General features: G+C 71.6%; 34 protein-coding genes and 3 pseudogenes (1 of these 37 running past the window's edge). 23 read left to right on the plus strand and 14 right to left on the minus strand.

What is annotated here, in order from left to right; translation table 11 throughout:
- The 6 genes and pseudogenes from AB0G28_RS36270 to AB0G28_RS36295 all read left to right on the plus strand — a co-directional run.
- Positions 1–393 (plus strand): annotated as a pseudogene (locus AB0G28_RS36270) (hypothetical protein); the annotation flags it as partial.
- A 208-nt stretch (positions 394–601) separates the two neighbouring features.
- A complete protein-coding gene (locus AB0G28_RS36275; RefSeq protein ID WP_361099981.1) occupies positions 602–1,789 on the plus strand; it encodes a hypothetical protein in 1,188 nt (395 codons plus the stop codon).
- Positions 1,790–1,845: 56 nt separating this feature from the next.
- Positions 1,846–3,441 (plus strand): DUF2207 domain-containing protein, encoded by a 1,596-nt coding sequence (locus tag AB0G28_RS36280; protein WP_361099984.1) that lies wholly within the window; start codon positions 1,846–1,848, stop codon positions 3,439–3,441.
- Positions 3,442–3,877: 436 nt separating this feature from the next.
- On the plus strand, positions 3,878–5,539 hold the full coding sequence (locus AB0G28_RS36285; RefSeq protein ID WP_361099987.1) for an acyl-CoA dehydrogenase family protein: 1,662 nt from the start codon (positions 3,878–3,880) through the stop codon (positions 5,537–5,539).
- Positions 5,539–13,611: an SDR family NAD(P)-dependent oxidoreductase gene (locus tag AB0G28_RS36290; RefSeq protein WP_361099990.1), complete on the plus strand. Its 8,073-nt coding sequence runs from the start codon at positions 5,539–5,541 to the stop codon at positions 13,609–13,611. The genes AB0G28_RS36285 and AB0G28_RS36290 overlap by 1 nt, the downstream gene beginning before the upstream one ends.
- Positions 13,608–19,061 carry a carboxyl transferase domain-containing protein gene (locus AB0G28_RS36295; RefSeq protein WP_361099993.1) on the plus strand — a complete coding sequence of 1,818 codons (5,454 nt, stop codon included), beginning with the start codon at positions 13,608–13,610 and terminating at the stop codon, positions 19,059–19,061. Before AB0G28_RS36290 ends, AB0G28_RS36295 begins: the two co-directional genes overlap by 4 nt.
- Here the strand turns inward: AB0G28_RS36295 and AB0G28_RS36300 are convergent.
- Positions 18,982–19,770 carry a 4'-phosphopantetheinyl transferase superfamily protein gene (locus AB0G28_RS36300; protein WP_361099996.1) on the minus strand — a complete coding sequence of 263 codons (789 nt, stop codon included), beginning with the start codon at positions 19,768–19,770 and terminating at the stop codon, positions 18,982–18,984. The two genes, AB0G28_RS36295 and AB0G28_RS36300, sit on opposite strands and share 80 nt — an antisense overlap.
- A gap of 96 nt (positions 19,771–19,866) precedes the next feature.
- Between AB0G28_RS36300 and AB0G28_RS36305 the strand changes: the two genes are divergently transcribed.
- Positions 19,867–21,351: a glycosyltransferase gene (locus AB0G28_RS36305; protein ID WP_361099999.1), complete on the plus strand. Its 1,485-nt coding sequence runs from the start codon at positions 19,867–19,869 to the stop codon at positions 21,349–21,351.
- Between the two features lie 601 nt (positions 21,352–21,952).
- On the opposite strand, the gene AB0G28_RS36310 is transcribed toward AB0G28_RS36305, so the two are convergent.
- Both AB0G28_RS36310 and AB0G28_RS36315 read right to left on the minus strand, forming a co-directional pair.
- A complete protein-coding gene (locus AB0G28_RS36310) occupies positions 21,953–22,819 on the minus strand; it encodes an alpha/beta hydrolase (RefSeq protein WP_361100002.1) in 867 nt (288 codons plus the stop codon).
- 26 nt (positions 22,820–22,845) lie between these two features.
- Positions 22,846–24,318 carry a serine hydrolase domain-containing protein gene (locus AB0G28_RS36315; protein WP_361100005.1) on the minus strand — a complete coding sequence of 491 codons (1,473 nt, stop codon included), beginning with the start codon at positions 24,316–24,318 and terminating at the stop codon, positions 22,846–22,848.
- 172 nt (positions 24,319–24,490) lie between these two features.
- On the opposite strand from AB0G28_RS36315, the gene AB0G28_RS36320 reads away from it, so the two are divergent.
- Complete coding sequence (locus AB0G28_RS36320) at positions 24,491–25,843, plus strand: wax ester/triacylglycerol synthase domain-containing protein (protein WP_361100008.1); 1,353 nt, start codon at positions 24,491–24,493, stop codon at positions 25,841–25,843.
- A gap of 37 nt (positions 25,844–25,880) precedes the next feature.
- Positions 25,881–27,506 carry a GAF domain-containing protein gene (locus AB0G28_RS36325; protein WP_361100011.1) on the plus strand — a complete coding sequence of 542 codons (1,626 nt, stop codon included), beginning with the start codon at positions 25,881–25,883 and terminating at the stop codon, positions 27,504–27,506.
- Positions 27,507–27,515: 9 nt separating this feature from the next.
- Here AB0G28_RS36325 and AB0G28_RS36330 read toward each other — a convergent pair whose 3' ends face one another.
- The 5 genes from AB0G28_RS36330 to ctaD all read right to left on the minus strand — a co-directional run bounded on the left by AB0G28_RS36330 (position 27,516) and on the right by ctaD (position 32,509).
- Complete coding sequence (locus AB0G28_RS36330) at positions 27,516–28,199, minus strand: response regulator transcription factor (protein WP_361100014.1); 684 nt, start codon at positions 28,197–28,199, stop codon at positions 27,516–27,518.
- On the minus strand, positions 28,196–29,584 hold the full coding sequence (gene hemG, locus AB0G28_RS36335; protein ID WP_361100017.1) for a protoporphyrinogen oxidase: 1,389 nt from the start codon (positions 29,582–29,584) through the stop codon (positions 28,196–28,198). Before hemG ends, AB0G28_RS36330 begins: the two co-directional genes overlap by 4 nt.
- 1 nt (position 29,585) lies before the next feature.
- Positions 29,586–29,858: a DUF3040 domain-containing protein gene (locus tag AB0G28_RS36340; protein WP_361100020.1), complete on the minus strand. Its 273-nt coding sequence runs from the start codon at positions 29,856–29,858 to the stop codon at positions 29,586–29,588.
- A complete protein-coding gene (locus tag AB0G28_RS36345; RefSeq protein WP_361100023.1) occupies positions 29,855–30,616 on the minus strand; it encodes a sigma 54 modulation/S30EA ribosomal C-terminal domain-containing protein in 762 nt (253 codons plus the stop codon). Before AB0G28_RS36345 ends, AB0G28_RS36340 begins: the two co-directional genes overlap by 4 nt.
- Before the next feature lie 198 nt (positions 30,617–30,814).
- On the minus strand, positions 30,815–32,509 hold the full coding sequence (gene ctaD / locus AB0G28_RS36350; protein ID WP_361100026.1) for a cytochrome c oxidase subunit I: 1,695 nt from the start codon (positions 32,507–32,509) through the stop codon (positions 30,815–30,817).
- A 235-nt stretch (positions 32,510–32,744) separates the two neighbouring features.
- Between ctaD and AB0G28_RS36355 the strand changes: the two genes are divergently transcribed.
- Positions 32,745–33,668 (plus strand): hypothetical protein, encoded by a 924-nt coding sequence (locus AB0G28_RS36355; protein WP_361100029.1) that lies wholly within the window; start codon positions 32,745–32,747, stop codon positions 33,666–33,668.
- Positions 33,669–34,302: 634 nt separating this feature from the next.
- On the opposite strand, the pseudogene AB0G28_RS36360 reads toward AB0G28_RS36355, so the two are convergent.
- Positions 34,303–34,940, minus strand: a pseudogene (locus AB0G28_RS36360) (transposase family protein); the annotation flags it as partial.
- Between the two features lie 588 nt (positions 34,941–35,528).
- Between AB0G28_RS36360 and AB0G28_RS36365 the strand changes: the two are divergent.
- A complete protein-coding gene (locus AB0G28_RS36365; RefSeq protein WP_361100032.1) occupies positions 35,529–36,290 on the plus strand; it encodes a hypothetical protein in 762 nt (253 codons plus the stop codon).
- A gap of 296 nt (positions 36,291–36,586) precedes the next feature.
- Here AB0G28_RS36365 and AB0G28_RS36370 read toward each other — a convergent pair whose 3' ends face one another.
- A complete protein-coding gene (locus tag AB0G28_RS36370) occupies positions 36,587–38,101 on the minus strand; it encodes a DUF6461 domain-containing protein (protein WP_361100035.1) in 1,515 nt (504 codons plus the stop codon).
- Between the two features lie 1,019 nt (positions 38,102–39,120).
- On the opposite strand from AB0G28_RS36370, the gene AB0G28_RS36375 reads away from it, so the two are divergent.
- The 5 genes and pseudogenes from AB0G28_RS36375 to AB0G28_RS36395 all read left to right on the plus strand — a co-directional run bounded on the left by AB0G28_RS36375 (position 39,121) and on the right by AB0G28_RS36395 (position 41,351).
- Positions 39,121–39,357: a hypothetical protein gene (locus AB0G28_RS36375; protein ID WP_361100038.1), complete on the plus strand. Its 237-nt coding sequence runs from the start codon at positions 39,121–39,123 to the stop codon at positions 39,355–39,357.
- Positions 39,309–39,764: a hypothetical protein gene (locus AB0G28_RS36380; RefSeq protein WP_361100041.1), complete on the plus strand. Its 456-nt coding sequence runs from the start codon at positions 39,309–39,311 to the stop codon at positions 39,762–39,764. The genes AB0G28_RS36375 and AB0G28_RS36380 overlap by 49 nt, the downstream gene beginning before the upstream one ends.
- Positions 39,761–40,708 (plus strand): amidohydrolase family protein, encoded by a 948-nt coding sequence (locus AB0G28_RS36385; protein WP_361100044.1) that lies wholly within the window; start codon positions 39,761–39,763, stop codon positions 40,706–40,708. Before AB0G28_RS36380 ends, AB0G28_RS36385 begins: the two co-directional genes overlap by 4 nt.
- Before the next feature lie 161 nt (positions 40,709–40,869).
- Positions 40,870–41,103, plus strand: a pseudogene (locus AB0G28_RS36390) (nitroreductase family deazaflavin-dependent oxidoreductase); the annotation flags it as partial.
- Positions 41,104–41,126: 23 nt separating this feature from the next.
- The gene (locus AB0G28_RS36395) at positions 41,127–41,351 is read left to right on the plus strand and encodes a hypothetical protein (RefSeq protein ID WP_361100047.1); all 225 of its coding nucleotides are present in this window, start codon (positions 41,127–41,129) and stop codon (positions 41,349–41,351) included.
- Here the strand turns inward: AB0G28_RS36395 and AB0G28_RS36400 are convergent.
- On the minus strand, positions 41,348–42,301 hold the full coding sequence (locus AB0G28_RS36400) for a LysR substrate-binding domain-containing protein (RefSeq protein ID WP_361100050.1): 954 nt from the start codon (positions 42,299–42,301) through the stop codon (positions 41,348–41,350). The genes AB0G28_RS36395 and AB0G28_RS36400 overlap by 4 nt on opposite strands.
- Before the next feature lie 102 nt (positions 42,302–42,403).
- Here AB0G28_RS36400 and AB0G28_RS36405 point away from each other — a divergent pair, with 102 nt between their 5' ends.
- Positions 42,404–44,173, plus strand: a complete 1,770-nt coding sequence (locus tag AB0G28_RS36405) for an FAD-dependent monooxygenase (protein ID WP_361100053.1) — start codon at positions 42,404–42,406, stop codon at positions 44,171–44,173.
- 12 nt (positions 44,174–44,185) lie between these two features.
- Positions 44,186–46,096, plus strand: coding sequence for a maleylacetate reductase and hydroxyquinol 1,2-dioxygenase domain-containing protein (locus AB0G28_RS36410; protein WP_361100056.1), 1,911 nt, complete (start codon positions 44,186–44,188; stop codon positions 46,094–46,096).
- Between the two features lie 3 nt (positions 46,097–46,099).
- On the opposite strand, the gene AB0G28_RS36415 is transcribed toward AB0G28_RS36410, so the two are convergent.
- Positions 46,100–46,891, minus strand: a complete 792-nt coding sequence (locus tag AB0G28_RS36415) for an SGNH/GDSL hydrolase family protein (RefSeq protein WP_361100059.1) — start codon at positions 46,889–46,891, stop codon at positions 46,100–46,102.
- An 85-nt stretch (positions 46,892–46,976) separates the two neighbouring features.
- Here AB0G28_RS36415 and AB0G28_RS36420 point away from each other — a divergent pair, with 85 nt between their 5' ends.
- Both AB0G28_RS36420 and AB0G28_RS36425 read left to right on the plus strand, forming a co-directional pair.
- Complete coding sequence (locus AB0G28_RS36420; RefSeq protein ID WP_361100062.1) at positions 46,977–47,570, plus strand: PadR family transcriptional regulator; 594 nt, start codon at positions 46,977–46,979, stop codon at positions 47,568–47,570.
- A gap of 257 nt (positions 47,571–47,827) precedes the next feature.
- Positions 47,828–49,597 carry an ABC transporter ATP-binding protein gene (locus AB0G28_RS36425; RefSeq protein WP_361100065.1) on the plus strand — a complete coding sequence of 590 codons (1,770 nt, stop codon included), beginning with the start codon at positions 47,828–47,830 and terminating at the stop codon, positions 49,595–49,597.
- Here AB0G28_RS36425 and AB0G28_RS36430 read toward each other — a convergent pair.
- Positions 49,580–51,958: an HAD-IC family P-type ATPase gene (locus AB0G28_RS36430; RefSeq protein WP_361100068.1), complete on the minus strand. Its 2,379-nt coding sequence runs from the start codon at positions 51,956–51,958 to the stop codon at positions 49,580–49,582. The genes AB0G28_RS36425 and AB0G28_RS36430 overlap by 18 nt on opposite strands.
- Before the next feature lie 227 nt (positions 51,959–52,185).
- Here AB0G28_RS36430 and AB0G28_RS36435 point away from each other — a divergent pair, with 227 nt between their 5' ends.
- The 3 genes from AB0G28_RS36435 (at position 52,186) to AB0G28_RS36445 (ending at position 57,233) form a co-directional block, all read left to right on the plus strand.
- Positions 52,186–53,160: a sporulation protein gene (locus tag AB0G28_RS36435; RefSeq protein ID WP_361100071.1), complete on the plus strand. Its 975-nt coding sequence runs from the start codon at positions 52,186–52,188 to the stop codon at positions 53,158–53,160.
- 239 nt (positions 53,161–53,399) lie between these two features.
- Positions 53,400–54,698 carry an alpha/beta hydrolase-fold protein gene (locus AB0G28_RS36440; RefSeq protein WP_361100074.1) on the plus strand — a complete coding sequence of 433 codons (1,299 nt, stop codon included), beginning with the start codon at positions 53,400–53,402 and terminating at the stop codon, positions 54,696–54,698.
- Positions 54,699–54,728: 30 nt separating this feature from the next.
- Complete coding sequence (locus AB0G28_RS36445; RefSeq protein WP_361100077.1) at positions 54,729–57,233, plus strand: DUF2156 domain-containing protein; 2,505 nt, start codon at positions 54,729–54,731, stop codon at positions 57,231–57,233.
- A gap of 27 nt (positions 57,234–57,260) precedes the next feature.
- On the opposite strand, the gene AB0G28_RS36450 is transcribed toward AB0G28_RS36445, so the two are convergent.
- Positions 57,261–57,671 carry the 3' portion of a DUF2076 family protein gene (locus tag AB0G28_RS36450; RefSeq protein ID WP_361100080.1) on the minus strand. 174 nt of this gene lie beyond the right edge of the window, so only the last 411 of its 585 coding nucleotides appear in the window; the start codon falls outside the window, past its right edge; its stop codon occupies positions 57,261–57,263.

Consider the following 57,671-nt stretch of genomic DNA (forward strand, 5'->3'; position numbering starts at 1 on the left):
AAGATCATCAACGCCGAGGGCGAAGCGCAGGCCGCGGCGGCGCTCGGTTCGGCGTCGGACACGATGATGGCGCACCCGCTGGCGTTGCAGCTGCGCAACCTCCAGACCCTGATGGAGATCGGGGTGGACCACAACAGCACGGTGGTGTTCCCGGCGCCGCTGATGAGCACGATCGGCGAGCTGGGTACGTTCCTGGCCCGCGAAGCCGCTGCTGCGGCTCCGGCGATCGGCGCGGTCAAGGTCGTGCCCAACGGCGAAGCCGCCGGCACGGGTTCCCGCCGGGATGGGCTCTCGCCGCAGCGGGAACCGGCCCAGGCGGACGGCGAGGCGGTCGCGGACATCCCGGGCCCGAAGCCCGCGGAGGCGCAAGCCGAGCCGGTCGTGCCCGCCTGAACTTACAGCGTCTTCCTGCTTGCGAGACGGAGGGAGAGGTTGGCGTCGCCACGAATCGTGGCGAAATCCTCTGGTGCCGCGTGTTCGGGACGCGGCCCTTGTCCTTCCGTTTGGTGCCTTTCGGTTGCTTCGCCGGTGTCGTTGGGCTCTGACTCCCTGCTCTGCCGACGTTTCATCGTGGCTGCACACCGGGCGGAAAGGGGATGCCATGTCTTCGCGTACGCACTCAAGCCGTTTCGGGCTGTCCGTCGTGACCGCGGCGTGCCTGGTCCTCGGGCTGGGTACGGCCTCGGCCCAGGCGTCGGCCGACACGGCGAGGCTTCGGGCGCGGGTCGAGCTCGAAGCTCTCGCCGATGGGGCTGCGACCTGGCCTTACGACCTCAACGAACACGGCGTCGTCGTCGGCGAAGCGGCCGTGCCCGCCGGTCCGGCCCATGCCGTCCGGTGGGGCCGGTCGGCGCTGGTCACCGATCTGGGGGCCGTCGACGGACTCGACACGCGCGCCGTCGCGGTCAACGAGCGGGGAACGAGTACCGGCTATTACGACGTCTACGGTCTTCCGCGCGCCGTTCGGTGGTCCACGTCGGGGGCGGTGAGCCGGCTGGACTCGTTGAGTGGAGCGCCGCCATCGTCGTCGATCAGCATCCCGACCGGGCTCGCCGAGGACGACACGGTGATCGGTTACGCGACCGCGGCCGACACGACCACGCACTCGGTGCGCTGGGACCGCCTCGGCCGGGTGCACGACCTCGGTGTGCTGCCGGGCGGGTGGGACAGCGTGCCCTACGGCATCAACGCCGCCGGGACGGTGGTGGGATTCTCCTCGTCGGCCGACAGCCGTCCCCACGCGGTGCGCTGGGACAGCGCGGACCGGATCTTCGAACTGGGCAGCATCGCCGGGCAGACCGCGAGCTGGGCGCTCGCGATCGGCAACGACGGCGGCATCGCCGGCTTCGCCATCGCCGGGGCCCGGACGACGGCCGTGCGCTGGGACGGGGCCGGTGCGGTCACCGAATTGGCACCGCTGCCGGGGCACGAAGCCGGTACCGCCGTCGGCCGCAATGCCGTGGGGACCGTCATCGGCACGTCGGTCGGCGAGCCGCACATCCGGGCCGTCCGCTGGGACCGGCGTGGCCGAGTCACCGCGCTCGACACACTGCCCGGCGGCAGTGACGACCGGCCCACCGGCATCAACGACTCGGGTGTGGTGAGCGGCCAAGCCACCCAGGCCGGCCGGCAGATCGCGGTCAGCTGGGATCGGCGCGGACACATCGCGACGTTGCCGGTGCCGCCCGACGCGTCCGGGTCCGGTGCGCTGGGCGTCAACGACGAAGGGGTGATCGTAGGCGTCTACGAGGGGCTGGACGGACAGTCGCACGCGGTCGTCTGGCGGTGAACCCGATGTTTGCCCGGGCAAGCGCTGTCACTCGGCTTCTGGTCACCGTGGCCGCGGTGGCGTTGTTCCTCGGCGTGCCTCGCAGCGCGCATGCGGGCGTGGACGACTTCACGATCGAGTCGTTCTCCGCCGACTACCACCTCGGCGTCGATCAGGACAGGCATTCCCGGCTCGACGTGACAGAGCGGCTCACCATGCTGTTTCCCGCGATCGACCAGAACCACGGTTTCGAACGGATCCTTCCGGGCGATTACGACGGCCACCCGGTCGGGCTGCGGATGGATGCCGTCACCGACGGCGCCGGGCGTACCGTCCCCTGGACGACCCGCAGCGTGGGAGCCGACACCGTGGTGCGTATCGGAGATCCTTCCCGGTTCGTCCACGGCAGCCAGGTCTACGAACTCCACTACCTCCTCCGCGACGTCACCCGCAGCACCGGCGACCACGACGAACTGCACTGGAACACCTCGGGCACCCACTGGCGCCAGCTGGTGGAGAAGACCGTTGTCCGGCTGTACCTCGATGCCGGCGTCATGGCCGCCTACAACGGCGACCATGCTTGTCTACAAGGGACGCCGGAGTCCGCGGAGCCGTGCGCGGTGGCACGGACGATCAGGGATGGCGCCACCACGTTCACCCTGACCGCGTCGCGCCCGATGCGGCCAGGAGAGAATGTGTCGCTGCGCTTCGGCTTCCGGCTCGGTACTTTCGCCACCTCCGGCGAACCCGGACTCGGCACGGGAACCATCGTCGGATGGGGTGCACTGAACGTGGTGGCCGTGCTCGCCGGAACGGCCTTCCTGGTGCGGCTCTGGCGGCGACGTGTCACCGGCTTCGCCGCGGTCCGGGACCGCGAACCGGTCACCGTGCCGCCCGGGAACGTCAGCGTGCCCATGGCGGCGGTGTTGTGCGGGCGTCCTCACCTCGCCTTCGGCGCCGGACTCCTCGACCTGGCGGTGCGCGGGTACCTCACGATCACGCGATCCGGGCGCGGCGACAAGGTCGACCGCCGCAAGATCTACCGTCTCCGCTTCACTCGCGACCTCGCCGGTCTCACACCCCCGGAATCGCACGTCGCCCGGATCGTCTTCGGCGAGAAGCCCCGGCGCGGGAGCAAGACCGACACCGGTCGGTTCCCGGCTCGGGTGCCTCCGCGCGCGAAGGTCCTCGTGGAGCGGCTCGAAGCCGAGGCGCTCCGGCTCCAGCTCGTCCGTAAGGAGGCCGTGCATCGCAAGCCGTACTACTGGTGGGGTGGAGCGCTGATCGTCCTCGGTACCGCTCTCGTGTCTCCAGGCGTTGTCGCGGTGGGCATCGCCACCTGCGTGGTCGCCTCCCGCTTCAGCCGGCTGACCGACGCCGGCGCCGAGCTGCGCAACCAGTTGCTCTGCCTGCGCAAACACCTGAAGGAGACCTGGCGGGCCGGGCCGCGGGAGCCCGACCCGGCCGAACTGCTCGACCCGGCCCGGCGCCTCCTGCCCTATGCGGTCGTCTTCGGTCTGGACCGGAGCTGGAACGCCGTGCTCAACCCGAAAGCTCCCCGCACCACGTCCCCGGACGGACCGGACCCCTGGTGGCCGGCAATCGGCGCCGGCCCGGCCACCACCACCTTCAGCGGAAGCGCGGGCGGTGGCGGGGGCGGTGATGGCTGGTAGCGGTCCCGGCGTATTCCGCGCGCCGGACGGCCATCGGAAACGGCGGCGCTGGCCGGGTGACGGGGGAGTCCGCTCCTGCACGAGCGGTGCGGCACGGACGGCGGGGCATCGGTCCTGCACCGGCCGGACCCGGTTCGGTTGCCACGCGATGCCGTGCGCCGGACCGGGACGGAGGCCGACCGCAGGAGGAACCGGGTTCCCGGCCGGCTGTTGGGCCGGTGGGACGAGTGGATTACCCCGCGCGGCAGCGGTTTCCCGAGCCGGCCACGTGGTCTATGCCAATCATGGGCCTATTGGCGCGCGGGCCGGTGACGTTCGGCCCCTACCCGGCCGCGCGGCCGGTTGCACGCTGGGGGATCGCGCAATCCGTCTCGACGGAGAGGAGGACCCGCGATGCTGGTTTGCCCTGTCGTCGCGCGACGTCGCGGGCCGAGCCATGACTGATGTCGAACTCGCCGGCCTGGATGCCGGAACCCTGACCATGATCCTGGAGGCGATCGGGGAGTTCGCCGACCGGAACCTGGACACGGAGCTGCTGCTGCGGCTCGACCACGAGGACCGGTGCCCGGAGGAGCTGGTCCGCCGGATGTGCGGGGACGAGCTCGGCATCCACCTTCTCTTCGTCCCCGAGGACTACGGCGGGATGGGGGCGGGCAGCCTCGACGTCTGCCGCGTCTGCGAGCGCATGGCCGGCCTCGACCTCGGCGTCGCCACCAGCGTGCTCGCCACCGCGCTGGGCAGCGACCCGATCGCCGTCGGCGCGACGCCGGAACAGAAGAAGACCTGGCTCAGCCGGATGGCGGGGGAGGGGCTCCTGTTCGCCTACGGCGCAACGGAACCCGAAGCCGGCAGCGATCTCGGGGCGCTCAAGACCGTCGCCGTCCCGGTCGTCGAAGACGGCCGCACCACCGGGTACCGGATCACCGGCCGCAAGCAGTGGATCAGCAACGGCGGCATCGCCGACGCCTACTGCGTGCTGGCCAACGCGCCGGGCGGGCCGAGCTGGTTCGTCGTCGAACGCGACGCGCCCGGGTTCACGCACGCGAAACCCGAAGACAAGCACGGGATCCGGCTGAGCAACACCGCCGCGCTGTTCCTGGACGACGTCACGCTCGGCACCGACGCGCTCGTCGGCGGCGTCGAAGGCCAGGGACTGTGGCAGGCCCAGCAGGTGTTCGGCTACACCCGGCTGATGGTCGCCGCGTTCGGGCTCGGTGCGGGTTGGGCGGCGCTCGACCGGGCGATCGCTTACGCCGCCGACCGGATCCAGGCCGGCGGTCCCCTGTCGCGCAAACAGGGGTACACGCACAAGCTGATCGTTCCGCACGCCGCACGGCTCGAAGCCGCCCGCGCGTACATCGAGGAGACCGCGACCCGGCTCGACACCGGCGAACTGGGGCTGAACACCGAGGGCGCCATCGCCAAGTACCTCGCCACCGAGGCGGGCAACCTCGCCGCCGACGCGGCGATCCAGGCCCACGGCGGCTACGGCTACACCCGCGAGTACCTCGTCGAAAAGATCAAGCGTGACGTCCGGATCACCACGATCTACGAAGGCACGTCGGAGATCATGGAGATGACGATCTCGCGCGACCGCTGGCAGGAGCACCTCAAGACCCGAGGCCGGTACTACCACGACCGGGCCACCGAACTGGAAGCCCTCGAAGCCGCCCACCCGGGGGCCGGTGCCGCCACCGCCGCACTCGGCCTGCACGTGCTCGCCGAGCTGCTCGAACGCTGCCGCGTCGCACGGCTCACCCGGCACCAGCACGTCCTGCTGCGCCTCGGTGAGCTCATCGCCTACGCCGAATGCGCCGCCGCCCTGTGCCGGCGCGCCACCCTCGCGGAGCTGTCCGCGAAGGCCGACCGGCGGTTCGACACCGCCGCCCTCGCCGTCCTCGCGCGGGTGTTCGCGCGAGAAGCGGTCCTGCGCGTGACGACCGTGGGGCTGCAGCTCGTGCAGAGCAGCGCGGACACCGCGGTGGCGGACCTGGCCGCCACCCTGCGGCTGCCGGAAGTCATGGCGAGCCAGGCCGGTGGACTCGCCGACGCCGATGCCCTCGCCGGCATCCTCAACGCCCGATCCGGAGGCCAGTGATGCCCGAGCAACCCCACGATCGAGCCGTCGCGATCGTCGGCGTGAGCGCGATCATGCCCGACGCGCCGGACGCGGTGGCCTTCTGGCACAACATCGTCCAGGGCCGCTATTCGATCGGCGACGTCCCGCCGGAACGCTGGGACCCGGCGCTGTACTACGACGCCGACCCCGCCGTGCCGGACAAGACGTACTCGAAGATCGGCGGCTGGGTCCGCGAGTTCGAATGGGACCCGCGGCACTGGCGGCTGCCGGTGCCGCCGAAGGTCTCGGCGTACATGGACGACGCCCAGAAGTGGGCGGTCAACCTGGCGCGCGCGACCCTGCTCGACTACGGCTGGCCGGAGCGGAAGCTGGACCACGAGCGGACCGCCGTGATCGTCGGCAACGCGCTGGCCGGGGAGAAGCACTACCAGACCGCGCTGCGGATCAGCTTCCCCGAGTTCGCCCGCGAACTGGAGCGCTCGGCGACGTTTTCGGCGCTGCCCAAGGCGATCCGCGCCGCGATCGTCGACGAGGCCCGGCACGGCCTGCGCGAAACCATCCCGGACGTCACCGAGGACAGCATGCCCGGGGAGCTGGCCAACGTCATCGTCGGCCGGATCGCCAACCTCTTCGACTTCCACGGGCCCAGCTACGTCACCGACGCCGCCTGCGCGTCCGGTCTCGCCGCCATGGCGACCTCGGTCGAAGGCCTGATCAACGGCGAGTACGACACGGTGCTCACCGGGGGCATCGACCGCAACATGGGCATCGCCGCGTACGTGAAGTTCTGCAAGATCGGCGCGCTGTCGGCCACCGGCACCCGGCCCTACGGCAAGGGCGCGGACGGCTTCGTGATGGGCGAGGGCGGGAACCTGTTCCTGCTCAAGCGGCTGGCCGACGCCGAACGCGACGGCGACCGGATCTACGCGGTGCTGCTGGGCATGGCGGGGTCCAGCGACGGCAAGGGCAAGGGCATCACCGCGCCCAACCCGGTGGGCCAGCGGCTCGCCGTCGAGCGCGCCTGGCGGCTGGCCGGCGCGGACCCGGCCACCTGTTCGCTGGTGGAGGGGCACGGCACGTCCACCGCGGTCGGCGACGTCGTCGAGGTGCAGGCGCTCGCCGAGGTCTTCGGCTCGGCCCCGGCGGGCTCGATCCCGCTCGGCTCGGTGAAGTCCAACATCGGCCACCTCAAGGGCGCGGCCGGGACGGCGGGTCTGTTCAAGGCCACGATGGCCCTGCACGAGAAGATCCTCCCGGCGACCCTGCACGCCGAGGTGCCGAACCCGCACATCGACTTCGCCCACGGCCCCTTCCGGGCCAACACCGAACTCCACGAGTGGGCCCGGCCACCGGCCGGGATCCGGCGGGCCGGGGTGAGCGCGTTCGGCTTCGGCGGGACGAACTTCCACGCCGTGCTCGAGGAGTACGTGCCCGGCCGGCACCGTGACCCGGAACGGAAGTCCGTGTCCTTCGCCGGAGCCGACCTGCCCGCGAAGAGCGAGCCCGCGAAGACCGGACCGGCGAAGACCGAGCCCCCGCGCGGAGCGTTCGTCGCGGGCGCCGCCGACGAGCGCGGGCTCGCCGACCGGCTCCGGCAGGCCGCCGCGGGTGAACTGCCCCAGGCGGGACCGCCGCCGGCGGCCGACCTCGCCGCGCCACTGCGGATCGCGATCGACTACGGCGACACCGCCGAGCTGGCGGAGAAGGCGAACCGCGCCCTGCAGGCGCTCGACCGGGGCAACCCGGCGATCTGGAAGGCGTTGCGCGCGCAGGGCGTGTTCCTCGGCCGTGGACCGCGGCGCAAGGTCGCCTTCCTCTACACCGGCCAGGGCTCGCAGTACGTCAACATGCTCCGGACGCTGGCCGCCCGCGAGCCGGTGGTGGCCGAGACGTTCGCCCAGGCGGACGCGGTGATGACCCCGCTGCTCGGCAAACCGCTCACCGAGTACCTCTTCGCCGACGGCGCGGACGCCGTCGCCCGTGCGGAGCAGCGCCTGCTGCAGACCGAGATCACCCAGCCCGCCGTGCTGGCGGCCGATCTCGCCCTCACCCGGCTGCTGGCCGAACACCACGTCCGGCCGGACCTCGTGATGGGGCACAGCCTCGGCGAGTACGGCGCCCTGGTCGCGGCCGGTGCACTGTCCTTTGAGGACGCTCTGGAGGCGGTCAGTGCCCGTGGCAGCGAGATGGCCCACCTGACCGTCGAGGACAACGGCGCGATGGCCGCGATCTTCGCCCCGCTCGACGAGATCGAACGGACCATCGGCCGGATCGACGGTTACGTCGTGATCGCCAACGTCAACAGCACGAGCCAGGCGGTGATCGGCGGCGCCACCGCCGCCGTCGAAGCCGCGGTGGAACGGTTCGCCGCGGCCGGGCGGACCGCCGTGCGGCTGCCGGTCAGCCACGCCTTCCACACCGCGATCGTCGCGCCGGTCAGCGAGCCGCTGCGCCGGATGCTGCGGCGGCTCGAGCTGAAGGCGCCGGCGCTGCCCGTCGTCGCGAACGTCGACGGCGAGCTGTACCCGGACTCGCCGGACCGGATGCCCGACATCCTGGGCCGCCAGGTCGCGTCGCCGGTCCAGTTCGTCAAGGGGCTCGAGACGTTGTACGCCGAAGGCGCGCGGGTGTTCGTCGAAGTCGGCCCGAAGAAGGCACTGCACGGCTTCGTCGAGGACGCGCTCGGCAGCCGGCACGACGACGTGCTGGCCCTGTTCACCAACCACCCCAAGCAAGGCGACCTGGTGTCGTTCAACCAGGCCTTGTGCGGGCTGTACGCCGCCGGGTTCGGCGCCGCCGAGGCGGCCCCCGAAATCCCGGCCGAGCCGAGGACGGCGACTGTGACTCCCGACCGGTACACCGAACTGGGCCACCTGGTGGCCGACTTCTTCACCCGGAGCCAGGCGGTGCTGGGTGGCGCACCCGCGCCGGCCCCGGTGCCCGCGGAGACCGAGCCGGTCGTGATCACCGGGGCGGCACTGGGCCTGCCCGGCACCGAGCGCGTCTTCGACGACGCCAACGTGGGCCGGATCCTGCACGGCGAGCAGTTCATCGGCGCGATCCCGCGGGCGTTCCGGGAAGCCATGGCGGACAAGCACATCACCCGCCTGGTCAAGAGCGAGAACGGTTCGCCACGCTTCGCGGCCATCGACAGCCCGGACGACGTCATCAAGCTCGCCGCCCGCGCGGGCGCGCTCGACGTCGTCGAGGAGTTCGGCGTCGACCGCGAACGCGACAAGGCCCTCGGCGAGTGCACGCGGCTGGCGATCGGCGCGGGCTTCGACGCGTTGCGCGACGCGGGGATCCCCCTGTCCCAGCACTACAAGACGACCACGGTCGGCGGGAAACTGCCGGACCGGTGGGGCCTGCCCGAGGCGCTGCGCGACGACACCGGCGTGATCTTCGCGTCCGCGTTCCCGGGCCTCGGCGAGTTCGCCGAGGACGTCGAACGCTATCTCGCCGACCGGTACCGGCACCACGAACACGACACCCTGGCGGCCATTCGCGCGCGGGCCGAGGGCGACGTCGCCGTGGAGCTCGACCGCCGGATCGCGGCCCTGGACGCCGAGATCGCCGCGGCGCCGTTCGAGTTCGACCGCCGGTTCCTGTTCCGGGTGCTGTCGATGGGACACTCGCAGTTCGCCGAGATCATCGGCGCGCGCGGGCCGAACACCCAGGTCAACTCCGCCTGCGCCAGCACGACCCAGGCGATCGGGCTGGCCGAGGACTGGATCCGGGCCGGCCGGTGCCGGCGCGTGGTGATCGTCGCGGCCGACGACGCGACCTCCGACTCGCTGCTCGAGTGGGTCGGCGCGGGCTTCCTGGCCAGCGGCGCGGCCGCCACCGACGCGGCGGTCGAGGACGCGGCCGTGCCGTTCGACGCGCGGCGCCACGGGATGCTGCTCGGCATGGGCGCCGCGGGGATCGTCGTCGAGTCCGCCGCGGCCGCCCGGGAACGCGGCCTGCAGCCGATCTGCGAGGTCCTCTCCGGGGTGAGCGCCAACAGCGCGTTCCACGGCACGAAACTGGACGTCGAGCACATCTCCGGGGTGATGGAGACGCTGGTGGCCCAGGCGGAACGGCGAGGGCTGGACCGGCACGCGATCGCCGCGGAGACGGTGTTCGTCTCCCACGAGACGTACACGCCGGCGCGCGGCGGCAGCGCCCAGGCGGAGATCGACGCGCTGCGCAAGGTCTTCGGCCGGGACGCCGACCGGGTGATCATCGCCAACACCAAGGGGTTCACCGGCCACCCGATGGGCGTCGGGATCGAAGACGTCGTCGCGATCAAGGCCCTCGAAACCGGGATCGTGCCGCCGGTGCCGAACTTCAAGGAGATAGACCCGTCCCTGGGCCGGCTCAACCTCTCGGGCGGCGGAGCCTACCCGGTGCGCTACGCCCTGCGGCTCGCGGCGGGCTTCGGCTCCCAGATCAGCATGGTGCTGCTGCGCTGGACCCCGGTCGCCGACGGCCGCCACCGCGCGCCGGCGGAGCTGGGCTACTCCTACCGCATCGCCGACCGCGGGACGTGGCAGCGCTGGCTGACGGACCTGGGCGGCACGGACCTGGAGGTCGACCACCGGCGGCTGCGGATCGCCGACGGGACGGCGCCCGAGCCGGCCGCCGAGCCGATCGTGGTTCCCGAGCCCGCCGTCGACGATGTCACCGCGCAGGTCCTGTCCGTGGTGGCGGAGAAGACGGGCTATCCGGAGGACATGCTCGAGCTGGATTTGGATCTCGAGGCCGACCTGGGTGTCGACACGGTGAAGCAGGCGGAGGTGTTCGCGGAGATCCGGGAGCGGTTCGGGATCGAGCGGGATGACACGCTTCGGTTGCGTGATTACCCGACGTTGAACCACGTGATCGGTTTCGTCCGGGAGCGCGGGGCCGGCGACGGGCCCGCTCCGGCCAGTGACGAGGTGACGGACCAGGTGCTCGCCGTCGTCGCCGAGAAGACCGGCTACCCGGAGGACATGCTGGAGCTTGATCTCGACCTCGAAGCCGACCTCGGCGTCGACACGGTGAAGCAGGCCGAGGTCTTTGCGGAGATTCGCGAGCGGTTCGGGATCGAGCGGGATGACACGCTTCGGTTGCGTGATTACCCGACGCTGGCCCACGTGATCGGTTTCGTCCGCGACCGATCGGCCACTACGCAGTCCGATGTGGACACTGTGGAGGCGACCGTCCTCGCTGTGGTGGCGGAGAAGACCGGCTATCCGGAGGACATGCTCGAGCTGGACCTGGATCTCGAGGCCGATCTCGGGGTGGACACGGTGAAGCAGGCGGAGGTGTTCGCGGAGATTCGCGAGCGGTTCGGGATCGAGCGGGACGACACGCTTCGGTTGCGTGATTACCCGACGCTGGCCCACGTGATCGGTTTTATCCGCGACCGATCGGCCACTGCGCAGTCCGATGTGGACAATGTGGAAGGAACGGTCCTCGCTGTGGTGGCGGGGAAGACCGGCTATCCGGAGGACATGCTCGAGCTGGACCTGGATCTCGAAGCCGATCTCGGGGTGGACACGGTGAAGCAGGCCGAGGTGTTCGCGGAGATTCGCGAGCGGTTCGGGATCGAGCGGGACGACAACCTCAGGCTGCGCGACTACCCGACCCTCGCCCACGTGATCGGCTTCGTGCGCGAGCGCGCATCGACGGCAACGGCCGTCGAAGTGTCCACAGTGGAAGAGGCACCTGTCGAAACCGGAGCCTTCCCGCGCCGCGTGCCGGTCGCGACCATCCGGCCGCCGCTGGAGTTCTGCCGGGCCACCGGTACCGAACTCCGCGCGGGACAGCGGGTCGTCGTCGCGAGCGATGGCGGGGGAGCGGGCGCCGCGCTCGCCGAACGGCTGGCCGCCCGCGGTGTCGACGTGCTGCTCGCCGAGCCGGGCGACGAACGGCTCGGCGACGGGCCCGTCCACGGCGTCTACTGGCTCCCGGCCCTCGACCACGAAGGCCCGATCGACGCCATGGACCTCGAGGCCTGGCGCGAAGCCAACCGGATCCGCGTGAAGCTGCTCTACGCCACCATGCGGAAGCTGAACGACCAGGAACCGTTCCTCGTCACCGGCACCCGGCTCGGCGGCCGGCACGGCTACGACGAAGCGGGCGCATACGCCCCGCTCGGCGGCGCGGTCACCGGGTTCGCCAAGGCCTACGGCCGCGAACGGCCCGACGCGCTGGTCAAGGCGGTCGACTTCGGTCCCGAAGCGACGCCGCAGGAGATCGCGGACGCCCTTGTCGAAGAGACCCTCACCGACCCCGGCGCGCTGGAAGTCGGCCGGTCCCAGGGCCTGCGGTGGAGCGTCACGGTGGAAGAGCGCCACCTCGAAGGAGACGGGATGACACTGGGACCGGACACCGTGTTCGTGGTGACCGGCGCCGCGGGCAGCATCGTTTCCGCGATCACCGCCGACCTCGCGAAGGCCTCGGGCGGCACGTTCCACCTGCTCGACCTGACGCCCGAGCCGGACGAAGGCGACGCCGACGTCGCCCGGTTCACCACCGATCACGAAGGCCTCAAGGCCGACCTGATCAGCCGGCTCACGGACAAGGGCAAGCGCCCGACGCCGGTGCGGGTCGAGCGCGAACTGGCCCGCTGCGAGCGGCTCGCCGCGGCGCGGGCGGCGATCGACGCCGTGCGGGACGCGGGCGGCCGGGTGCACTACCACTGCGTCGACCTCACCGACGCCGACGCGGTCGCGAAGGCGCTCGAAGGCGTCGAGCGCGTCGACGTGCTGCTGCACGCCGCCGGGCTCGACATCAGCCACGCCCTGCCGGACAAGGAACCCCGCGAATACGACCTCGTGTTCGGGGTCAAGGCCGACGGCTGGTTCACCGTCCGCAAGGCCCTCGGCGACCACCCGCCCGGCGTCACCGTGGCGTTCAGCTCGGTCGCCGGCCGGTTCGGCAACCTCGGCCAGACCGACTACAGCGCGGCCAACGACCTGCTGTGCAAGCTCACCTCGGCGACCGGCGGCCTCGCCGTCGACTGGACGGCGTGGGCCGGCATCGGCATGGCGACGCGGGGTTCCATCCCGAAGATGATGGAACGCGCGGGCATCGAGATGCTGCCGCCCGAGATCGGCGTCCCGTGGATCCGCCGCGAACTCACCGGCGGCGCGTACCGCGGCGAGGTCGTCGTCGCGGGCGAGCTGGGCGCCCTCGTCGACGAGCGCGACGGCGTCGAACCGGCGAGCTTCCCCGCCGGGCCGATGACGGGCGAGGTCGAGCGGATGGGAGTCCACAGTGGACTCCGCGTCCGGACGACGCTCGACCCGGGCGAACAGCCGTTCCTCGGCGACCACCGGATCGACGGCACCCCGGTGCTGCCCGGCGTGCTCGGTATCGAAGCCTTCGCGGAGGTGGCGGCGCTGCCGCTGCCGGGCTGGCGCCCGGTGGCGATCGAGGACGTCGAGTTCCTCGCCCCCTGCAAGTTCTACCGGGACGAGCCGCGCACCCTCACCGTCACCGCGGCCTTCCGCGCGGACGGCGACGGCCTGGTCGCCGACTGCGCGCTGACCGGCGCCCGCGTGCTGGCCGGGCAGGCCGACCCCCAGGTGACGACCCACTTCACCGGGCGGGTCCGGCTCGCGCGGACGCCGGTGGGCGACGCGGTCACCGCGGCCGCGCCGCCGGTCCCGGACGGGAAAGGCGTGCCCGCGGACGCGATCTACGACGTCTTCTTCCACGGCCCCGCCTTCCGGGTCCTCGAACGGGCCTGGCGGGCCGAAAGCGGCCCGGTTGGGTTGTACGCGAGCGACCTGCCGCCCGACCACGTGCCCGGGGACCGGCCGGAGCTGGTGTCGCCGCGGCTGATCGAGCTCGTCTTCCAGACCGCCGGGATCTGGGACATCGGCCGGCACGGCCGGTTCGGCCTGCCCCGGCACGTCGACCGGATCGTGCTGCACGACGCCCCCGAGCCGCGGGGACGGCTGGAAGCCGTCGTGACGTCCGAAGAGGACGGTTTCGGCGGACGCGTGCTCGACGAGAACGGCGCGGTTCTGCTGGAGCTGAGCGGCTATCGCACGACCGAGCTGCCCGGCGCGCTCGACACCGGCCGCAGTGCCCCGATGACGGAGGCGATGGCGTGAGCGGCTTCCACCGGGTGGCGGTCGTCAACCGCGGCGAGCCGGCCCTGCGGTTCCTCACCGCCGCGGCCGAGCTCGCCCGCGAGGGCGACCCGCTGACCACCATCGCGCTCTACACCGAACCCGACCGGCAGGCCTGGTTCGTGCGCGAGGCCGACGAAGCCGTGTGCCTCGGCCCGGCCATGACCACCGACTCCGGCACCGGCCGGCAGCGCCAGGCCTACCTGGACCTGGCGCGCCTGGAACAGGCGCTCGTCGAGGCCGGGGCCGAGGCCGCCTGGGTCGGCTGGGGCTTCGTCGCCGAGCACGCCGAGTTCGCCGAGCTGTGCGAAAAGCTCGGGATCGTCTTCATCGGCCCGTCGCCGGAGGCGATGCGGCTGGCCGGCGACAAGATCCGGGCGAAGCAGCTGGCCGAGCGGGCCGGGGTGCCCGTGGTGCCGTGGAGCGGCGGCCCGGTCGGCACCCTGGCCGACGCCGTCGCGGCGGCCGGGCGGATCGGCTTCCCGTTGCTGGTCAAGGCGACCGCGGGCGGCGGGGGCCGCGGGATCCGCCGGGTGGGCGGCCCGGAGGAGCTCGAAGCGGCGTTCGAGTCGGCCCGGTCGGAGGCGCGGCACGGCTTCGGCGACGCGAGCGTGTTCCTGGAACGCGAGCTGACCGGGGCCCGGCACGTCGAGGTCCAGGTCATCGCCGACCGGCACGGCACCGTCTGGCCGGTCGGCCTGCGTGACTGCTCCCTGCAGCGGCGGCACCAGAAGGTGCTGGAAGAGTCGGCGTGCGTCCTGCTCGATCCGGGACAGGACGCCGAGATCCGCGCCGCGGCGGCCCGCCTCTGCTGCGAAGCGGGATACACGAACGCCGGCACGGTCGAGTTCCTCTACGTGCCGAAGACGCGTGAGTACTTTTTCCTGGAGGTCAACGCGCGCCTGCAGGTCGAGCACCCGGTCACCGAGCTGACCACCGGGCTCGACCTGGTGAAGCTGCAGATCGCCGTGGCCCGCGGGGAACGGCTGACCGGGCCGCCGCCGGCGTCGTCCGGGCACGCGATGGAGGTCCGCCTCACCGCCGAGAACCCCGACCACGGCTTCGCGCCGGCGCCCGGGCGGATCCGCCGGTTCCGGCTGCCCGCCGGGCCCGGGATCCGCGTGGACACCGGCGTCGCCGAGGGCGACGAGATCGCCGCCGAGTTCGACTCGATGATCGCGAAGGTGCTGGCGTGGGGCCGCGACCGCGAGGAGGCGCGGGCGCGGCTGGCCGGGGCGCTGGCCCACACCCAGCTGATCGTCGAGGGCGGCCGGATCACCAAGGCGTTCCTGCTGACCCTGCTCGACCACCCGGACGTCGTGGCCGGCCGGTACGACACCGGCTGGCTCGACGCGAAGACGGCGACCGGTGAGCTCCTGGAACGCCGGTACGCCGACATCGCGCTCGTGTGCGCCGGGATCGAGGCGTACGCGCTGGAGCATGAGCGCACCCGAGCGGAGTTCTACGCGGGAGTGGCCCGCGGCCGGCCGGGCCCGGCACCGGACGGCGAGCGGCGCATCGAGTTCCGCTACCGCGGCACGCCGTGCGTGGTGGGCGTCCTCCAGCACGGCCCGTCGAGCTACCGGGTCTCGCTCGGCGATGCCGAAACCGACGTCGAGGTCGCGCGCGTGGGCGAGGTCGAACGGCGGCTGCGCTTCCCCGGCCGGGCCTACCGGGTGCTCGCCGCGCACGCCGGCCCGATCCACACCGTGGAGGTCGAGGGGATCACCCACACCATCGCGCGGGACGAGGGCGGCGTGGTCCGTTCGCCGACCCCGGCGGTCGTCGTGTCGGTCGCCGTCGCGGCCGGGGACACCGTCGCGGCCGGCGACCCGCTGGTCGTCATCGAGTCCATGAAGATGGAGACGGCCGTGACCGCGACCTTCCCCGGCCGGGTGCGGTCGGTGCTCGTGGGGCCGAACGTCCAGGTCGGTGCGGGTGCTCCGCTGCTGCGGCTGGACCCGGTGATCGGGGACAGCCCGGTGTCGGGCCGGGGCGTCCCGGAGCTGAGCGCCGGCCCCGGAACCGGGCGGAGCCTGGCCGGCGCGCTGCGGTCGCTGCTGCTCGGGTTCGACGCCGATTCGGGCGCGCTCGCCCGCCTGGGCCGTGGCGAGGACCCGTGGACGCCGCTGCCGGAGGACGATCCGGAGCGGTTCCGCGGGGAGCGCGAGTTCCTGCGGCTGTTCGCGGACGTCTGCGCGGTGTCGCGCCGCCGTCCGGAGCCCGGGGACGAGACGGGGGAGGAGCGCGTCCGTGCCCCCGAGGAGTACCTGCTGACCTGCCTGCGGACCTACGGCAGCGGCGGCGAGGGCCTGCCGCCCCGGTTCCTGGACGGGCTGCTGCGGGTGCTGCGCCACCACGGGATCACGAAGCTGGGACCTTCGCCCGAGGTCGCGGACGCCCTGCTGCGCCTCCACCGCGGGCAGCACCGGCTCGAAACCGTGCTGCCCGCCGTCACGGCGATCCTGGACCGCTGGACCGGCCGCGGCCCGCACCCGGCCGACGACGACCTGCGCGAGCTGCTCGACCGGCTCGTCGCGGCCACCGACCAGCGGTACCCGGCGGTCATGGACCTGGCCCGCGACGTCCGGTTCCGCTGCTTCGAACAGCCGGTGCTGGTGCGCGCGCGAGCCCGGCTCTACCGGGAGATGGACGGCCACATCGCCGCGCTCGCGTCCGGTGCCGGCTCCGGCGAGGAGCGGGACCGGCGCATGGCCGCCCTCGTCGGCTGCCCGCAGCCGCTGCGGCCGCTGCTGCTGCGGTGGTACCGGCGGGGTGACGAGCGGGCGCGGGACGTCGCGCTCGAAGTCGCGGCCCGCCGCTACTACCGGATTCGTGAGCTCGGCCCGGTCGACCTGGTCGACGCCGGGGGAGCCCGGCTCGCCGTGTCCGGCTACCGGTACCGCGGCACGCTGTTCCACCTGATGGTGGGCTGCGGGGCGGCCGGCGGCCTGCCCGAGCTCGCCGCGGCCGTCGGCCGGTACCTCGCCGGGCTCGCCGCGGACCTGCGGCCGGTGCTCGACCTGCACCTGTGGGCCGACACCGAGCCCGGGGACGACCTGCGCGACCGCCTGCGGGACGTCCTCGCCGCGGCGGTGCCCGCCCGGCCGCTGCACCGCGCCGACGTGACGGTCACCGGCCCGCGGGGCACCCGGCACTTCACCTTCCGGTCCACAGTGGACGGGCTGGCCGAGGAACCGCTCTACCGGGACATGCACCCGATGCTGGCCAAGCGGCTGAACGTCGATCGGCTGTCGCGCTTCGCGATCACCCGCCTCGACTCCGCCGAAGACGTCTACCTGTTCCACGGCGTCGCGCACGAGAACCCGAAGGACGAACGGCTGTTCGCGCTCGCCGAGGTACGCGACCTGACGCCGGTCACCGGCGAGCACGGCGAGGTGGCGAGCTACCCCGCGCTGGACTGGGTGCTCGGCGAGGTGCTGTCCGGGCTGCGCCGGTTCCAGTCCCACCGGCCGGCGGGCCGGCGGCTGCTCAAGAACGTGGTGCTGCTGCACGTCCGTCCACCGTGGACGGTCGCGGCGGAGCTGTGGCGCGACCTCGGCCACCGGCTGGCGCCGTCGTTCCGCGGGCTGGGCGTCGAGCACGTCCTGGTCCGGCTGCGCGCGGCGGGTCGCGATGTCGTCCTGGACGTCAGCCACCTCGGCGGCGCGGGCGTCGTCGTGCGGGAGACGCCGCCGTCGGACGAGCCGATCGAACCGCTCGGCGAGTACGACCTGAAGGCCCTGCGCACCGAGCGGCGCGGTGAGGTCTACCCGTACGAGCTGGTCCGGCTGCTCACCCCGCCCGCCGGGGCCACGTCGGACTTCCCCGCCGGGGAGTTCACCGAGTACGACCTCGACGCCGCGGGCGCGTACGGGCCGGTCGACCGGCCACCGGGCGGCAACACGGCCAACCTCGTCACCGGGCTGATCCGCAACCACACCGCGACCGTGCCCGAGGGCATGGCCCGCGTGCTGATCGCGGGCGACCCCAGCCGCAGCCTGGGCGCGCTCGCCGAGCCGGAGTGCCGCCGGATCGTGGCGGCCCTCGACCTGGCCGAGCGCACGGGCGTGCCGGTGGAGTGGTTCGCGGTGTCCTCCGGCGCGCGCATCTCGATGACCAGCGGCACCGAGAACATGGACTGGATCGGGGCGGTGCTGCGCCGGATCGTCACCTTCACCCAGGGCGGCGGCGAGATCAACATCGTGGTCACCGGGATCAACGTCGGCGCCCAGCCCTACTGGAACGCCGAGGCGACGATGCTCATGCACACCCGCGGCGTGCTCGTGATGCTGCCGGACAGCGCGATGGTGCTCACCGGCAAGCAGGCCCTCGATTTCTCCGGCGGCGTCTCGGCCGAGGACAACCTCGGCATCGGCGGGTTCGAGCGGATCATGGGCCCGAACGGCCAGGCCCAGTACCGGGCCGGCGACCTCGAATCCGCGTGCGAAATCCTCTTCGCGCACTACGAGCACACGTACGTGGTGCCGGGCGAGCGGTTCCCGCGGCGGGCCCGCACCGCGGACCCGGTCGACCGGGACGTCCGCGCCACCCCGCACCCGCGGCTGGCCGGCACGGACTTCACGACCGTCGGGGACGTCTTCTCCGCCACGGCCAACCCCGAGCGCAAGAAGCCGTTCGCCATCCGGGCGGTCCTGCGGGCGGTCGCCGACGCCGACCACCGGCCCCTGGAACGCTGGGCCCGGTGGAAGCACGCCGACACCGCGGTGGTGTGGGACGCGCACATCGGCGGGATCCCGGTGTGCCTGATCGGGTTCGAGTCGCACCCGGTGCCGCGCGAGGACCCGGTGCCCGGGGACGGCCCGGCGGTGTGGACGGCGGGGACGTTGTTCCCGCAGTCGTCGAAGAAGGTGGCCCGCGCGATCAACGCGGCGAGCGGCAACCGGCCGGTGGTCGTGCTGGCCAACCTGTCGGGCTTCGACGGCTCGCCGGAGTCGATGCGCAGCCGCCAGCTGGAGTACGGCGCGGAGATCGGCCGCGCGGTGACCAACTTCGCCGGGCCGATCGTGTTCGCGGTCGTGTCGCGCTACCACGGCGGTGCGTTCGTCGTGTTCTCCAAGCAGCTCAACGAAAACCTGGAGGTCGCGGCGGTCGAGGGCTCCTACGCGTCGGTGATCGGCGGCGCGCCGGCGGCGGCGGTGGTGTTCGCCCGCGAAGTGCGGTCCCGCACCCAGGCGGACCCGCGCGTGGCGCGGGCTCGAACCGGTTCCGCCGCGGAGCTGCGGGAGGTGACGGAACAGGTCCGGGCGGAGAAGCTCGGCGAGGTGGCGGCGGAGTTCGACGACGTGCACGACATCGTCCGCGCCCGGAAGGTCGGCTCGGTCGACCACATCATCCCGGCGAGCGGTCTGCGGCCGTACCTGGTCGCGGCCCTGGAACGGGGGATGGCCCGGTGCGGCGTACCCCGGTGAGCCAGCCGTGGGAGGGAACCGCCGCCGCGAGCGACGGCGGTTCCGTCAGGCAGCGCGGGGGAGCGTGGGGCACGGTGGCCGCGCAGGTGAGCAGGAAGTCGCCGTACCGGCGCCACCAGCCGGGGAATTCGGTGCCTTCGGCCGCGCGCACGACCAGCGGGCTCCACCCGGGCCCGCCGGCGTCGAGCTCGACCTCCACCGAGCGGGTGTCCCGGCGCAGGCCGGTGCCGAGGACCTTCAGTGCGCTCTCCTTGGCCGACCAGATCAGGTTGGCGAGCACCGACCGGTCTCCGGCGGAGACCGTCTCGCGTTCGCGGGCCGTGAACCACGTCCGTACGAAGGCAGCCGAGCGGGGTTCGACCAGTTCGAGGTCGCAGCCGAGTGCGGCGCCGGGCGGCCCGGTCAGGCAGACGGCCCAGTCGGCGCGGTCGGTCAGCGAAACGGCGACGGGTGCGGGCACGCCGTCGTGGCAGGCGACCGGCGCACCGGTCGAGGCGGGGCGGACTTCGATGCGGGCCAGCGTGCCGGCGGCGTCGTCGAGCCCGAGCGCGGCCGCGATCGCGTGTTTCGCCGTCCACCGCGACAGTCTCAGCTCGGACCGCCGTTTCGGGTGCCCGAGCCCGGCCAGCCGCGCCGCCTCGGCCGGTGACAGCCAGTCGTCGGCGATCGGGACGTCCCGCATCCCGCAGGCGAGCCAGTGTCCGGTCACGGTTCCAGCTTCCCCACGGCGTCCTCGGCCGCACAGGGCCGAAAGCCACCACCCCGCCGGTGGTGCCGACCGGCAACCCGATCCGAGGAGACCGTGATGGCCCTGCCCGACTCTGCTGCTTCCCTGCTGGTTCCGGCGCCGGTCGGCAAGCTGGCGATCGAGCGGTTCGAACCGCTGATCGGCGAGCAGGCCTACCGCCGGCTCCAGGACCGCTTCGCCCGCGCGCGCGAGCTGCTCGGCGACCACGTCATGTGGCACGTGAACTCCACCGCGCGCGGCGGGGGCGTGGCCGAGATGCTCCACTCGCTGCTGGCGTACGGGCGCGGAGCGGGCCTCGACGAGCGGTGGCTGGCCATCGCCGGTACCGCACCCTTCTTCGCGGTGACCAAGCGGCTGCACAACAACCTCCACGGCGCGCCGGGCGACGGCTTGCCGCTCGACGCCGAGGCTCGCGAGGTCTACGAGTCGTTCACGCGCGCCGCGGGCGAAGAGCTCGCGGCGCGGCTCTCCCCGGGGGACGTCGTGCTGCTGCACGACCCGCAGAGCGCGGGAATGGTCCCCGCACTCGCCGGGCTCGGTGTGCCGGTCGTCTGGCGCAGCCACGTGGGGATCGACCACGCCACCCCGGTGGCCCGGCGGGCGTGGGAGTTCCTGCGCGGGTACGTCCGGCAGGCCGACGCCTACGTCTTCTCCCGCCGTCAGCACGTCTGGGACGACCTGGCCCCGGCGAAGACCGCGCTCATCGCGCCCTCGATCGACGCCTTCTCGGCCAAGAACCAGGATCTCCCCGACGACCGTGTCACAGCCATCCTCGCGGCCGCGGGGGTACAGGACACCCCGTCGGCCGGCGACCCGGTGTTCACCCGCCTGGACGGCTCGGCGGGCCGCGTCGGACGCCGCGCGCGGATGACGGAGACCCGGCGCCTGCGCCCGGACGACGCGGTGGTGCTGCAGGTTTCGCGCTGGGACCGGCTCAAGGACCCGCTCGGGGTGATCGACGGCTTCGTGCGCTACGTGCTGCCCTCGACCGACGCCCACCTGGTCCTGGCCGGGCCGTCGGTCGAGGAGGTCGCCGACGACCCCGAAGGCGGCGACGTGCTGGACGAGGCAATGGCGTGCTTCGCCACGCTTCCCTCACGGGTTCAGGAGCACGTTCACCTCGCGACGCTCCCGATGGCGGATCTGGAGGAGAACGCGGCGATCGTGAACGCGCTGCAGCGCCGGGCCCAGGTGGTGGTGCAGAAATCGATCGCCGAGGGCTTCGGCCTCACGGTGGCCGAAGCGATGTGGAAGGCCCGCGCGGTGGTGGCCGGCCGGATCGGCGGAATCCAGGACCAGATCGAGAACGGCCGCACCGGCTGCCTGGTCGACGCGCTCGACCCGGCGGCTTTCGGCAGCGCGGTGACCGACCTCCTGACCGACCCGGTCCGCGCGGCGGAGCTGGGCGAGCAGGCCCGCCTCCAGGTCCGGCGGGAGTTCCTGGGGACGCGGTCGTTCCTGCAGTACATCGCTCTCTACGAGCGTCTGGTGACCGGCCGGGGAGTGCCGGCGGAAGTGTCGTTCCCACCGGGATACGCCTGACGCCACCCGGCCCGGCGGTCAGGCGAGTGACCGCCCGATCAGTCCGGCCGTCCGGGTGGCGTAGCTCCATGTGTTCGTCGACGGCGGGCCTGGTCGCTGAACGGCGGTCTTCCGGCTCTGCGCTCGAGGACCCAAGACCCTGCCCCCGGGCAGGGTGGTGGGCGGAGGGTCGTGGGGCGAACGGAGGCCACGATGACGACCCGAGAGAAGACCCGCCGACCGTCAGTCCGGTCCCGGCGTGCCGGGTACCTCGTCGGGGCCGTGCTCAACAGCGTGCTTCTCGTCCTGATCAACGGCCGGCCCGGCTGGGACGCGGTGCCGTTCCTCACCGCCGGCTTCGCTTCGGTGGTCGGCGCCGTCGACCTCGCGCTCATCGCCAGTCTGGTCACCAGCCTCGTCCACCTGTGGCGCGACCCCGAGTGGCTCGTCGTCAGGGTGGCGGGCCCAGGGTTCTTGGACCGTTCCGCCGGGGACCAAAGGCTCGACTCCTCAGGCAAGGACGCGCACGAACCCCACGGACCGGCCTGGCGAGCCCTGCCGTGGGCTGGTCGGATCCGAACCACCGGGAATTCGACGGAGTACGCGTCCTTGATTTGTCCGGTCACCATGCGGTGGGGTTTTCCCTCGATCCGGGGGGATGATCGCCAGGCGGGCTCGCGAGGAAGGTGCGGACGGCCCGCATGACCTCGGCGGTCTGCTCGTCATGCGGGTTGTGGCCGGCGCGCTCGACGAGTTGCCGGCGGGCGTGCGGGATGCCCGCGGCCAGCTCCTGCTGGGCCTCGGGCGGGAAGAGCACGTCGCTGCGTCCGGCCAGGACCAGGGCCGGGACCTCGATCTCAGCGAGGCGGTCCAGCACCGTCCAGCCGTTGAGCAGGGTTCGCCCGGCGAAGATCAGCGCTTCCGGGCGTGCTTTCGTGCGCCACGCTCCGTGCGTCAGGGAGCGGAACGCGCCCAGCAGGGGTCGGTGGTCGTAGATCCCGCCGATGCGCAGGAAGATCGGGAAGTACTCGGCCGGCGTGAACTGGCCGGTGAACCAGCGCCGGAGCAGTTCGACCTTGGCCGGCGGGTAGCCGCGTTCGGCCAGCAGCCGGGGTGCGTTTTCGCGGGGCCAGCGGCTGTCGCCGCCGGTGTCCAGCAGGACGAGGTGGGACACGCTGTCCGGGTAGCGCAGGACGTATTCCAGCGCGACATGGCCGCCGAACGAATGGCCGAGCACGGCCCACTTCCCGAAGCCCAGCCCGGCGCGCAGCGCCTCGGCGTCGGCAGTGAGGTTCTCCCACGTCATCGAGGTGACCGGCGGTCCGGCGGAGTGCCCGTTGCAGCGGTGGTCGTAGAAGACGAGGGTGTGCCGGTCGGCGAGGCGGTGGAACGCCGACAGCGTCCAGTGGTCCGCGGACGGTCCGCCGTGCATCAGGACCAGCGGGGGACCGCTCCCGACGACTTCGACGCGAAGGGACACATCGCGCACCGCTAGGGAGGTTCTCCGCACCGTGATCAGCTCCGCTTGTCGAAGGACAGAGTGCCGAACTCGAGGTGCAGGCCCGTCACCCGGCCGCCGGGTGCCCGGCCGAAGACCACCCGGGTCGTTCCGCCGTCGACGGCGGACAGGTCGATCCGGAAGACCCCCGGGTCGTCTTCGTCGTCCGGGAACAGGGGAAACCACCGCAGCAGCGCGGGCACCGGAGTCGCCGGGCGCAGGGCGAGGCGCCCGTGCCGGACGGCCACCCGCGCTCCGGCGACGAACCACTTCTGCACGTCGCGGGGCGACCCGCGGAAGGTGTACCGGCCGCACAGGTCCGGCCAGGTTTCGGCGTGGTGCGGGACATCACCGCGGATCTCCGCCGCGGGCGCGCCGATGAGCGTCCGCAGCAGACCGGAGACTTCGGTGCCGAGCCACAGGTGGGCGCCGCGGGCGCCGTTGGTGAAGGCGACGATCCCGAGGTCGTCGGTGGGGGCCACGGCGAGCTGGGAGCTGAAGCCGGGTACCAGACCGTCGTGGTGCACGACGGCATGGCCGCCGGCGTCGCCGCGGAAGAACCCGAGCCCGCACCCCGGCACCCGCGGGTCGGGTCGGTACTGCGGCGCGAACATGGACGCGAGGGTCTCCGGTCGCAGGATCGGCCCGTGCTCGCCCGTTCCGCCGGCGAGGAGGGCGGCGACGTATCGGCCCATGTCGCGCGTGCTCGAATAGAGCGAACCGGCGCCGGTGGTGATGATGTCGGTGTCGGCGACCGGTTGCGGGCCCCGGCTCCGGAGGGCGTAGCCGGTGGCCAGCCGGCGACGTACGCCGGGGGTCCTGGCCAAGCCGGTGTCCGCCATGCCGAGCGGCTCGAAGATCCGCTCACGCAGGTGGTCGCCCAGTGGCCGGCCGGTCAGGTCGGTCACGATCTGGCCGAGGGTGGCGAAGCCGTGGTTGCTGTAGGTGTGCCCGGATCCCGGTTCGGCTACCAGGCGCAGCCGTCCGCGGTAGAAATCGGCGAGCGGCGGTACGGGCTGCCCGTGCGGCACGGTCTCACCCAGGATCGGCTGGAGTGCGCGAAGGGGGTGCGCGAGCTGCGGCAGCCCCGCCGTGTGCGTCAGCAGCTGCCGCACGGTCGGGGGCCGGTGCCACGGCTTCGCCGGCACCAGCCGGTAGGCGCGCAGGTACCGCCCGGCCGGCGCGTCGAGCTCGACCAGTCCCTCCTCGGCCAGTTGCAGCACAGCGATCGCCGTGACGGTCTTGGTCAGCGACCCGATGCGGAAGATCGTGTCCGGCGTGACGGGCGCGCCGGACGTGGTGTCCGCTACGCCGTGCCCGTGGAAGAACGCCAGCTGCCCGTCGCGCACGATCCCCACGGCCAGGCCGACGACCGGGTGGCGGTTGAGCATCGCCGCGACCGCGGCGCGAGTCGTTGCCTCCTGGCCGGCGGACCACGTCGTCAACGGGGGACGTTCGACGGTCCGGCGTGCCGGCGACGAAGAGGTCACGGCTCGTCCCTCCTGGGCTGCTCGTCGGCGAGTTCTCCAGTGCACCAACGGTGTCCCGGTGTTTTCAGGGGACAAAGTCGTCCGCGGGGAGGACATCGGTCCTCAGGTCCCCGACCGGAAGTCCCTAGTACGGCCACTCGGCCGGAGCAAGGCTGTCCGCGAAGGGAGACCGATGGAACGCCTGACCGCGGAAGACCGCCTCATGCTGTGGCCCGACCGGCTGTGGCCGCAGGACATCGGGGCGGTGGCGGTACTCGACGGCACCCCGCTGGCCGACCCGGACGGCCGCTTCAGGATCGACGTGGTGCGCAGGGCGGTCGAAGCGCGCCTGCACCTCGTGCCGCGGTTCCGGCAGCTGCTGGTCACCCCGCTGCCCGGCTTGGGGGGTCCGTTGTGGACGGACGCTCCCGTGTTCGGGGTTTCCGACCATGTCCGGGTGCTGCCGCTGGACGATCCCGCCGACGAAGCTCGGTTCCTGCACGCGGTCGAGAACGTGCGTGCCCGCCGGATGGACCGGTCGCGGCCGCTGTGGGAAATGTGGTTCTTCCCCGGCCTGGCCGGCGGCCGGGTCGGCCTTTTCGTCCGCATGCACCACGCGATCGGCGACGGCATCGCCGGCGTGGCGACCCTCGGCGCGTTCCTCGACGCGGCACCCGGCCCGGTGCGGGCGTGGACGCCGGCGCCGTGGCCCCCGGCGTCCACCCTGATGATCGACAACCTGCGGCGGCGGACACAGGCCGCCGTGGCAGTGCTTCGCCGGCCTCGGACCGCCCTGGCGTCGGCGCGAGCCGCGTGGCCGCAGGTGCCGAGGCTGTTCAAGACGCCGCCCACTTCGCCGACCAGTCTCGATCGGGTGGTCGGCCCCGGCCGTTCCTTCGCCTTCATCCGCGCCGAGCTGGACGCCGTCCGGCAGGCGGCGCACCGGCACGACGCGACGATCAACGACGTCCTCCTGACCGCGGTCGCGGGCGGTCTGGATGCGCTGTTCCGTGCCCGCGGGGAGTCCGTCGAGGACCGCACCGTTCCCGTCTACGTGCCGGTCACCCTGCGGCCCGCGCAGCACCGGGATCAAGCCCGGGGCAACTCCGTCGGCCAGATGATCGTCCCCCTCCCGCTCGGCGTAGCCGATCCGGGCTCGCGGTTGCGGCGGATCGCCGCGGAGACCACCCGGCGCAAAGCCGTCGACCACGCCGACCTGGGCACCGCGTTCCGCAGCCCGCTCGCGCGCTTGGCCCTGCTGAAGTTCCTCGAGCGCCATCCCGTCAGCGTGACCACGGCCGATGTCCCGGGCCCACCGCAGCCGGTCCACCTCGCCGGCGCACGCCTGCTCGAAATTTTTCCGCTGCTGCCGCTGATCGCCAGGGTCCCGCTCGGAATCGGCGCGCTCTCCTACGCGGGGCAGTTCACCGTCACCGTGGTCGCCGACCGGGACGCGGTCCCCGACTTCGAGACCTTCGCCGAAAGCGCTCGCGACGAGCTGGGAGCGCTCACGGTCATCGCGAGCCGAGATCACCAGGGGAGCTGAAGTGGGCCGGCCAGGACCGTCGGCCGCGGAGCTGGACGTGTCCGATCGGGTACAGGGTCTGCTCGACGCGGTGATGCGAGTGGGCCGCGGGCTGGAGCTGTCGCAGGTGCTGCGCGAGGTCGTAGTGGCCGCGGTCGCGCTGACCGATGCCGGGTACGGCGCGCTCGGGATCGTCGGGGACGGGCGACGGCTGGCACAGTTCCTGCCGGTCGGCATGGCCGATGAACTCGTCGCCGCACTGGGGACGCCCCCGTGCGGGCACGGGATTCTCGGGGAGCTCATCCGCCACCCCGAACCACTCCGGCTCACCGATCTCACGCGACACCCGAACAGCCACGGGTTTCCCGAACACCACCCGCCGATGCGCACGTTCCTCGGGGTGCCCGTCCGGGTGCGGGGCGAGGTGTTCGGCAATCTCTACCTCACCGAGAAACGCGGTGGGGCCGAGTTCGATGCGGCCGACGAGGCGGTGCTGACCACGCTCGCCGTCGCCGCCGGGGTCGCCATCGACCACGCCCGCACCTACCGCGAAAGCCGGCGCCGCGAGCAGTGGCTCGAGGCACTCGGCGAGGTCACCCGCAACCTGCTCGCCGGCCGCGACTGGCGTGAAGTGCTGCGCCTGATCGCCCGGCGGACCCGGGAGGTGGCCGGCGCCGACCTGGTCGCCGTGCTGCTGCCGGTGGACGGGGACGGGCATCTGCGCGTCGAGGTGGCCGAGGGCGGGGACGCGGATCTCGTCGACGGCGAACTGGTGCCCGCCCGCGGTTCCCTGGCCGGTCTCGCGACGGCCACCCGCGCACCGGTCGTCAGCGAGGAAGGCCGGGCTGATCCGCGAGGCCACCGCTTCGGCGGGCGCGGTGACGCCGACGGGCCGACGGTGGTCGTCCCGCTGCCACTCGACGCCACGGCGTGCGGCGCGCTGCGGCTGAGCCGCCGGGTGGGCCGTGCGGTGTTCGACGACACCGAGGTCCGGCTGGTCTCCGGGTTCGCCGACCAGGCGGCGATCGCGCTGGAGCTGGGCAGGCGCCGGGCCGAGAGCGAGGAGCTGGCGCTGCTGCACGATCGTGACCGGATCGCGCGTGACCTGCACGACCTCGTCGTCCAGCGGCTCTTCGCCAGTGTGATGGCGCTGCAGGGCACCACCCGGGCGATCGGCAGCCCGGACGTCGCGGCGCGGGTGGCCCGCACGGTCGACGACCTCGACACGACGATCCAGCTGATCCGCTCCACCATCTTCGCGTTGCGCACGGACGACGGCGTCGACGGCGGGGCGAGCCTGCGGCGCCGGCTGCCCGAGACCGCCCGCGTCGCGGCGCAGTCTCTGGGGTTCGACCCCGTGCTGCGGATCGAGGGGCCGGTCGACTTCAGCGTGGACGCCGGGCTGGCCGAGCACGTCCTGGCGGTGACCGCCGAGGCACTGAGCAACGTCGCCCGCCACGCCCGGGCGAGCCGGGCGGAGGTGGTCGTGGCGGTGCCGGATCCCGGCGAGGTCCTCCTCCTCACGGTGACCGACGACGGGGTGGGGATGCCGGTCGCCGCCCGCCGGGGTGGCCTGGCGAACATGCGGTCGCGGGCCGAGCTGTGCGGCGGCACCCTGGCCGTCGAGGTCCCGGCCGGCGGCGGCACCCGGATCGTGTGGGGGGTTCCGCTGCCCGACGACTGACCGGCGCGGCTACCCGGAACCCGGGGCGGCCGGCCGGCTGGTGAGCAGCGCGGCCTGCACCCGGCGGCGCACGCCGAGCTTGTTCAGGATCGAGGAGACCCGGTTCTTGACCGTCTTCTCCGACAGGAACAGCCGCTCGGCGATCTGCCGGTTGGTCAGGCCTTCGCCGATCAGCCCGAGGATCTCCAGCTCGCGCGGGGAAAGTGCGTCGAGCGGGGACGCGGCCGGCGTGTCCTCGCGCGGCGGACCGGTGAGCCGCTTCATCACCCGCGACACCGTCCGCGGGGCCAGCAGCGAGCGCCCGGTGGCCACCGTGCGGACCGCGGAGACGAGGTCCGCGCCCCGCACCTGCTTGAGGACGTAGCCCGCGGCGCCGGCCATGACGGCGTCGAACAGGGCTTCGTCGTCGTCGAACGAAGTCAGCATGAGGCAGGCGAGCTCGGGCAGCCGCGCCCGCAGTTCCCGGCACACCTCGACGCCGCCGCGGTCGCCGTGCGTGCTGGCGGGTTCGCCGAGCCGGACGTCGAGCACGGCGACGTGCGGCCGGACCGCCGGAACCCGGGCCAGCGCCTCGCGGGCGGTGGCCGCCTCGCCGGCCACGACGATGTCGGGTTCGCCTTCCAGCAGGTCGCGGATGCCGCGGCGGACCACTTCGTGGTCGTCGAGGAGGAACACCCGCAGCGGCCCGTTCACGGCGCCTCGATGCCCAGCGCCCGGTCCGCGGCCCGCCACCCGCCCGCCACGCACTGGGTCACCCCCACCCCGTCGTAGGCGGCGCCGCACAGCCACAGGCCGGGCAGCTTCCCGGCTTCGGCCCGGATGTTCGCGACTCGGGCGACGTGGCCGGTGGTGTACTGCGGTATCCCGTCCTGCCAGCGGGTGACGCGGCTCTCGAGCGGGGCCGGCAGCGGGCCGAGTGCGTCGCTCAGGTCGTGCAGGGCCCTGCGCGCCAGTTCGGCGTCGGTGCGGTGCAGGTCCTGCTGCCGGCCGTGCCCGCCGACCGACGTGCGCAGCACGAAGACCTCCGGTGCGGCGTCGGCGAGCCAGCGCCACTTCCGGCTCAGGAGGGTCGCCGCCTTGATCGTCCGGCCGTCCGCCCGCGGGACGAGGAAACCGCTTCCCGGTGGCAACGCCGGGAGCTCGCGGCGCGCGAAGGCGAACGTGACGATGGCCTGGGACGAGTACTCGATTTCCGACAGCGGGAGTGCGGCGCCGGGTGTTTCGGCCGTGAGCAACGCGGCCGCGGCCGGAGCGGGGACCGCGACGATCACCTGGCCGGCGGTGAACGTGGCGGCCGGGGTGCGGGCGCGCCAGCCGCCTTCGCCGCGGGTGAGGGTCAGCACCGGGCTCGCGGTGCGGACCGTGCCGCCCCGGCGGCGGACCAGCTCGCCGACGGCCGCGGGCAGTAGCCCGAGGCTGCCGTCGAGGCCCAGGAACACCGGTCCCGGCGGGGCGGCGCCCTGCTGGGCCGCGCGGACGGCGTCGAACAGCGAAGCGTGCGCCTTCGCCGCGTCGAAGAGCCGCGGAGCCGTGGCGCGCAGCGAAAGGTGATAGACGTCGCCGGCGTAGATGCCGTCGAGCAGGGGTGCCAGCAACCGGTCGGCGACCTCCGGCCCGAACCGCGCGGCGACGTAGGCGCCGATGGCGACGTCGTCACCGAACTCGGTGCGCGGGAGGGTGCGGTCCTGCCGCACGCGGTCGACACCTTCCGGGGAGAGCAGCCCGCTCAGCTCGGTGCGCTCGCCCGGCACGCCGAGCAGGTGCCCCGACGGCATCGGGTGCAGCGTCCCGCGGCTCCAGAGTGCGGCGGCGGTGGTGGCCGCGGGCTGGAGCCGGTGGCCGAGCCCGGTCGCGCGGGCGAGTTCCGCGGCGGCGGGGTTCGGCGCGAAGAGGGCTTCGGCGCCCAGATCGACCGGGATGCCGGCGACGGTACCGGTCCGCAGCTTGCCGCCGAGGCGGTCCGACGCTTCGAGCAGGGCCACTCGCACGCCGGCTTCGGACAGCCGTTGCGCCGCGGCGAGCCCGGCGATCCCACCGCCGATCACGAGCACGTCCGTGGTGTGGGTTTCCGTTGTCACGTCAGGATTTCCTTCGGTTCAGAGTGGCGCGCAGCGCCGGGACGGCGACGACGAACAGCGCGCCGCCGACGGTCAGGGCCGGTGACCGCAGTTCAGCACCGAGCGCGAGCAGGAGCAGCCCGCCCGCGACGGCGAGGAGGAACGCGCCGAGCGCGCCGGCGAACGCGGGCGAGGCCGACTGCCGTCCGGTTGCCAGTACCCGGGCCAGTCCCGGGTCTTCGCCGGTCAGGTGCTGCCGGATCTCGCTCAGGCGGCGCTCTTCCGCCGGGGTCACGGGGTACTCCCGGCCGCGGTGAGCAGGCCGTAGTGGCCGTCGTAGCGCAGGTAGAGCACGCTGCCGCGGCCGGTCGTGGCGTCTTCGAAGAAGCGGTACGGCAGGTCGGTGGCGTTCAGCCGGTCGACGGCCTCTTCGACGCTGATCCGGGGGACGGCGGCCACGCCGATCGTCCAGGGCATGCGCACCGGCTGCCCGGGCGGGACGAGGCCGGCGAGCCGGGTCAGCCGGTAGCCGGTCGGGCCGACGCGGTGGACCAGGCTGTCCTGCCCCGTTTCGGCGTCGACGAAGAGCATGAAGTCGTAGTCCATCAGGTCCATCGTCAGTGCGGCTTCGTCCGGACCGCAGCGCACGAGCGGATAGGCCTTGCGGCGCATCACGCGGCGCCGCGCGGGCGGCAGCGCCGCCAGCGCCGGGCGCCGGTACCGGTCGAACGCGTCCGGCCACGACCGGGGTGCCGCGGGTGCGGCGAGCCGGCGAAGCTGCTGCTGGAGCCGGGTCCGCAGCAGGGCGGTGGCCTCCGCGAAGAACCCCGCCGCGAGCTGGGCGCGCACCGGGCGGCCGTCGACGACGAGGTTGACCTGGGTCAGCGCGGGGCGGGTGGCCTTGGTCTGCCGGTACGTCGTGAGCCGGACCCGGACCGCTTCCACGTTCCGGTCGGCGCGGCGCGTGAACGCCGCGATCTGGCGATGCACCTGGTCCCGTGCTTTGGCGAGCACTTCGCCGGAGGTCAGCATCGCGATTTCGTGGTCGGCCATGCACCGTCCTTCTGAGGGGTCGTGCGCTTTGCGGGGTCCAGTTTCGGGATCGTGCGGCGCGGCCAGCAGGGGCCGAAAGTCCCTTTCGGGCGTCCACCGGTCATCTGGTGACTTCCGGCCCCTGCCGCGGGAATTCCGATCTCTGTCCACTTGGGACGGTCGTCGGTACCCGACACGGGTCTCGGCCCCGGCGGCCGCTCAGCCCTGCTTGGGTTTGCCGGTGAGGGTGATTTCGCCTTCGTTGCGCAGGCGTTCGATCATGTGCGGGTAGTGCAGCTCGAACGCCGGCCGCTCGGAGCGGATCCGGGGCAGCTCGGTGAAGTTGTGCCGCGGGGGCGGGCAGGAGGTCGCCCACTCGAGCGAGTTGCCGTAGCCCCACGGGTCGTCCACCGTGACGATCTCGCCGTACCGGTAGCTCTTGAAGACGTTCCAGATGAACGGCAGGACCGAGGCACCGAGGATGTACGCGCCAATCGTGGAGATCGTGTTCAGCGTGGTGAACCCGTCGGTGGTGAGGTAGTCCGCGTACCGGCGCGGCATGCCTTCGTTGCCGAGCCAGTGCTGGACGAGGAACGTGCCGTGGAAGCCGATGAACGTGGTCCAGAAGTGCCATCGGGCCAGGTTTTCATCCATCATCCGGCCGGTGATCTTCGGGAACCAGAAGTAGATGCCGGCGAAGGTGGCGAACACGATCGTGCCGTAGAGCACGTAGTGGAAGTGCGCGACCACGAAGTAGGTGTCCGACACGTGGAAGTCCAGGGCCGGCGCCGCGAGCAACACCCCGGACAGGCCGCCGAAGAGGAAGGTGACCAGGAACCCGACGGAGAACAGCATCGGCGACTCGAACGTCAGCTGGCCCTTCCACATCGTGCCGATCCAGTTGAAGAACTTCACGCCGGTGGGCACGGCGACCAGGAACGTCATGAAGGAGAAGAACGGCAGCAGCACGGCGCCGGTGGCGTACATGTGGTGCGCCCACACCGCGACCGACAGCGCGGCGATGGACAGCGTCGCCCAGACCAGGCCGCGGTAGCCGAACAGCGGTTTGCGGGAGAACACCGGCAGGATTTCCGAGACGACCCCGAAGAACGGCAAGGCGAGGATGTAGACCTCGGGGTGGCCGAAGAACCAGAACAGGTGCTGCCAGAGGACCGCGCCGCCGTTGGCGGGGTCGAACACGTGCGCCCCGATCAGCCGGTCGGCGAGCAGGCCGAACCCGGCGGCGGTGAGGATCGGGAACACGATCAGCACGAGGATGCTGGTGACGAGGATGTTCCAGGTGAAGATCGGCATCCGCCACATCGTCATCCCCGGCGCGCGCAGGCAGACCACGGTCGTGACCATGTTGACCGCGCCGAGGATCGTGCCGAGCCCGCCGACGGCGACCCCGACGATCCACAGGTTCGGTCCGACGCCGGGCGAGTGGATCGCGTCCGACAGCGGGGTGTAGGCGAACCAGCCGAAGTCGGCGGCGCCACCCGGGGTCAGGAACCCGCCCAGCATGATCAGGCCGCCGAACAGGAAGAGCCAGAACGAGAACGCGTTCAGCCGCGGGAACGCGACGTCCGGCGAGCCGATCTGCAGCGGCAGCACGAAGTTCGCGAACCCGAACACGCTCGGCGTCGCGTACAGCAGCAGCATCACCGTGCCGTGCATCGTGAAGAGCTGGTTGTACTGCTCCTGCGAGAGGAACTGCAGCCCCGGCCGCGCCAGCTCCGAGCGGATCAGCATCGCCATCGCGCCCCCGATGAGGAAGAACGCGAAGGTGGTGACCAGGTACATCACCCCGATCACCTTGTGATCGGTCGTCCGGAACAACCGCAGCAGGACGGCGCCTTTCACCGGCTCACGCCGGGCCCGCTGGCTGATGGGGACGGGGGTCGTTGTGCTCACCTGAATGCTCCTGACGTCCGAGTCGTGCGCGCGTCAGGCTGACCACTCGGTGATCGATTCCGATAGGGCCCAATGGGCCCTATCGGGGGCCCCGGCCGATCCGGGGACCGATGGCCCCGCCGCCGGACGCCGAAGGGCCTCGAGGTGGTGACTTTGGTCCCTGGACGACGACGGGGTCCGGACCACAGGCTGTCCGCTTCCGCAGGGATGCTCGATCTCGATTCGGGGGCGGCGCGTGGGGTCGAAGCTGGGCGCGGTGGGTCCGCTGGCCGGGTCCGACGTCGAAACCGTCCTCCGGTCGGCGGCGCTGGCTCCCTCGGTGTACAACACCCAGCCCTGGTCCTTCCGCCGCACGGACCACGACATCGAGCTGCACGGCGACTTCAGCCGGGCGCTGCCGGAGGCCGACCGGGATCGCCGGGAGCTGGTCCTGTCCTGCGGTGCCGCCCTGTTCAACCTGCGTGCCGCCGTGCACCGCTGCGGATGCCTGCCCGCCGGGACGCTGCGGCCACGGCTGGACCGGCTCTCCCTGCTGGCGGTCGTGCGGCCGGTGCCGACCGGCACGCCGGATCCGGCGATGGTCCGCCTGGCTTCGGCGATTCCCCGCCGTGCCACGATCCGCGGCGCCCTGGCGAAAAGCCCGGTTCCGGAAGCGGTGGTCGGCGAGCTTCGCCGGGCGGCGGAAGCCGAGCAGGCGTGGCTGGTCGTGCTGACGGGAGCCCAGCGCGTCGCGGCCGCCGCGCTGATCGCCAGGGCTTGCCGGCAGCAGCTCGAGGATCCCGGCTTCCGGACCGAGCGGGTGCGCTGGTCCGGCAGCACCCGTCCCGACGGGCTCCCCGGAATCGCGGAACACCGCCGGGCGCCGGTCATCGCCGGAACCCCGGACGAGCTGCCGTTGCTGGTGCTGCTGGGGTCGTTCGAGGATGGTCCGGTCGACCGGTTGCGCGCCGGTCAAGCCCTGCAGCGGGTGCTGCTCACCGCCACGCTGGCGGACCTGGACGTGGCGTTCCGGTCGGCGCCGGTCGAGCTGGCGAGTGCACGACGGGAACTGCGGGAACTGGCCGGCGGCGCGGTCTGGCCGCAAGCACTGCTGGAACTCGGAAAAGGCCGTCCGATGTCCCGCACACCGCGCCATGCCGTCGAAGATCTGCTGCGGTGAACCGGTCGCGCCGGCTGGCGTCCCGAACGTGGTCCGGCGGGCCGCGGGCACGACGGCTCGAACACCGGACGGGTCCCGAACCTCTCCGCCACAGGAGCGGGTCCGCACCCAACCTGACTTCGCGGTCGGTGCCGGCCTGCCGGGTCTGATGCCGAGGGTGTCGAGGACTCCGCCCGGCTCGTGGGTCCGTTCCGTCCGAAGCGCGTAGCTCGCACGGGTGCCCGTCCGAAAACGGCGGTCGTGACGTCGCCGTGGTGGTTCTCGACGTGCGTCGCCGCCGCTGGTCCGGTGGCAAAGGCGTCTGGGCCGTCCTCAGCACCGCCCACCGCCACGATCCCGGCGAACTCCCCGAACCGGAGCCGGGTTGACACGACCGTCGCCGACGACTGCCGGCGCGCGGGGTTCGAACGGAACGGCCGGGCCGACCGCGTTGCAGGAGCCGGTCGTTCGCGTCTCCGCGGAGTCGAACAGCCAGCAGGGGAGGTCCCGCACGTCGACAACCTGGGTGTGCACACGGCCGGTGTTTCGGGAACCAGCATCGGCCCGCGCAGTACCGGGATCACCGCCCGGTCAGGTGGGCTCACTGACAGCGGATGATCAGCCGTCGGCTCGCTCTCGCCCCTCGGCATGGTGGGGCCAGGACGTGCTCGACGCGGGCGCGGATCGTGCGGTGGGTGGTGTTGAGGTCTTCCTTCCAGTCCGGCAGCTCGCTGCCGTCTCGCGGTTTGCGGTACGGCATGACCACCTCGGGATTGCTTTGGTAGCCATCATCGGCCATGACCGGCCGACCGGCGAGCTGGTCAGCGATGCCGGAGTCGCGGTAGACGGTGCAGTCGTGGCGGCTGCCCGGCCGAGGGTCACCGGTGGCGATCGCCAATCTGGTCTCGGCGTCGATCGCGACTTGCACGTTGGTCGAGTATCGGTAGTTCTTCGACGGGGTCGCCAGCCGGTGGTCCCGGGTCGGGACCAGGGGTCGTCCACAATCACGACCGCATCGACCTGGCGTGTGCGGACCGGGGCCAGCGCCAGCAGCGGGCCGATCGTGTCGATCACGCGGTGGGCGGCGGAATGCGACACCCCGAACAGCGGCCCGATCTGGCGCATTGTCAGGTTCGTCCGCCGGTACGTCGCGACCAGCAGGCCCGGTCGGCCGTCCGCGATCTCGTCTCCGCCGCGCTTGGCGACCAGCCGCACCAGCTTGCGGAACTGGCCCGGTTCCAGCCCGGTGAACGGGGCAATCCACTCCGGCCGCGACGCCGTGATCACCTGCACCACACCAACATGATCAAGTGCCACACAACGCCCCACACGCCCCGACATTGGGGTTACGAGACATCCGTTAGTCAGATGATGCTCTTCACTGCCACTGCTGGCAACTGTGTGTTGTTGAGTGCAGCTATGAAAGGGGGTTTGCCCAGCTGTGCCCCCTAGTGAAATTAGCGAGAGGAATGGTGGCGATCGTATCGAACACCTGATGCATCCGGCAGGCGACGTGGGCTCGGATCCAGCCGAGCAGGATCAGCCCGGGCCGTGTCGTGCAGTCGGACCAGCGCCACGAGCGACCTGGGCTAACGAGCCAGTCCTGAGCCGAGGTCAAGTTGAGGTTGGCTCGCCAGGGCGCACGCTCTACGGCTATGACGGTGTGGCATCGCGCGCCTCGGCGAGGCGTCGTCCTACCTCTGGTCCTGACGACTTCCGGTGCGCTGGAAGGTCCACCGCATCGGGCGACTGGACAGTGCGGGAGCCTCGCAGACGATGCGGATCGCCTGGCTGTGGGCATTACGCTGGCACAGCTCGCGCGGAGACGTTGCGTTTTCCCGGCAAGTGCCGATACATTCAAATGTGAGCACTCATACTCGTATGACACCGATCCTGGCGTTGATCTTCGGTGTGCTCGGCCTCGCGATTGGTGAGCTCATCAAATTCTGGCAGGACGACGCCAACCCACTGCTCAGCGCCGGTCTGTCGGTCGCCGGCGGAACGCTGCCGCTGATCATTGATTACCTCAAGGAGGTTGGCAGCCGGGGTGGCGATCGACCAACCGAACCACGCCCGCACTACCCTGGTCATCCACCCCAGCCGTGGCCGTCTTACGACCGGCCCCCACCGCCACCGCGCCGACCCCGCCGCGGTGGAAGGTCGCTGATTGCCATCCTGACCGTGCTGGTGCTAGGCGGCGGTGCGGCCTACGGCATCTCATACGGGATCAGCTATGCCACCGGCAACGAGACCGTGTTAGCCGACCGGCTCGTCGCGCAAGCCACCGGTAAGGCCGCAGGGGTCACCGTCAAGGTCGAGAAGGTCGAGGTCACTGCCCACTACACCAAGGTCAAGATAACCGCCACCAACCAAAACCGGGCGTCGGCCACGCTTCCCCTGTTTGGCAACTGCCAGCTCGTCGACGACAACGGTGCCACTCTGAAACCCGGAACACCATTTGGCGGGCTCGAGCCAATCAGCGTACCCCCGAATGGCACTCCCGTCAGTGAAGTGATCACGTTCGACGGCAAGCCGTCCCCCGCCAAAACCACGCTCACCCTCAGCTTCGACACGGTGTTCGGGACACTGTCGGCCGAACGCTCGTTGCAGGTGGTTGGTATCAAGCTCAAAGCGGAGGAGTGAGCTCAACGGTATAATGTCGACGGTATTGGGAATATCGATGCAGTCCGGCTCTAACGAGTCTCCGCCGCTGCTTCCGTTACCGAGCTGTTCGGCTTGGCGTCTTGCGGAGCAAGCATTTTCGCCGGGCACCATCACCTGGTACAACCCGGTCTGTCAAGGTCAATGGAACGCTCAGGCCGTCAACTGCCGGCAGATCCCAGTGCAACTCCACGACGTCGCAGCCCATCGGCCTGTCGGCGAACGTCGGCAATAGCGGACGTTCGATCGCTGATGCCGAGGATGCGGGGCAAGAGCCTTCAGCCGGGACGGAGAAGTGTGTGTTGCGCGTCGAGCCCTTCCGGGGTGAAGGCGATGCCGGTGACGACTTCGCCGAGCGCGAGCAGCCACGGCGCTGCGTTGCCCGCTGGTGCTGGGAGCGACGTGGTGTAGGAAGCGAGGGGTGCCGGGACGTCGTCTTGGCCCGGCCGGATCACGGCGACGTTGTGGCCAGGTTGGGCAAAGTAGGCCAGCTTGTTGCCGCGCGTCTCCCAGCCGATGTTGAGCACTGTCGTGTGTGGCCGGAGGGCGTCGACGATCTCGTGCGCGAACGGGCTCCGGTTGAAAGCGATCGCGATCGTCCAGTCCTTCTCGCGCCGCAGTGCGACCTGTTCGGTGTCGGTGAGGTAGACCGGTCCTGCACCGAGCGTGATGCCGCCGAACGCTGCCGCGACGGTGTCGAGCGGGACACTTCGGGCGTAGGTGATGGATGCGGCGAGGCCGAGCCAGTGGTCGGTGATCCACGCATGGCGTTCCAGCGGGCCGCCGGCACCGGCACGCGCGCCATCCGCGCCGGACGGTGCCGGTGGGTTCCCCAACAGGTCCAGGAAACCGGCGAGCATCGGCGCCGGATCCAGGCGGTCCAGTTGCTTGGCGAGTTTCGCCGCGTCGATCGTCTTGAATGCCGCCGTAAGGGGGTTCGGCGCGGTTCGCAGCGCGCGTACGGCGTCCAGGGCGACGAGCCGGAGGCGGTCGGCACCCGGTGCATAGCCGGCGTAGCCGCTCGCGCCGGCCTCGTAGCGGGCCATCCGGACCAGCTCGTCGAATTCGACGTCTCCGCCGGGTATCCCGGTCAGCCCGGCCGAGGCGGCCACTTCGTCGACGGCGGCACGAGCGACCGTCAGCAGCGGCTCGTCCTCGGCGCGGCGCAGCGCGGCGGCGAGCACGGGGTGCTGGTACTCCAGTGGCTCGAAACCCGGCGTCACCGGGCGCACGTCCTCGAGGTGTTCCGCGATCGGCACGACGAGGACCTCGCCGTCCAGCCAGTCTTCGGTGAACGGCTGCCCGGTCAGCCGGGTGGCGAGGTGGAGCAGGCCCGTGCGCCGATGTCCTGCCGCCCAGTCGATCTCCGCGACCAGCGGCGCCAGGCAATCGGGATCCTCGCCGTCCTTCCATGAGTCGGCGCCCGCTTCGAACGCCGTCTTGACGCGGCCGTCGACGGCGTAGCTGAACCTGGTCAGTGCCTCGACGTTCCAGAAGGCGCTCACCGTCTCGCCGAGCCGTGACACCCGGCGCAGGACTTCGGGCCGCGAGCCCTGGAAGCCGTTGACTTCGATCGCGACGACGTACTCGCCCTGGCGGCACACGGCGACCGCGACCGCGTACGCCTCGTCGAGGTCGTTCCCTGCCTCCGCGAACGGAATGGACCGGGCCTCACCTGTCACCCCGCCGAAGCCGCGCACCACGGCGTCGAGGTCCGTCGTCTTCACCATGGTCACGCAGGCGGCTTCACCCAGTGGGCTCGTCGACAGCCAGTCGAAATCATCCTCGGTCACCACTCCTTTGTAGCGGCCCGGACCGCGAAGCTGCGAGGCGGCAAGCCCTGAACCCCGTGGTCAGCACTTCGGAACAGTCACTTCCCGAACCTGCCGACCACAGCTGAAGGCGAGCGGGGATGCATCCGCGCACGACTGCTGCTCGTGACCGCGAGCCAAGGTGACCGCCGAACCCCGATCCACTCCGGCTACCGGTCGCACTGGGTCTTCCCACCGGATGTCCATCCGGAAAGCCACGACGCGCCGCTGACGCTGGAGACGGTGAAGACACTCGCGCCGGGCGAAGAGGCGACGGTGCGACTCCATCCGCTCATGCCTGATCTCTGGCCACCGGTCGGCCGGTCTGCGGTTGTCGATGCCTGAGGGAGCCCGGATCGTCGGACTTGCCGAGGTCGTGGAAGTAGTACCCCCGAGCCGATGATCACGCTCTCATCGACTGGCCGGCGTCGAAGGCGCGGTATGCGGCATAGACCGATGTTCTGCGTGTCGGTGCTCGACGAAGGAGCGTCCTCCTGATGCGCTGTCGGGCTTGGTGTCCCATCGCATGAGGAGGACGTTCATGGGTAGGTAACAGTAGTGGGATCTCCCGGGGAGACCGCAACCGCAACACACGCCTGGCCCGGCTCCGCGCGCTGGTTCCCGTCCAGAACGCGATCGTGGGCATCGACCTGGCCGACACCAAACAGCTGGTCGTCGTCACCGACCTTGACTCGAAAGTATTGGCACGCAGAACTTTTCGCTGCCGCGCCTGGATCTCGGGACCGCCTTGGACTGGGCCGCCCAGCGAGCGAACGCGGCCGGCCACACGGCAATCACGGTGGCATGCGAGCCGACCGGTCACCGGTGGCGGATGCTGGGCCAGCTGCGTGGCACACGACTACTCGTTGGCAAGTCCGTCCAACGGCTAGGCCTGACTCATCTTTTTACTCTGGCGCATGACGACGTCCATCCGCTCATCGAGTTCCCGACACAGCCGTGGTCCGCCGACTACGACGCGATCAAGGGGCCATGAAACGGTGATGACGGTCGCCGTGGTCACGGCGGTGGTGATCGCCGCTCGGGTGGTGTTCCTGTTCACCGTGCCGTACCTGGTCCGGCTGCTGGACCGCCGCCCGGACAGCGGGCCCGCCGGGTCGATGCCCGGCCCCGGCTGGTCAGCGCGTTCACCGGCTTCCGCGGTGCGGTCTCGCTGGCCGCCGCGCTGGCCGTGCCCGAGCAGCTCGCCTCCGGCGAGCCGTTCCCGGACCGGGACGTGATCGTGTTCGTCACCGGCGGCGTCATCGTGCTCACCTTGCCGCAGGGGCTGGTGCTGCCCGGCATCGTGCGGTGGGCGCGGCTGCCCCGCGACACCGCCGTCGAAGCCGAACGGCAGCTGGCCGAGACACAAGCCGCGGACCTCGGCACCGACCCGGACGTCGTGGAGCGCCTGCGACGGGAGCTGGACAAGCGCCTCGAGTTCCTGTGGGCCGGCGACGGCGACCACCCGGCCGTCCGCCACGACGAGCACTACACCGCGCTCCACCGGGAACTGGTCGCCCAAATGCGCGCCACCGTCGTGCGCCTGCGCGACGAACGCCGCATCGACGACACCGTCCTGCGCCAGGTGCAGGCCGCCCTCGACCTCGAAGAGGTCCGGCTGTCCCCGAACGGAATGGTGGAATGACCGGCTTGATCGACGTCCACGCCCACTTCGTCACCGATTCCTACGTCCGCCAGGCCACTGCCGCCGGTCACGCGTACCCCGACGGGATGGCCAGGTGGCCCACCTGGTCGGCGGAAGAACACCTGGAGCTGATGGACCGCCACGGGATCGAGACGGCGCTGCTGTCGATGTCGTCCCCCGGGGTCCACTTCGGAGACGACGTCCTTGCCGGCCGGCTGGCCCGTGAAGTCAACGAAGACGCCGCCCGGCTCGTAGCGGACCACCCGGGCCGGTTCGGGTTCTTCGCCTCCCTTGCACTGCCCGATGTGGACGGAGCACTCGAGGAAATCACCTACGCTGTCGAGGACCTCGGCGCGGACGGCGTCGTGCTGATGACCAATGCCGTCGGCAGGTACCTGGGCGACCGGATCCTGGATCCGGTCTTCGCCGAACTGGCCCGCCGCCGGAGCGTCGTCTTCCTGCACCCGACGTCGCCGGTGTGCCGGGCGCACACGGCACTCGGGCGGCCGCGGCCGATGATCGAGTACCTCTTCGACACCACCCGCACAGTGGTGGACCTGCTGATGTCGGGGGTGCTCGAACGCCATCCGGAGCTCGAGGTGATCGTGCCGCACTGCGGTGGCGCGCTGCCCGTACTGGCCGACCGCGTCGAGGAGTTCGGGAAACTGTTCCTGGGCCCGGAAAAGACGGACGGACCGGGCGCGAGCGAGCAGCTGGGCCGGCTCCACTACGACATCGCCGGCCCGGCTTTCCCGCGCCACGTCCCAGCGCTGCTCCGGTTGGCCGCCCCGGACCGGCTGCTCTTCGGCAGCGACTACTGCTGGACTCCGCCCGCGGTCGCCGACACGCACATCGCCGCGATCGACGCCGCCCCGAACGTGAACTGGCGATCGCTCACCACGGCCAGCGCACGACGCCTGTTCCCACAGCTGAAGCCTCAGTAGGACAACGTGATCTCGATCCCGGTGGCGTCGCGAAAAGAGGTAAGGATGTTCCAGATCCGGCGGTCCGCGGAAATCCGGTCGATCGGAATGAAACATGTCGAGAATTCTTCAGCCTGTCATCGCCGCGAACCCATCCGGCTGCCGGTGGCGTTCTACCGCGCATGACGAATTTCAACACCCAGGTCATCTCCTTGAACGACGGCGACAGGATCTACGTGATCGCGACTGCGGGGGGCGGCCAAGCACCGGCCTGGTACCACAACTTGGTCGCGAACCCGGAGCTGACCGTGGAGATCGGCACCGACAAGTACCGGGCCCGGGCGGTGCCTGTCACCGATGACGCCGAGCGGGACCGGCTCTACGCGCACGCGGCGTCGCTGCTGTCGTACTGGGGTCGTTCTCGCGCAAGGCGTCCGCCATGCCCCAGCGGCGGAAGTGCTCCATCGAGCGGCGGCACGTGCCGGACGCGATCCCCCAGGTGGCCGCCATTCCGCACACCAGGACCGGCAAGAAGCTCGAGGTGCCCGTCAAGCGGATCCTGCAGGGTGCCGACCCGGAGCAAGTCGTCAGCCGGGACGCGATCGATGACCCGGCCCTGTTGGCACAGTTCGAGAAGATCGACGTGCCCCGGACATCCGCCTAGCGGGAGCCGTCGTCCCTGGCGTGCTCCGGTGCCAGCATGTCGGGTTCGGGGGTGGACAGGGCCGTCCGGAGGAAGCGGCGCAGGACCGGCGAGTCCTCGTCGGGCCGCCAGCAGACGGCGGTTTCGACGACGGCGGTGTGCCGGCGCAACGGTCGCGCGATCAGGCCCGGCCAGAGCATCGAGCTGTACTGCGCGGGCAGCAGGGTCACGCCGGCGCCGGCCTCCACGAGGGCGAGCGCGTGCATGACCGAGGTCGCTTCGTGCCGGGCGTCGGACGAACGCCCGGCGTCGGCCCAGGCGGCGCGGAGGTGGGCGGCGAGGCCCGCTCCGGCCTCGGCCGTGACCACCACCCGTTCGCCGCCCACCTCGGCCAGGTCGATGCGTTCCTGGCCGGCGGCGGGATGCGTCCGGGCCAGCACCGCGACGAGTGGCTCGCGGGCCACCACCGCGACTTCCAGCGCCCGTGCCCGGCTCGCGGCGTGCTGTGTCCCGCCGGGGCCGCCGGGTTCGAGGTGGAGCAGGCCGGCGTGCGCGTCGCGGCGGTGGACCCGCTCGACCACGTCGGAATCGGAGTCTTCGGTCAGGACGAGGTCGACGCCCGGTTCGAGCATGGTGCCGCCGACCAGGTGGGGCAGCAGCCGGGGCGAGACGGTGTGGCCGACGGCGACGGTCAGCCGGCCCCGGGTGCCGAGGCCGATGGTGCGCACCAGCTCGGTCGTGGTGTTGAGCTCGGAAAACAGGCGGCGCGCGCGTTCCGCCAGCGCCCGGCCCGCGGCCGTCAGCTCGACCCCGCGGCCATGGCGGATCAGCAGGGGGACGCCGAGTTCGCGTTCCAGCGTCTGGAGCCGCACGCTCAGCGGCGGCTGGGTCATGTGCAGCGCTGCGGCGGCGCGGCTGACCGAGCCTTCCTCGGCGACGGCCAGGAAGCACTCCAGCGCCCGCAGATCCATATCCAGAGGCTATATCAGCGACGATGACTTCGTATTGGACGTATAGCCGACGGGTTCGCATACTCGTTCCACCGGTCGAAGCGGACCCAGAGGTGAGGCAGCGTGAGCGACAACCCAGACAACCCCGGCCAGGTCACCACGGACGTCCTGGTCATCGGCAGCGGACCGGCAGGCGCCTCGGCCGCGCTGTTCCTCGCCACCTACGGCGTGGACCACCTGGTGATCACGAAGTACCGGTGGACGGCCAACACCCCGCGCGCGCACATCACCAACCAGCGCACGGTGGAGATCCTGCGCGACATGGGCATCGAAGAGGACGTCAAGGCGCAGGGCACGCCCGCCGCGCTCATGGGCGACACGGTCTTCTGCACCAGCCTCGCCGGCGACGAGATCGGCCGGGTGCGGACCTGGGGGACGCACCCGGCCCGCAAGGCCGACTACACGCTGGCCAGCCCGTCCGAGAACTGCGACCTCCCGCAGACCCTGCTCGAGCCGATCCTGATCGGGCACGCCGCCGAGCGCGGCAGCCGGATCCGGTTCGACACCGAGTACCTGTCGCTCGAGCAGGACGACGACGGTGTCACCGTCACCGTGCGGGACAGGCTGTCCGGCCAGACCTACCCGATCCGCGCGAAGTACGTCATCGGCGCGGACGGCGGGCGCAGCCAGGTGGCCCGCGACATCGAGCTCCCCTTCGAAGGGCAGATGGATCTCGCCGGGAGCATGAACATCGTCTTCCACGCCGACCTGACGAAGTACGTCGAGCACCGGCCGAGCGTCCTGTACTGGGTGCTGCAGCCGGGCTCGGACATCGGTGGCATCGGGATGGGCCTGGTGCGCATGGTCCGGCCCTGGGACGAGTGGCTGGTCGTCTGGGGCTACGACATCAGCCAGCCGCCCCCGCAGGTCGACGACGCCATGGCCACCAAGATCGTGCACGATCTGGTCGGCGACGACACCATCCCGGTCACCATCCGCTCCACCTCCTTGTGGGGCAACAACAAGATGTACGCCACGAAGTACCGGACGGGGCGCGTGTTCTGCGCGGGCGACGCCGTGCACCGGCACCCGCCGTCGAACGGCCTGGGCTCCAACACCTCCATCCAGGACTCCTACAACCTCGCCTGGAAGCTCGCCGCGGTGCTGTCCGGCCAGGCCGGTGAGGGGCTGCTCGACAGCTACGACGCCGAGCGCGCCCCGGTCGGCAAGCAGATCGTGTTGCGGGCCAACAAGTCGATCGAGGAGTTCGGCCCGATCTTCGACGCACTCGGGTTCACCACGACCGGCGATCCGGCCGAGCAGATCGCGAACATGCGGGCCCGGGCCGAGGACACCCCGGAGGCGGCCGCGCAGCGTGCCGCGTTGCGGGAGGCCTTGGAGCTGAAGGATTACGAGTTCAACGCGCACGGCGTCGAACTCGGCCAGCGGTACGTCTCCGGCGCGGTGGTCGGCGACGACACGCCCGAGCCGGAGTTCACCCGCGATCCCGAGCTGTACTACCACCCGACCACCTGGCCGGGGGCGCGCTTGCCGCACTGCTGGCTCGGCCACGGCGGGCACCGGGTCAGCACCCACGACATCACCGGCAAGGGCCGGTTCGCCCTGCTCACCGGCATCTCCGGGCAGGCGTGGGCGGAGGCCGCCATCGGTGCCGCCCGGTCGCTCGGCGTCGACATCGACGTGCACGTGATCGGCCCCGGCCGCGAGTACACCGACGTCTACGACGACTGGTCGCGGCTGCGCGAGGTCACCGAATCCGGGTGTGTGCTCGTCCGGCCCGACGCCCACGTCGGCTGGCGGGCCTGCGAACTGCCCGCCGATCCGGAAAAAGACCTCACCGAGGCACTCGCCCGCCTGCTCGACCGCGCCTGAGGAGACCGGAAGATGTTCACCTACACGGCTCGGCCCGCCCGCATCGTCTTCGGGCACGGCACCCTCGAGCGGGTCCGTGCCGAGGTCGAACGGCTCGGCCGGTCCCGGGCGTTCGTCCTGGCCAGCCCGGACCTGGCGGAACCGGGCGACCGGGTCGAAAAGGCCCTCGGCCCGCTCGCCGCGGGCCGCTTCGACGGTGCCGCCATGCACACCCCGGTAGCGGTCACCGAGCAGGCCGTCGCGCTGCTCCGGGAGGCCGGAGCGGACTGCGTGGTGGCGGTCGGCGGCGGTTCGACGACCGGGCTGGCCAAGGCGCTCGCCGTCCGCACCGGCGTCGACCAGGTGATCCTGCCGACCACGTACGCCGGATCGGAGGTCACCCCGGTCCTGGGCGAGACGGCGGACGGCGTCAAGACGACGCGCTCGTCGCCGGACATCCTTCCGGAGACCGTGATCTACGACGTCGAGCTCTCCCGGGAACTTCCCGTCCCGATCGCGGTGACCAGTGGCGTGAACGCGCTCGCGCACGCCGTGGAGGCGCTCTACTCGCCCGACGCGAATCCCGTCATCGACGGGATGGCGCTCGACGCCATCGAGCGGCTGGCACGCGGACTCCGCGGGCTCGCCGAAGACACCCTCGAAGCGCGGACCGAACTGCTGCAGGGCGCCTGGCTCGCCGGGACCTGCCTCGGCGCGGTCGGCATGGGCCTGCACCACAAGCTCTGTCACACCCTGGGCGGCAGCTTCGGCCTTCCCCACGCTCCGATGCACACCGTCGTGCTCCCGCATGTCATGGCCTACAACGCCGCCGCGGCCCCCGAGGCGATGCGCCGCATCGCCGACGCGCTCGGCGCCACCGACGCCCCAACAGCCGTGTACGACCTGATCGTCGAGGCCGGTGGGCCGACCTCACTGCGGGAACTCGGCCTGGCCGAGGCCGACCTCGACCGCGCGGCCGAACTCGCGACCGCTGCCCCCTACCCGAATCCCGCCGAGCCGACCCGGGACGGCATCGCACGGCTGCTGCGCCGAGCCTGGGCCGGTGAGCGTCCCGCGCCCACGGGCACCGGCCCGTCGGTGCTGGACCAGCTCACCGCTCAGGTCGTGTCGACGTTCGCCGGCACCCCCGATCCGCGGCTGCGCGCGCTGCTGCAGGATCTGGTTCCGCGGTTGCACGCCTTCGCGATCGACAATGACCTGACCCAGGACGAATGGCAACACGGCATCGATTTCCTGACTCGCACCGGGCAGATCTGCGACGCCACCCGGCAGGAGTTCGTGCTGCTGTCGGACACCCTGGGCCTGTCCAGCGTCGTCGATGTCCTGACCAACTCCCGCACCCCCGACACCACCCCGTCCGCGGTGCTCGGCCCCTTCTACGTCGACGGCCCACCCGAACTGGAGCAGGGCGCCGACATCGCCGCGGGGATGCCCGGCACCCCGCTGTGGGTGGACGTGCAGATCACCGACACGGACGACAAGCCCGTGGCGGAAGCGCTCGTGGACGTCTGGCAGTCCAATGAGGACGGTTTCTACGACGTGCAACTGCCCGACCTCGAAGGACCCGTCCTCCGCGGACGGCTCCGCACCGACCGGGACGGCCGCCTGCGGTTCTGGTCCATCCTGCCCTCGGAATACCCCATCCCGTCCGACGGCCCGGTCGGCGCGATGCTGGCCGCGACCGAACGCCACCCCTACCGCGCCCCGCACCTGCACTTCATGATCGCGGCCGAGGGCTGCCGGCGCCTGATCACCCAGCTCTTCGTCGCGGGCGGCAAGTACCTCGACTCCGACGCCGTGTTCGGCGTCAAGGACGACCTCATCGTGAACTTCGAACCCCGAACCGGCCCGGCACCCGACGGCCGTGCCGTCGACGGCGAATGGCGCCGGCTCGATTTCACCTTCCAGATCGCGCGCCGGTAACACTCAACTCCGCGGTCCCTCGATGCGGTGGAGTTGAGGGTGTTTGGCCGTGCGCTGGTCCCCGGAAGACTGGCCGCGCAGGCGCCTGCCGAGCCAAGGGCCGAGAAAGGTGGCTGCCCAACGCAGTTCTGCGGTGGCGCGCCATTGTGTCGACGGTGGGATGGGCAACGGTGGGGCAGGTTCGTTCCAGGAATCGTTGCTACCGGGCAGGTGCAGGGCGTGCGCGACCGCGTCGGCGATCAGCTGATGCCCCAGGGGACTGCAGTGCAACCGGTCCTCGCTCCAGAATCGGCGGTCGGCGACGGAGGGGTGGAGAGCGATTTCCGCGACGGCGACTCCGTGCCGGGCGGCCGCGGCCCGGATCCGGTCGTTGATGTCGAGGATGCGGGAGCGAACCGGCCGGGCGAGGGGGATGATCCTGGTGAGGTCGGGAAAGGTCAGGGTCGCCACGCGGGCTCCGGCGTCGGTGAGCGCGGCGAACATCGCTTCCAGGTGACCGGCCACCGTGGAGGTCTCGACCCGGAGCCGGAGCAGGTCGTTGACTCCGGCGACGACGGTGGCCAGGTCGGGGCGCAGGGCAAGAGCCGGCTCGAGTTGTTCGGACCGGACTTCGTCCGCGCGGCGGCCGCGGACGGCGAGGTTGGCGTACTGGAGGTCGGGGTTGTCGATGGTGAGGCGTTCGGCGAGCCGGTCGGCCCATCCCCGGAGGCCCACGATGTCGTCACCGTCACCGACGCCTTCGGTTTGGCTGTCGCCCAAGGCGACGTAGCGCAGGTACTTGCCGCTGACTGTCACGCCATCCTCCTAGTCATAATGTTGACTAATCATAACCATGGCTATGATGGGCTTGCCCCCATGTCGACGACGAGGAGATGCGCCGGTGAGTCTGCGGCATGCTGTGCTCGCGGCGTTGCTGTCCGGCGAGTACAGCGGCTACGAGCTGGCCAAGGCGTTCGACGTGGGCGTCGCCAACTTCTGGTACGCCCGGCCGCAACAGCTCTACCTGGAGCTGTCCAAGCTCGAGAAGGACGGGTTGATCGAGGGCCGGGAGGTGGTCCAGCGAATCCGCCCCACCAAGCGGCTGTTCATGGTCACCGACGCCGGCCTCACCGAACTGGCGCACTTCGCCGCCGCGGTGAGCAAGCCGTCGTTCATCCGCGACGACCTGCTGGTCAAGGTCCAAGCCGTCGACCACGTCGACGCGGCACCGGTGATCGCGCAACTGGAGCAACGAGCCGCGGCGGCCGCGGCCAAGGTGGAGATCCTCGACAAGATCCTGCGGCGTTACCGCGGGGACCTCGACGAGGAGACCTACCTGCGCGACGGATCTCCGATCGGGCCCTACCTGACGTGCCTGCGCGGCCGGCGGTTCGAGCAGGAACACCACGACTGGTCGGTGCGGGCCGCCGCACTCCTGCGTGATCGGGCGACCCGGAACGGTCATCCGGCGCCCACCTCGGATCGATCCCGGTAGCGCTGTCGACCGGCATCCGTTTCGAACTGTCGTGGCTGGGGCGAGCCCACACCCCTGTCCAGGACGTCCGCTCATCGGCATTTCCGGGCAGCGGTGACCCCGGGCGTTCATGACGCTGCCGAGTCGCCGGGTGGCGGTGCGGGGCCGGCCACCCGGCTGAACCGTCCGGCCGGTTCACCGGTACCGGCCGCCCTGTCCCGTCGTCGACGATCGAGGAGTTCTTCAGGCAACGACGACGGAATATGGAGCGGTTTCCCGTGCGCACCTCGATCGACCGCGCGACCTGGCGGATGCTGGCGGGCTACGCGCGGCCGCAATGGCGGACTGTCCTCTTCGGAGGGTTGCTCGTCCTGCTGGGCGGCTTGGCGGCGGCCGCCCAGCCTCTTGCGGCCAAGACGCTCGTCGACGAGCTGGGATCGGGCGGGGTCATCACCGGGCTGCTGGTGCTGCTGGTCGTTCTCGCGCTCGCCGGTGCGGCGGTCCGGATGGCCGGTGACTACCTGCTCGAGCGGGCCGCGGAGTCGGTCGTGCTGGTCGCGCGGAAGCGGTTCGCGCGGCGGGTGCTGCGGTTGCGGGTGCCGGCTGTGCAGCGCACCGAACCGGGGGATCTGCTGTCCCGGTTCACCGGTGACACGACCCTGTTGCGCGAGGTGTGCACGCACGCGCTGGTGGGCCTGGTCACCGGTGCGGTGACGACCGTGGTGATGGTCGTGCTGATGGGGACGATGGACCTCGTCCTGCTCGGAGTCACCGCGGCCGTGCTGCTGGTGATCGGCCTGCTCGCTCTGGCGGGCATGCCGATGATCGAGAAGGCGACCCGCGCCGCCCAGGAGGCGGTCGGCGAGACGGGGACGCGGATGGAGCGGGTCCTGGGTGCGTTCCGGACCGTCAAGGCGTCGGGTGCGGAAGCCCGGGAGACCGCGGCGATCGAGGAGGGTGCCGAACGCGCGTGGCGCGCCGGTGTCCGCTCGGCGCGCTGGGAGTCTCTGGTCCACGGCTCCAACGCGCTCGCGATCCAGGCGTCGTTCCTCGCGGTGCTCGGCGTCGGCGGTGCGCGGGTGGTGACCGGTGCCATCCCACTGTCCACTTTGGTGGCGTTCCTGCTGTACCTGTTCTACCTGGAGGAGCCGATCGGGCAGCTCCTGCACGCGGGCAGCAGGCTGCAGATCGGGCTGGCGGCCGTGCGCCGGCTGTCCGAAGTGGAGCAGATGGCCGCCGAGCCGGCGTCGGCCGGGAGGACCATGGTCGGTCACGACGCTGCCGGGCTGGTGTTCGAGGACGTCCGCTTCCGGTACGGCCCGGATTCTCCGGAAATCCTGCGCGGCGTCGACCTCGAGATTCCGGCCCGGGGCATGACGGCGTTCGTCGGGGCCTCCGGCGCCGGGAAGTCCACGTTGTTCGCGTTGCTCGAACGGTTCCACGAACCGTCGTCGGGCCGGATCCGGCTGGACGGTGCCGACCTCGCGGACTGGGACCTGGCCGCCTTGCGCGCCTCGATCGGGTACGTCGAGCAGGACGCGCCGCTGCTGTCCGGGACGTTGCGGGACAACCTCGTCTACGGCCGTCCGGAAGCCACCGACGAGGAAATCCGGGACGTACTGGTGCAGACCCGGCTCGCCGGCCTCGTGGATCGGCTCCCGGCCGGTCTGGACACGCCGGTCGGGCACCGCGGCAGCATGCTTTCGGGCGGTGAACGGCAACGGGTCGCGCTCGCTCGTGCGCTGCTGCGCCGTCCTCGCCTGCTGTTGCTGGACGAGATCACCTCGCAGCTGGACGCGGTGAACGAGCTGGCGATCCGCGACGTGGTCACCGCCGCGGCCGAGACCACAACCGTGCTCGTGGTGGCCCACCGGCTCTCGACGGTCACCCGCGCCGACCGGATCGTGGTGCTGGACGAAGGAACCATCCGGGCGATCGGCACCCACGACCAGCTCGTGGCGAGCGATCCCTTGTACGCCGAGTTCGCCGCCACCCAGCTGCTCACGGGCGACAGCCGGGTGTCGACCGGCTCAGTGGGTGCGCCGTAGCCGGCCGCCGAGCCACCAGCCGAGTTCGATGGCGGCGATGCCCGCGGCGGCGCAGCCGAGCGCGGTGAGCGTGTGACCGGCGTTTCCGGGGTCCAGCAGGAACAGCCGCCGGGTCACCGGCAGGACGAACATGAGGCCGGACACGAGGACCATCGCCGCGACCAGGGCGGCCTTCCACCACGTGTAGGGCCGGGCGACGATGCCCAGCACCCACAACGCGAGCGCCATCAGGGTGATCAGTGCCGTCGTGCTCGCCTGGACCTGCGTGGTCTCGCCGGCGGCGTTGCCGGGATGGACGAGGACGTAGGCGGTGAAGGAGGCGACAGCGATCACCACTCCGGCCGGGATCGCCGTCCTCAGCACCCGGCCGACGAAACCGCCGCGGGCGCGGTCGTTGTTCGGGGCCAGGGAGAGCACGAACGCGGGCAGGCCGATGGTGAACCAGCCGACGATGGTGACGTGCCGGGGCAGGAACGGGTAGGACACGGCCGTGAGACCGATCAGGCCGGGAACACCCACCAGCAGGGCGAGCAGCACCGAGTAGACCGTCTTGGTGAGGAACAGGTTGGCGACCCGCTCGATGTTCCCGATCACGCGCCGGCCTTCGCCGAAGACGTGGGGGAGGGTGGCGAACGCGTTGTCCAGCAGGACGATCTGGGCCACCGACCGGGTCGCCGGGCTGCCCGCGCCCATCGCGACGCCGACGTCGGCGTCCTTGAGCGCGAGGACGTCGTTGACGCCGTCGCCGGTCATCGCGACCGTGTGCCCGCGCGACTGCAGGGCGGCGACCATGGCCCGCTTCTGGGCGGGCGTGACCCGGCCGAACACCGTGCCGTTCTCCACGGCGGTGGCCAGCAGGGCGGGATCCTCGGGCAGGGTGCGGGCATCGACCGGGGCATCGGCTCCGGGCAGGGACAGGGTGCGGGCGACCGCTCCCACCGAGACGGCGTTGTCGCCGGAGATCACCTTGACCGCCACGCCCTGGGCGGCGAAGTAGTCCAGGGTCTCGCGTGCGTCACCGCGGACGGTCTGCTCCAGCACCACCAGCGCGACGGGGGTCACCTCGCCCGGCGCTTCCGGGGCGTCGAGGCCGGTCGACGCCCGGCCGAGCAGCAGCACCCGCAGCCCCTGTGCGCCGATGCGTTCGGCCTCCGCGCGCTCGGGCGATCCGGCGGGCAGCAGAACGTCGGGTGCGCCGAGCACCCAGTCGCCGTGTTCGCCGAAGCTCGCGCCGCTCCACTTCCGCGCGGAGGAGAACGGCGCGACGGTCGCCGCGGTCCAGCCGGGCGCCGGCGGGCACGCCTGGGCGATCGCCAGCAGGCTCGCGTTCGGGCGGGGGTCGGCGGCGGCCAGCGCGGCGAGCACGAGTTCGGGGGCGCGATCGCCGTCGCCGATCGGCCGGATTTCGGAGAGCCGCATGGTGTTCTCGGTGAGGGTGCCGGTCTTGTCGGCGCACACCACGTCGACCCGTGCCAGTCCTTCGATCGCCGGCAGCTCGTTGACCAGGCACTGCCGGCGGCCCAGCCGGACCACGCCGACGGCGAAGGCGACCGAGGTCAGCAGGATCAGGCCTTCGGGCACCATCGGCACGAGCGCGGCCACCATGCCGCGCAGCGCGTCGGGCAGGGCCTGCGAGCCCGAGAGCTGGTTGTAGATCGACAGCACCCCGGCCGGGACGAGCAGGTAGGTGATGACCTTGAGGATCGTGTTGATCCCGCTGCGCAGTTCGGAATCCGCGAGGGTGAACCGCCCGGCTTCCTCGGCCAGCCGCGCCGCGTACGCCTCCCGTCCGACCTTCGTCGCGCGGTAGGCCCCGCTGCCCGCCACCACGAAGCTCCCCGACATCACCTCCTCGCCCGGGTGCTTGACGATCGCGTCCGATTCGCCGGTGAGCAGCGACTCGTCCACTTCGAGGGCTTCGGCTGTCAGGACGGTGCCGTCGACGACGATCTGGTCGCCCGGGCCGACTTCGACCACGTCGTCGGCGACCACCTCGGCCGGCGCCAGTTCCCGGCTCACGCCGTCCCGGCGGACCCGCGGCCGGACCTGGCCGACGATCGCCAGCCGGTCCAGTGTCCGCTTCGCCCGCAGTTCCTGGACGATGCCGACGGCGCTGTTGGCCAGGATCAGCCCGGCGAACAGCCCGTCGAGCAGGTAGCCGGTCGAGAAGATGAGCACCGCGAGCACCGCGAAGATCGCGTTGATCCGGGTGAACACGTTGGACCGCACGATCTCGCCGGTCGAGCGGCTCACCCGGGCGGGCACGTCGTTGGTCCGGCCCGCGGCGACCCGCTCGGCCACTTCGGCGGTGGTCAGCCCGGCCGTGACCTCGTCGGCAAGCAGGCGTACATCTCCTGGCATGGTCGCGAGACTACGCAAATCCCGGCTGGTCCGGCTCCGCCAAGCCCACGAACGGGGGTGAACCAGCTGACCGCCGGACAGCGTCCGGCCGACCGGCGGGGACACATCCAGCCGGGTGGCGGATTGTTCCGGACGCCCAGCGGCTGGGCGGACCGGGACCGCTTCACGACACTGGGAAACAGAGACGGCGCGCCGCACTTCGTCCCACTGCCCCGGAGGAGATTTCCATGTTCAATCGGATGCTGAGCCGCTTCGGCATCGGCGGCCCGTCCGTCGACACGGTGCTGGACTCGCCGCACGCCGTGCCCGGTCAGGCGATCACCGGGCAGGTGCACGTCCAGGGCGGCAACGCGGACGCCGAGATCGGCCAGGTCGTGCTGTCCCTCGTCTCGAGGACCGACGCGGAGTACGGCGACCACGGGCAGGGCGGCGACGCGGAGTTCTTCCGGCTGGTGGTGCGACAGGGCTTGCGGGTGCCGTCGGACCAGCCGGTCTCGATCCCCTTCCGGTTGCCGTTGCCGTGGGAGACGCCCATTACCGCGGTCGGCGGCGCGGTCCTGCCCGGGATCAGCGTGGGGGTGCGGACCGACCTGCTCGTCGAGGGTGCCCCGGACCAGGGCGACCTCGACCCGGTCCTGGTCGGTCCACTGTCCTCACAGGACAAGGTGCTCGACGCGTTCGGCGTGCTCGGGTTCACCTTCCGCGGCACCGGCATCGTGCCCGGGCCGCCGCAGGGCGTGTCGGGCGAGCTCGGTTTCCACCAGGAGCTCGAGTTCTTCCCGCCGGCCCAGTACGCGGGCCGGGTGCACCAGGTCACGGTGACCTTCGTGGCGAACCCGGACGAGCTCCACGTGATCCTGGACGCCGACAAACGGGGTGGCGACACGGCGGGCCACCTCCGGCTCTCGCACCAGGAGGCGCAGAACACCGACTGGGCCACCGCGGTCAACGGCTGGCTCACCCAGGCCGCCGAGCGCAGCCACGCGAACCCCGCCTTCGGTGGTGCCCCCAACCCGGCGTTCGGCCATGGCGCACAGCCCGGCTACGCCGGTCAGCAGGGGTACGGCGGCCCCGACGAGCAGCACGGGCAGCGACGGGGACCGGGTATGGGTGGCATGCTCGCCGCCGGCGCGGCCGGGCTGGCCGGCGGCATGGTCCTTGGTGGCGTCGCGGACGAGTTCTTCGGCGACGACGAAGGATGACCTGCCGCCGCGTGTCACCCAGCGGAGTGATCCGGGTGGCCGGATCCGCCCGTGATCGTCCTTGATCGCACGACGAGACCTGCGCGGCAGGCGTCACACCTCCCCAGGACGCCTGCCGCGCTGCCTGGCCGCCGACGAAGCAAGACTCCCGATTGGACAAGCGGCCGTCCGTCGGTTATTTGTCCATTGAGGAGGGTGAGCTCCGGAGTGGCCCGAGGACCCGCCGACGAACGGAACGCATGACAAGCCCACTGGACCTGTCCCTGATCACCGGGCCGATCCCGGTCGTCGCCACCGTCGCCGGTGCGGTCGCGTTGCTTTCTCTGGCGGTCCGGAAGGATCGCGCGTGGCGGACCAGGGTGCTGCCGATCGTGGTGGCGGCGTGCGCGGTGCTCGTGGCCGGGGTGACGTTCGTGGTCGACCACGTGTGGAAGCCGTGGCCGGAACCGTTGCCCCCGGTCTTGGCGGTGTGGGCGGGCGCGGCGCTGGTCGCCGCCTGCCTGGCGGTCGCGCGGCTGCGGGCCGGACGGTGGTACTGGCGGATCCTGGGAGTTCTGGCGGCGCTGGTCGTGCTGGCGAGCGCGGGCACGGCCGCGAACGCGCACTTCGGTCTCTACCCGACGTCGCGCGCGGTGCTCGACGTGTTCGCGAACAACCGGGTCGGCCTCGACGAGGCCGCGCGGCCGCCGTCGAGCGTGGTCGAAGTGCCTGCCGGCGGCAAGCTCGCCGGCGTGTGGCGGAAACCCGCGGGCCTTCCGGACAAGGGGACGGTGTCGGAAACGGCGATTCCCGGTGCGTTCAAGGCCCGTCCGGCGTGGATCTACCTGCCACCGGCGTACGCGGCGGCGTCCCGCCCGCGGCTGCCGGTCCTGGTGCTGCTCGCGGGGCAGCCGGGCGCGCCGCGTGACTGGTTCGACGCGGGCCGGCTCGCCGGGCGCATGGACGCGTTCGCGCGCGAGCACGACGGGCTGGCGCCGATCGTGGTGGCGGCCGACCAGCTCGGCGCCCGGATGGCGAACCCCCTGTGCCTGGATTCGAAGCTGGGGCAGTCGGAGACGTACCTGGCCCGTGACGTGCCCGAGTGGATCAAGCGGCGGCTGACGGTCGACGGGCGGCGCGAGGCCTGGACGATCGCGGGTCTCTCGCAAGGTGGCACGTGCGCTCTCCAGCTGGCCGTGCGTGCGCCGGACGTGTACGGGAATTTCATCGACCTGACCGGGCAGCGTGAACCGTCACTCGGCTCGCGGGCCGAAACGGTCAAGGCCGCGTTCGGCGGCGACGAGGCGGCGTTCACCCGCGTCAACCCGATGCACATCCTCGCCCGGCAACGGTTCCCACAGACCGCGGGGGTGATCGTCGCGGGCCGTGACGACCGGAACTACGGCCCGGCGGCCGCGGAGGTGTTCCAGGCCTGCCGCACGGCCGGGATGGACGTGCAGTGGAAGGAACTGCCGGGCGGGCACGACTGGACCGTGTGGCGCACGGGCCTCTACGACTCCTTGCCCTGGCTCGCCACGCGCACCGGCCTGAGCAGTTGACCACCACGAACAGTCCCGGGAACGAGAAACATGACTACACGATCGAGTGGCACGAGGGCCGAGCCCGCGGAAGCGACCGCGCTCGCCCGCGGCGTGGATCGAATCAGCCGGCGGGCCGGCCTGCTGTTCCGGACCGCTCCGCTGACGTGCGTCTTCCTCATCGCGTTCTGGACCGTCGGTGCACTGACAGGCGCGCTGGGCGGACCGAACGACGAGTTGCTCGCACGCATCGGCGCCGGCACCGACAGTCCGTTGTGGACTGTCCTCTCCTCGGCGTTGTGGGCCATGGACCTGACGGGCTACCTGGCGACCACCGCGCTGCTGCTGGTGTTCGGCACGCTGGCCGAGCGCGAGTTCGGCACCTGGCGCACCGCGGCGATCTTTCTCGTCTCCCACGTCATCGGCGTGTTCCTGGGTCTGGGGGCGGTGCTGCTCGGCACCGGCCTGCACTCGGAATGGCTCGACACGCTCAAAGGTGCGGTCGCGGCCGGGCCGTCGATCGGCGGGGTGGGGCTCGCGCTGGCGCTGACGTTCCGGATGCCGTCGTTGTGGCGGCGCCGCGTCCGGCTCATGACGCTCTTGTCGCTGCTGGTGCTCACGCTGTACTCGGGCTGGCTGGAGGACCTGATGCGGCTGTCCGGCGGCGCGGCCGGAATGCTGATCGGCGTGGTGTTCCTCCGGACCGGCGCGGTCCGCGAGCCCCGGACCCTGACGGAGACCCGGGTCCTGGTCGGGCTGGTGGTCGCGGCCTCGGCACTCGGGCCGGTGGTGACGATGCTGTCGCCGTACCCGAACGGCCCGTTGTCGTGGTACACCGAGGTGGTGGCGGTCGCGCGGCCGGCGCCGGACGACGTGGCCGCGACGTGCGGCGCCTCGGACGCGGCCGACCTGTGCCGCACGATGCTGATCCAGCTGTCCTACGGGCGGTTCCCGGCACTGGTGATGTCGTTGCTGCCGGCGTTGCTGCTGCTCGTGCTCGCGGAAGGGCTGCGGCGCGGGCGGCGGTTCGCCTGGTGGTCGGCGCTGACCTTCAACGTGGCCTACGCGGCGATCATCGGCTGGTACGTGGCGGATGCCGCGCGGCTTCCGGCCATCGACGCGCTGGACACCGGCTTCCGCTACAGCGTGCCCATCGTGGCGCCGCTCGCGGTCACCTTCGTGTTGCTCGTCACGCGCAAGCGCTTCACCGTCAAGCTTCCCCGCCACGCCATCAGGAAGTTCTGGCAGTTCACCCTGGGCAGCATCGGGTTGCTGTCGGCGCTGTACCTCCTCGGCGGGTACCTGGTCCGCGGCCAGTTCTCGCCGGAGCCGGGATTCGCCGGGCTGCTCGCCGACCTACCGAAGCGGTTCCTGCCGCCGGGCTACCTGCTGGGGCTGATTTCGGTGGAGTTCAAGGCGGACGGGTTCTTCGCCACGGTGCTGTTCGAATACACCGGCGTGGTGTTCTGGCTGATCGTGCTGACGGGCCTGCTGATGGCGTCGTGGCGTGCGTGGCCGTCTTCGTCGGAGGAGGAGGCAGCGCGCGCCCGGGACCTGATGGGGCGGTACGGCGGGTCGTCGCTGTCGTACATGACGATCTGGCCCGGCAACCAGTACTGGTTCACCCCCGACGGAGAGACGGTGATCGCCTACCGCGTGGTGGCCACGATCGCCCTGACCGTCGGCGACCCGATCGGGCCCGCACCGGCCTCGGCCGTGCGCGGATTCGCCGAGTTCTGCCAGGAAAACGGCTGGACACCGTGCCTCTACAGCATCACCGAGGAGACCAGGGAGGCGGCGGCCTCGCTCGGCTGGTCCGCGGTGCAGGTCGCCGAAGACACCGAGATCGAACTCGGCACGCTGAGCTTCACCGGCAAGAAGTGGCAGGACGTCCGCACGGCGCTGAACAAGGCGGCCAAGGTCGGCATCACCGCCGAGTGGTGCACCTACGCCGACGCACCCTTCGCGATCACCGACCAGGTCCGTTCCATTTCGGAGGAATGGGTGGCGGACAAGGGGCTGCCCGAGATGGGCTTCACGCTCGGTGGCCTCGGAGAGCTCACCGGCGACGGCGTGCGGTGCCTGCTCGCCATCGACGCCGACCGCACCCTGCACGGCATCACCAGCTGGTTACCGGTGTACGCCGGTGGCGAGGTGGTCGGGTACACGCTCGACTTCATGCGCCGCCGTGCCAACGGTTTCCGCGGTTCGATGGAGTTCCTGATCGCCTCGGCCGCGCTGGAGCTGAAGACCGAGGGGATCCGGTTCCTGAGCCTGTCCGGCGCGCCGCTCGCCCGGCTGGACCGCGGGGAACGCCCTCGCGCGTTGCAGCGGGTGCTGGACTTCACCGGACAGGTGCTGGAGCCGGTGTACGGCTTCCGCTCGCTGTTCGCGTTCAAGGCGAAGTTCCAGCCCACGTACCGGCCGATGTACATGGCCTACCCGGATCCGGCCGCCCTGCCACGGATCGCGAACGCGGTCGGCCGCGCGTACCTGCCCGAGGTCAACCTGAGGCAAGGCCTCCGCCTCGCCGCCAAGATGATCACCCGTTCGTGAGCGGGAGGGCGGCGGGCGGGGCCGGGGTCACCACTGCTCGCCGTCGTCCCAGCCGCCCGGCTCGTCGAAGCCGACCGGGTCGCCGTGGTGCTCGCCGGCCGAGGCCTCGTGACCACCGAATGCCCCGCTCAGGCCCTGGAACAGCAACGCGCCGCCGGCGACACCCGCCGCCGTGACCGCCGCGGTCTTCAGGAATCCGCCGCCGGAGCGGCCCGGTGCCCCGCCCACCGGTGCGGCCTGGTCCCGGTTCTGGCCGAACATGCGGGACATGAACCCGCCGCCCCCGGCCTGCGCGGGCTGCGGCGCATAGGCCTGGCCGGGCGCTGCCCCGTAGGCGTGGCCCGGCGCGGGTCCGAAGGCCGGGTTCGGCGCGGCGCCGAAGGCCGGTGCCGACCCCGGCGGGGCGGCTTGCAGCTCGGCGATCCGGGCCTGGGCGGT

It is taken from the genome of Amycolatopsis sp. NPDC021455, assembly GCF_040640995.1.
Taxonomy (GTDB): Bacteria; Actinomycetota; Actinomycetes; order Mycobacteriales; family Pseudonocardiaceae; genus Amycolatopsis.

Bases quoted from the DNA above. Each gene is read 5' to 3' on its own strand.
- AB0G28_RS36320 (WP_361100008.1), top strand. From the start codon at position 24,491: ATGGAACGCCTGACCGCGGAAGACCGCCTCATGCTGTGGCCCGACCGG.
- AB0G28_RS36435 (WP_361100071.1), top strand. From the start codon at position 52,186: ATGTTCAATCGGATGCTGAGCCGCTTCGGCATCGGCGGCCCGTCCGTC.
- AB0G28_RS36410 (WP_361100056.1), top strand. From the start codon at position 44,186: ATGTTCACCTACACGGCTCGGCCCGCCCGCATCGTCTTCGGGCACGGC.
- AB0G28_RS36365 (WP_361100032.1), top strand. From the start codon at position 35,529: ATGACACCGATCCTGGCGTTGATCTTCGGTGTGCTCGGCCTCGCGATT.
- AB0G28_RS36305 (WP_361099999.1), top strand. From the start codon at position 19,867: ATGGCCCTGCCCGACTCTGCTGCTTCCCTGCTGGTTCCGGCGCCGGTC.
- AB0G28_RS36400 (WP_361100050.1), bottom strand. From the start codon at position 42,301: ATGGATCTGCGGGCGCTGGAGTGCTTCCTGGCCGTCGCCGAGGAAGGC.
- AB0G28_RS36430 (WP_361100068.1), bottom strand. From the start codon at position 51,958: ATGCCAGGAGATGTACGCCTGCTTGCCGACGAGGTCACGGCCGGGCTG.
- AB0G28_RS36385 (WP_361100044.1), top strand. From the start codon at position 39,761: ATGACCGGCTTGATCGACGTCCACGCCCACTTCGTCACCGATTCCTAC.
- AB0G28_RS36345 (WP_361100023.1), bottom strand. From the start codon at position 30,616: ATGGCCGACCACGAAATCGCGATGCTGACCTCCGGCGAAGTGCTCGCC.
- AB0G28_RS36285 (WP_361099987.1), top strand. From the start codon at position 3,878: ATGACTGATGTCGAACTCGCCGGCCTGGATGCCGGAACCCTGACCATG.
- AB0G28_RS36275 (WP_361099981.1), top strand. From the start codon at position 602: ATGTCTTCGCGTACGCACTCAAGCCGTTTCGGGCTGTCCGTCGTGACC.
- AB0G28_RS36375 (WP_361100038.1), top strand. From the start codon at position 39,121: ATGACGGTCGCCGTGGTCACGGCGGTGGTGATCGCCGCTCGGGTGGTG.
- AB0G28_RS36290 (WP_361099990.1), top strand. From the start codon at position 5,539: ATGCCCGAGCAACCCCACGATCGAGCCGTCGCGATCGTCGGCGTGAGC.
- AB0G28_RS36445 (WP_361100077.1), top strand. From the start codon at position 54,729: ATGACTACACGATCGAGTGGCACGAGGGCCGAGCCCGCGGAAGCGACC.
- AB0G28_RS36440 (WP_361100074.1), top strand. From the start codon at position 53,400: ATGACAAGCCCACTGGACCTGTCCCTGATCACCGGGCCGATCCCGGTC.
- AB0G28_RS36395 (WP_361100047.1), top strand. From the start codon at position 41,127: ATGCCCCAGCGGCGGAAGTGCTCCATCGAGCGGCGGCACGTGCCGGAC.